Raw genomic sequence first — 57671 nt, forward strand, 5'->3', positions numbered from 1 at the left:
ACCCATGCAAATTCAAAGGTGGCCTTACCCTTGGATTCAGCCTCCTTGCGGTACCCTTCAATGATGTGGGCCGGTACAGCGCCGGTCTCGAACATCATTCGTCCGACGGTAGTTGACTTTCCGTGGTCGATGTGGCCGATTACGGCCAGATTCATGTGGGGCTTGTCAGATGCCATTTATGTAATCCTCCAAAACATTGAGACTGTCCGCTTACAGTCAGTTTATGCGAGTATTACTTATATGAGACCCAACTATTTAAAATATTTCGATTGACGGGCTTCTTTTTCCGGTGAGAACCCACACATCGGTATACTCATATTGGATCCCTAAAATATCAATGCATATGAAATCTTTGCCCTTCCAGCGTGATGAGAAAAAAAACCGGGTCACGGTCGGCTGTGCAGATGGGGATGTGTCAGTATATAGTCACTGCGCGTATTGCATGCATTGCACAGGTGTACGGACTGGAAGCCGGGTTATGGCGACTCCTCAGAAGTCGGCGCTCAATGATCTCAAAAGGGGAGTTGCAGCAGATGAGAACCTGATGAACGCGGCTATGATGTTCAATTCGCTCATACGGGATGGATCCGCTATTGAATGTGACGACGACGCAAACAAGGGATATCAGGGTCTTTACTAAAAAAACGCCTGTACAAGGGTATACATTTTTCCCGGTTGATAGCGAAAACCGAAGTAACAAATTCCCGTTTTTCTGTCATTTTTTTCGTTTTTTTATAGTAATTTCAATCCGTGTTCTATTACACCTGTAGACAAATTTTCTCACTCCAATAGCCTGCATAAATCGAGTAGTTTGTTTATATCTCCGAGCCACTACGGGAGAAAAAATCGATTAATGCCGGTGTATATCCAAGAGTTGGATAATTATCTATCCATTGGCAGGTTTACTGATACTTTTACCTGATCCGATGTTAGATCAGCGCAATGCTTACGATTACCAACGCCCGGGTGATCTCATTTGAGGCACCGGCAACATCCCCATTAATCCCTCCGAAGATTCGTTGGGAGATCCCGAGAAGTACTATCGGGCAGAGAAGCATGAGGAGCATTGCGGTAATTATTTTTACCGGTGCAATCGGTAAGAGAAAAAGCGGCAGGCATAGCAGGAACGAAACTGCTGGGAAAACGGGTTGCGCGAACTGGTGGAGATAACTGTGCATTCCTTCATGGAATGGTTTGCCATATACGGTGAGAAATGCCATAGAAAATTTTGCACAGACCTCACCAATGATCAATGCGCATGCGATTGACGTGGCTTCCTGCAGTCCAGCAAACAGGAGGAGTGTCACTGCGATCCCTAGTGCGATGGCTCCGGCACCGACATTCCTGTCCGTGAGTGCCCGAATACGTTTTTCTTGATCGCCGTGCGCCATCAACCCGTCACCCAGATCCAGCAGGCCATCGAAATGGTGAGCCCCGGTAATAAGGAGAAGAAGTGCCACCGCAACCGCAGCTGCAATAGTTGGGTTTGCGATAAAGTATACCGGTAGCGCAACGAATACCCCGATTACATAACCTGCAAGCGGGTAAATGTAGGAACGCCGGGCAAACGGTTCGAGATCCTGAGGTTTCCCCAAGGGTAGAACTGTTGTGAACTGGAGCAGTGACTTGATGGTCTTCATAATGATTCGCTATAGAGACGTGACGTGCAGCCGGCAATCAGTCCGGCCACCGCATCATCGAGAAATGGTCCGAGTTTTGCAAGGATGCCGGGCTTTTTCTGGTCATACCGGGTAAATTCGAACCGGGCATAGGTCCCCCCGATACACTCTGCAATCGCCATCCCAAGGATCTCATCGCTTAAGAGAAAAATGGGATCATCAGCGATCTCAGAGTTTTTTCGTTTTGTATACAATTCATCTTCGAGCAGGATGGCCCCGAGCAGAAGGGATGCCACGTTGGGATCTCCCAGGAATTTTTGCATCTTTTTCCGAATCTCAGTTGCCGCCTGTTCATCCGGCATGCCATGGGAGACATACAGTCCCATGGCGGCAGTAACCATATCGTCAAGGGTAATGCCATGATCCAGCAGCCGTTGTTCTATCTCAAACATACCTTAGGAGTAGTAGGAGCGGGTGTATTATATCGTTGTGGATTTTTCGCATCGATAGATTCAATCATTTACACCACGAATTTATAGACTGATTGTTATGGCATTCCTCTCGGAAAAGCCCCCATTTAACGTAAAAAATCCGGTTTTTTGCGGTATTCTTGCCAATACCCTGTTGTCTACAGTCCCCGGGATATCCGGCGCCGGCCCGACACCTGAAAAAACCCTGCTTACTCCGATACTCGATGCGGAACTGATCGCAACTGGCAATGTTACCAGCCACCCGTTCAAGCCAAATACCCCAACAGGTTGTCCCACTCCATCATCCATCACCCGGGCAATGATCGCCCTCATGGGCATTGAACCGCTGTTCGTGAATGCCGGTTTACACCAGACGCCAACGGTTCCCTGCTACGATCTCTACGGATCGGTTGGCGAAGACCCGCGGTTACGGGATGCAGTCCCCCATGCACGTATCCTTTTTAATCAGGGTGAATCACTGGGGAAATTCCTCACCCATGCCAGCGATCTCCTTGTCATCGGCGAATGTGTGCCGGGCGGAACCACTACCGCACTCTGCGTCTTGCGTGCATTAGGATATGAAGCATCCGTAAGCAGCAGTTTCATCGAGAACCCGGTATCGATAAAAGAAGAGATCTGCTCAAAAACACTCGCACGAATCACTGCTGACAAGGTCTCTGAACCGCTCGATATTGTCCGTTACACCGGTGATCCAATGATGCCAGTGGCAGCAGGGATGATCAAATCGTATACCGGCAATATCCTTCTTGCCGGGGGTACCCAGATGCTCTCGGTTGCAGCCCTGGCAAAGGCGATGGGAATGACACCTCCCGCGGTCGTAACCACCACATATGTTCGGGATGATCCCACCGCCAATATCGATCATATTGCCAGCCGGATTGGCGTACCTATGTATTATGTGGACCCTGGATTCGGGACGCTCGGTCATACGGGTCTGGCACGGTACTGTATCGGCGAGGTCAAGGAAGGATTTGGAGCCGGGGGTGCAATGTGTCTTGCGTACCTCATGGGATATTCCGAAGAAACAATCCGTGAGCGGATCCTTTCCACCGCAAAAGCCTGCAGCTGAACAGTCTTATAGGATTCCAAGAGAAACGGGTACTGCAATGCTTCCGATCTACGTTGTGAACAATTTCGGGCAATTCAATCATCTCATAAACCGGGCACTGCGGGATATTGATATCGATGCAACACTTATCCCGAACACGACAGCTCCAGAAGAGGTTCGGAATGGTTGCCGTGGGATCATTCTTGGTGGCGGACCTGCAATCGAGCGGGCCGGAAACTGCAGCCAGTACCTCGATCTTGGATTGCCGGTTCTTGGGATCTGCCTTGGTCTGCATATAATCGCCAGGCACTTTGGCGGAGATGTGCATACGGGCCAGAGTGGGGGGTATGGGCCGGTGGATATCGAGATCTGCGAAAACGATGCTATCCTCGAAGGATACCCGGAAAAAATGAACGTCTGGGCATCCCATGCGGATGAGGTCTCTCGGATTCCCGAGGGTTTTACCCTTCTGGCCCAATCATCGATATGCAACAATGAAGCGATTGCACTTCCCGATAAGCATATTTACGGCCTCCAGTGGCATCCGGAAGTCAGTCATACCTTTGAGGGAAAACGCGTTTTTGAAAATTTTCACCGGATTATCCTTGATAACCCATAAACACTTTATTCTTGTCAGTCTACCTTTTTCATTATCAAGCACAGCAATTGGGGATGATTATGGCAGATAAAATTATTACAGGTATTGCGCTTCTTACCGGGTTTCTTATTCTGATATGCCCTGCAGCAGCCGATATTAATAAAATCTCGGCAGGGAATACCGTATTTATCGGGGAACAGGGTCTCGACGTTAGTTCGATCCTCTCTTCCGGTGATCAGATCGGATGGTGGGCATCAGGAGCATCGATTGCGGGGAGCTCCCCGGACTCTATTGTATCTGTGTCGGATGCATCGAACTTTTACGTGACACAAAGCGATTTTGCGAGCCGGACCGGGTCATGGTATGTCCTCCCGGCAAAGACAATTGCATTCATGGTTGCAGATCCCTATCTTGATCTTATAGTGGAAGATACGACAGTTGGTGTTGATGTGACCAACAAGTGGGTGCCTACTGATGATGAACTCCGGTTCAGAATAGACTCCAATCTTGTCCAGATGACCCAGAGATCCCTTGTGACTGGGGTTCCCGTTACTATCAAGGTGCGGACTCCTGATGGAGCGATCCTCTCATCACTCACTAGTAACTCCGGAGGTACGACCTCCCTTGTCAATTATAACCTTATCTCCACTCCCCAGTATACCGGTTCGATCTGGGGTACAAGCAACCGTGATACATATCTCCCGGGAACCTATACCGTCTGGGTGGAATGCAATGTCAATCAGATGAACGATAATTACGGGCAGAGCGGTAAGACCATCAGTAGTAAAGTGACCGTCCTCAATCAGGACAGAAACCCATTGATTACTGATAAATCATATGTGACAAATCCGACCACAGCAATCACCACCGCTACTACCAGAATCCCTGCGATTGTGACAACGAAAGAAACAACCCCGCTGCCGACAACGCTTCCCGCAACAACCACTCTTGTACCGGAGATCCCGTCAACTGTTGAAACACTTCCTCCATCACCAGCAATAGTGGAATCAACCGTTGTACCAACCACCCATGTCCCGGGTTTTGAAGCGGGCCTTGCAATTGCAGCCGCAATCTTCGGACTGGTTCTCTACCCGAAGAGAAAATAATTTTTTCACTTCGCAACATTTTATTATCAGGATCTCCCATTACGGTGCATGAATGTTGTAACCACCGTGATCAAATCCCGCCACAGTGTCAGGAAATTTAAACCGGATTCTGTTGATGAACTGGCCATCCGGGATGCTATCGAATGTGCAGCCTTGGCACCCACGGCCAGAAACGTTCAGCCATGGCTTTTCGGTGTGATAAAAGAGAAGCAGGTTCTGGAAAAGATAGCAGAACTTGCTGATAACGGAAGGTTCATCGCTGACTGTACCCTCTGTTTTGCGGTCTTTGGCGAGAAGAAAGAGACCTATTATCTTGAAGACTGCTGTGCGGCAACAGAGAACCTGATTCTGGCGCTTCAGGCATACGGTGTTTCATCATGCTGGGTGGCTGGCGATAAGAAAGACTATGCGGAACCGGTTCGAATCCTGCTGAATGTGCCTGATAAGTATACCCTCGTTTCTCTGGTTGCGGCGGGAACTCCCGCAGAGATCACCATTGCCCCCAAGAAGGTTCAGAAAAAGATCCAGTTCTTCGAAACGTATGAAAAAGAATAATCGGTAATCTTCAGGTAAATACCTTTTTTCGGGTATCGCGCGCGGTACCGTTCTTTATAATAATTCCATTCTCCTTCCGGAAGTATTATAGACTCCCGAAGAGAGGGTACCAGAACTGGCAAATGCGGGTCTGTTTTCCAGACCCCAGTACTTCACTGAATTTGAGCCCGGGCTAAAGAAAAGCGAAAGATCTCAACAGGCAGTGGATGCCGGATATGGTTACTATAGGGTAAAAACTCCAGCCGGATATTAAGGTATTCTCCAGAGCCATTTTTTCAGGCAGAGTCTGCTGAAATTTTTTTGCTCTGTAGAAAACCTTAATCCAAACAAATTGTATGAATCTGTCAAGGTTAGCGAGGATGATCTTGCACGAGATTTCCTTCTTCTGGATTTGGAATATCCTGGATTTCAGATCGGCTCCGAACCTACGCTTCAGAATAGAGAACTTAGTTTCAACCAGGAAACGTTTTCGATACCGCTCAACATCGAAATTATCCGTCATCTTCTTTCGATATTTCCCCCATACATTCTTGGAATACTGATGGGAACGAGCGGGAATGATCGAATTTGCCTTTAGAGTTTCACGGATAAACCGGTGCATTTTCTCTGAGTCGTAACCCCGGTCCATGAGATAGCATTCAGATTTAAGGAGTCTATGGCATTCTTTGAGAAGGGAGAATGCGTGTCGTGAATCATGAACCCTGCTTTTTGAGATCCTTAATCCAGTGATAACCTGCTGATCAACATCGATAGAAATTGTGGTTTTCAGGAAATGTTTTCGGATCTTACCGGTTCTTTCAGAGTAATAATGGCTGCAGTATCCGCTGGTAAACCTGGATGAATCGATGGCAGTAATCGAGATTCTATCGTCAGGGAAATAGAATATTTTCAGGGTGCTCTTCAGGAGAAGATTGAAGTAGATGGGTTTGATCCGGCTGAAAAATTTCTGGAGTGTTGTGAAGTGAGGGATGGTTTTGAGTCCTAAAGCGTCTCGGATTCGATCCATCTCTTCGAGGTTACTAACAACCGTCCGGTAATCTTCCTTCCGGGATTCTTTGAACAACAGGATTGTCAGAAGTTGATGCTGGGTATAATCTCTCCTCGAATATTTACTGGAATACCGTGGCAGATGAGTCGAGCGTACCAATGAGATGGCATATTCAATAAACCTGATAAACCGTCCAGACGATCTCTTATTTGTCCCCTTACAACTTGACGACACATCAGAGTAAGGAGACAATATACTTTAGATCTTTCGGTCGATCTCTTTCTTCTTCTCCCTCGTTGAAATCATTTCTACAGAGCAAAAAATTTCAATCGCGATCATGAGGTGTCAGTTGATGAGGCGATTATCGGATAATTATCCGACAAAATGCATGTACAAGCGATAAAATTTTTAATTTGCCGGCGTGAGATGGTTTGCCGATCAATCAGACCCTGCCTGAAAAATTTTGAGCAGGGGGTGAGGGGGTGGTTGAAAATTGTTTGCCGGAGATCGATCGCGATGCTGATAATGGTGTAAATATTCGTTCAGGTTTTTGGCAGGTAATGTACACAGCCAAGATTCACAAAGATATTATGAGAGAAGTACTGCGACCCATCAAAAGATATTTTTTTCAGGAATTCCCGGGGGATGGTACCCCACACAGGACCTTGAGAGGAACCCCCTTATTCATCTCATCCTCATTGGGCAGTTCCCCCTTTAATTGGACGAGTCTGTGGGGTCCTTCTCAAGGTGGCATTATCTGAACTGGATTTGTGTAAGTAATTCCGATACTGGTAGTACCTCTTTTCATATTTTATGGTGACTTAATAATCCGTGTCTCCCGGTTTTACCGGCTCTGGGAATTATTAAGCATTCGGCAAATCAGATCAATGATCATGAAACATGCGATCCTCCAGGTGGCTCTGGATCTCCTTGATCTGGATCGTGCATTACAGATCGCACGTGAATCTGTTGATGGCGGTGCCGACTGGATTGAAGCCGGCACTCCTCTCATCAAGAGCGAAGGGATGCATGCTATCCGGTCACTGCGCCAGCATTTCCCGAAATCTGTCATCGTTGCAGACATGAAGGTGGCCGATACCGGTGCGCTGGAAGTGGAGATGGCAGCAAAAGCCGGTGCCAATGTCATTTGTATCCTTGCTGATGCAGACGATGCGGTCATATCTGAATCTGTCCGGGCTGCACAACTCTACGGTGTACGTATCATGGCTGACCTGATCAATGTCCCGGATCCGCTCACCCGTGCGAAAGAACTGGAATCGTTCGGTGTCCACATCATCTGTGCCCACGTGGGCATCGATCAACAGATGACCGGAAAAGATTCAATGGACCTCCTGACAACTCTGTCGGGTCAGATCCGTATCCCCATTGCAGTCGCCGGTGGAATCGATGCTTCGGGTGCCGGAGAAGCTGTCCGGTGCGGTGCCGAAATTGTGATTGTTGGTGGAAATATTGTCCGTTCAGGAGATGTAACCGGATCAACGAAAAAGATCCGTTCCGGCATGAACTCGCGCTCACGGAAGTCATCGCGGAAAAAAACCGTGGACGAGGAGACCCGGGAAATCCTCCTCCAGGTATCGGCACCTAATGTTACCGATGCAATGCACCGCAAAGGGGCAATGACCGGCATTGTCTCGATATGCGGCAACGTGAAACTGGTGGGCAGGGCAGTCACGGTCCAGACCTTTGCCGGGGACTGGGCAAAACCTGTTGAGGCAATTGATGTGGCCGTCAAGGGCGATGTTATTGTCATCAACAATGCCGGTGGCGTTCATGTTGCCCCATGGGGTGAACTGGCCACGTTAAGCTGCGTGAAGAACGGGGTTGAAGGGGTTGTTATCGATGGCGCGGTCCGGGATGTTGATGATATTCGTGCATTAAAATATCCTCTTTTTGCAAAGGCAACGGTGCCCAACGCCGGGGAACCCAAAGGAATGGGGGAGATTAATGCAGAGATCCAGTGCTGCGGACAATATGTGCGGCCAGGTGACTGGATTATAGGGGACGAGAGCGGTGTAGTGGTCATTCCGGCGGAACGGGCGTATGAGATTGCCCGACGGGCGCTTGAGATCCGGAAGACCGAGGAGCGTATCCGGGAAGAGATCCAGCGGGGAAGCACGCTGGCAAAAGTCGGGTACCTGGAGAAGTGGGAGAAGAAATAATTAAAAGGGATAAATCGGTTTTTTCAGTGGAAGACGGATCTCTCGATCAGGGTTGCACCTGATTTCTGGATCTTCTTTATTGCGTCTTCAACCTGATCGACGCGGAGGATAAGGACTGCGCCCTCTTTTCCGGAATATGCATAAGAATATTCGATGTTGATGCCTGCATCCCCGAGGATCTTTGCAACCTCGTACAGCCCGCCTGGCTGGTCTTTCATCTTGACCGCGATTACATCCGTAAATGCTATGTTGAACCCCATGGACTGGAGTTTGTCATGGGCTTTCTGCGGGTGATCCACCAGTGCCCTGACAACACCAAAACCATTTGCTTCCGCGATACTGAATGCGAGGATGTTAACCTTCTCCTCTCCCAGCGCATGGGCAATTGCAGCAAGGCGGCCGGGCCGGTTTTCTGAGAATACCGAGATCTGCTTGATCACAAATTTTTTCGTGTCCATTTACATCGACCTCTTATCAATGACTTTCTTCGACTTTCCCTCGAACCTTGGGAGTGATCCAGGTTCGACAAGTTCGACATCAACGTTTACGTTCAGGGAATTCCTGAGCCGGTGTTCAACATTCTGCCGTATATTCATGAGATCATTAATCTTGTCACTGAATGATTCCTTGTTCAGTTCAACACGGACAAGCATATCGTCAAGAGCGCCTTTCCGCTCAACAACAATCTGGAAGTGCTGCCCAACTTCCGGGATGGCCATCAGTGTATGCTCAACCTGCGATGGGAAAACATTGATCCCCCGGATGATCAGCATATCATCGACACGTCCCTCGATCCGGTGGATTCTTGGGGAGGTCCTGCCGCAGGTACAGACCTCGTCATCCATGGTGGCAATATCTCCGATACGGTACCGTATCATGGGCAGGGCTTCTTTCTGGAGTATGGTAATAGTCACTTCCCCCTTCTCGCCCGGCTCCAGCGGCTCTTCGGTCTTGGGATCGATGATCTCAGTAAGTGCAATATCCGACCAGACATGGAACCCGTTTTGTTCAGCACATTCTGTGAACATTGGGCCTGATAATTCGCTGGTGCCATAGACATCGTAGGCCTTAATGCCCAGCCAGTCTTCGATTCTGACCCGCATCTTCTCGGTCCAAGGTTCGGCGCCAAGGATTCCTGTACGGAGTTGTGTGTCCTTGCCGAGATTCACACCCATCTTTTCGGCAACTTCACCAATATGAAGGAGGTATGAGGGTGTGCAGCAGATCGCAGTAGTACCGAGATCCTGCATAAGTTCAATCTGGCGTTCGGTGTTCCCAACACTTGTAGGAAGAACCGTTGCGCCAATACGTTCAGCACCATAGTGCAGGCCAAGTCCCCCGGTAAAAAGACCGTACCCGTAACTCACCTGGATGACGTCTCCTCGTCCCAGACCAATGGCGGTCATCCCACGGGCAAGGGAGGTTGACCAGAGGTCAAGATCATTCTGGGTGTAGCCGACGACGGTCGGCTTTCCCGTTGTCCCGCTCGAGACATGGTACCGGACCAGTTCATCCCTGCTTGCGGTAAAAATTTTATCAGGATAATTGTCACGCAGATCGCGTTTGAACATAAACGGGAGTTTCCTGACATCGGAAAGTTCGCGAATATCATCGGGATGGACATTCTGCTCCTTCATGCGGTCGTGATAGAACGGGGAAAAACTGTACAGCCGGTATACAAGACTCTTGAGCAGTTTATACTGCATTCTCTGGAGGTCCGCTTTCGGCATCTCTTCAATCCTGGGATCCCATAATGCCATTATATTGCCTCTCTTCGATCAATTACTCTCTTTGCCTTTCCTTCGAACCTCGGCAGTGATCCGGGTTCAACAAGTTTTACCGTGGTTCTCAGTTCCAGTGCATCCCGGAGTTCCTTGACCACTTTCTTCTGGAGCCGGGCAAGGTCTTCAAGTTCGCCGCTGAAGAACTCCCTGTTAATCTCAACATCGACAGTCATCTCATCCAGATGATTGATTCTGTCAATATAGACCATAAACTGATTGCCTACTTCGGGGATTTTCAGGAGCACGTGCTCGATCTGCGAAGGGAAGACGTTGATACCCCGTATGACCAGCATGTCATCGCTTCTTCCGGTAAGCCTGGCAATTTTTTTGCCTCTTTTGCACAGGCATCCGTCCTCCATAAGCATGGTGACATCGCCGGTCCGGTACCTGAGTAACGGCATGGCCTCTTTGACGAGTGGAGTCACGACCAGTTCGCCGCGTTCGCCATCTGCCACCGTCTCTCCAGTTCTTGGATCGATGATCTCAACAAGGTAACTGTCGTGCCAGATATGCAGGCCATCCCTCTCTTGGCATTCGAACGCAACGCCGGGTCCGAATAGTTCACTCATACCATAGGAATCATATGCGGTCACCCCGAGACGTTCTTCAAGGGTTTTTCTTGTACTCTCTGACCAGGGCTCTGCACCAAAGAGTCCCGTTTTGAGGCTGTCAAGCCCAGTCCCCATCTCTTCGGCTACTTCGGAGAGATGCATGGCATAACTGGGAGTGCAGTGGATTGTCGTGACACCGAAGTCATTGATCATATCGATCTGGCGTTTGGTATTTCCTGTCGCACTGGGAATGACCGTCATTCCGATCTTCTCGGCCCCGTAATGAAACCCGAGACCTCCGGTGAACATACCGTAGTTGACCATGTTCTGGAAGATATCGTCTTTGGTAATTCCAACCATGGTCATGTTCCTGGCAATGAGGTCGGACCAGGTATCCAGATCATTACGGGTATATCCGACAACTGTTGGTTTACCGGTGGTCCCTGAAGTTGTATGGATCCTGACTATATCCCGGAGCGGGACTGCAAAGAACCCGAATGGGTAACCGTCCCTGAGGTCCTGCTTTTTGGTAAAAGGTATTTTGCGGATGTCCTCGAGGGTTTTTATCGACGTTTTTTTTATGCCCGCTTCAGCAAGAAGGTTCCGGTAAAAAGGAACGTTTTGGACCTGATTAAATGTTTTTTTCAGACGTTTGAACTGAAGTTCTCTCAGCTCAACCGGCTTGAGTGTCTCTATTTTCTTGTCCCAGAACATTTGTAGCACCATGCCCTGTTATGCTATAACATGACGAAAGTACATATATCGTTTGCTAGAGTTTATATCCACCGAAACGTGGTTTCTCCGTCTCATATTTGTTTGCGCGGTTGATGTATCATCATGGCGATACAATAACCCAAAACGATGAATTAATCCGTGCCCCTGTGGTAGTACTGAACAGAGTCCGGCACGTGTGCTTCGGTGTTGATCGCAATGGAATATCCTTGGGTTTCGGTAAGCGGTTTTGGTGCAATCATCAAATCAACCCAAAAACACCTTATTATCCAGAAGAAGACCCGTACCGAACAGTACCCCATCGGGGAGGTTGCAAATCTCCTTGTCGTTGGTGGGCATACGATACAATCGTCAACCATCTCACAGCTTGCCCGGAATGGAACATATATCTCGTTTTTTGATCCTGATGGAACCCCAACCGGTACAATCCGGCCTTTTGCAGATGCAGACCAGAAAGATCTCTTTCATGAACAGCAGGCAGCCCCACGCCAGCGGTTTGCTATCGCCATTGCGCAGGCATCGATAAAATCCCGTCTGTTTGCCATAGAGCGTATTCAGGAATCGCAGAATGTTCACCTGTTTTATGAAGGAGAATTTGATGTTCTTCAGAAATCCTTGGAAGAACTGGAATATCTCATCAAACTTGACGAGATACGGAGATTGCACAAACTGGTTTCGGACATGTATTATGAGATCATGGCCCGGAGTCTCCCTTCAGATCTGGGATTCCGAAGGCGGACGATCAAACCCCAGGTAGATCCCGTCAACGCAATGCTCTCGTTTGGTTATGCGATGTTATACGGAAACTGTTCTATTGCCGTTATCGGCGCCCGTCTTAATCCCGATATGGGAATGCTGTATGCCGGAAAAGGTGGCCTTGTGCAGGATCTTATCGATCCCCTGAAGGCAGGTATGATCGATCCGATTGTCTTCCAGATGGCAGGAAAATCCCTGATCGCTTCGGATTATGAGTTGACAAAAGACCGGTGTATGCTCTCCGATGCCGTTATCACTGCACTTATGAAGTCATTCTATTCAACGGTTACTACAGAAAAAGTGAACGAACAAGTGAATAATTTTTCCAAATCCCTGAAAAATTACGGGGATCTCAAAATTCTGTACTGATCCGTTCTTCATTTTTCACAATCGAAAACCCATTGAATGTCCTGATGGAGGTCTCATTGATCTGTACATCCCTGACCACGGCCCGGGGACAGCTGTACACCATGGATACAAATTTTTCAAGGATCATCGACTCACCGGTCGCATAGATCCTGACCTTGCCATCAGGAAGGTTGGCAACGGTCCCCCCGACATTCAACTCCTGAGCGATCCTGCGGATACATGCTCTGAATCCCACCTTCTGGACTCTTCCACTAATGATGATATCAACGGTTTTCATTGTATCACATTCTCTGCATAATCTTGATGGCAAGACCCAATTCATCGAACACTTCATCCCTCAGTGAAGACTGTCTGATATTGGTTGCAGCGTCAATGGCATAATCAAGGATCTCCTGGGCCGTTTTCTCGCATCCCGCTGAAAATGTTTTAAGGGCAATATCGCACATGACATACGCCCTGCGGGAAAGCGGTCTGATGATCCGTGCCTCCTTAATGGAATTCTGGAGCATTTTACGGGAGAGTTTCTCTTGCCCTGTCTTTTTAAAATAAATTGAAAGGTAACTAAAAAAAACTGCTTCCTTCCCCCGGTCAGCTACAGTTCTGACAAGTCGTTCCAGAGCAGTAACATTGTTCGAATGAATACCTTCTTTGATCATTTTCTCTGAGAGGGATTTGATTTTTACAAATTGGGGTGTTATCTCATACATCTCTGTATATCCCATCTGTTCAAGGCGATAGAGACGGACTTCATCATCATCAATGGTTTTTGTGATCTGGATTGCATGCGAAAGCATTTTTTTATCAGGTTTTTCCTGATTTAGTGAAATATACACTTCAGCGATCTGGTTCCGGATAATGTCTGCAATTGACTGGATATTGATCTTTTTTGTCAGGGCTTCTGTTTTCTTAAGCAGTTTGAGGGGGAGTTCCTCATCGGAATTAGAAATGGTCAGTGGAATGATGGTAAGTAACATAGAAGATTTTTCATACGGCGATGAGATCCTGTCAATAGCCCCTTCCATGGTTTTTATAAGTTCTCTGCAACGAGATTGGTTTTCCCGAGTCATAGTGTAAATGGAGACAAGTGAGTTGACATACTCCACGGGATCAGTAATCCTCTGGGCGATCTGGAGTGCAATTGAATACCATTGTGGATCCGGATGAAGGGTGTTCAATCTGACAATGGTAAACACAACCTGACGGCAGGTTGTCGCGGCTTTGTCGAATTCGATGTCATCCAGTTGCTCAATACCCCGCAGGAGAAACTGTTCAGATGCAATAGGATCTATCTGGCTGTATGATGAAGATAGGTATGAGAGGACAAGTACTTTCTGATAGCTAACAGAAAGGATATCCAAATTATTAACCACATCCGCAAGAACCTGCTTTGCATGATCGGGTCTTCTCAAATGTGTAAGAAGGTCAGCGAGATCACATAATCCTGTGAGTCTGACATAGGGATCATTGATCATGAGAAGAATGCGGTGTATCAACTCGATAATGCGCTGGCTTGAATTTGACAGGTCGTTTTTCCGAATCAGAAATGCCATGGTTTCATAGGGATCTGTAGAATTCGGATGAGTGATATCTTCATTCAGGTTCGAAATGATGCGCGACATCATTGCATCGCGTTCATAGGGGTTCTTGATCTCTGTTGCGAACATTGCGAGTGGTATAATGTAATCCAGAGTGTTACAGGAACGGGAATATGATAGGATAATATCGATAATTCCTGCAATTTTAAGGGAGACCTGCGGTGATTTTACCTGTTCTTTGATAATCTCAAGTCCACGCTCAAATGGCAAAAATATTATTGCAGGATCTTCTCCATCTGGTGGAGTGGGGGTATTTTTTAAGATAATGCAACCGATTTTCACAAAACACTCAGCAATCCTTTCGAATAACTGCACTTTCAGTGATGTATCGCCGATTTCATTGGCAATGAGGTACGCCTCTTCAAGGGCTTCGCAGGATTGACGGTCAAGAGCAAATTTTATCACCCCGTCAATGATGTTCGCCATTGCATAGGATATGAGGTCTTTTTCAAGCAGGGAGTTGCTCCAGACTTTCATACGAAGCAGTAGGTCAAGATCTCCCTGTTGTGCGGCAAGAATAGATGCCTCATCAATGATGGTACTCAAAGCTGCAGAACGGGTATTTTGCCCCTCGATTTCACAGGTAAGGCCCACGGCTCTCTGGAGAAAATCGCGATTTTTCGAGTTTACGCCAATTTTTGCGATTTTAATTACTATATTTGATATCGCCCGTTCGCGAAGCGGTTGTTCTTTAATGGATCCTGCAAAACGGATCAGGATACTGGGATCATTGGAATCAAGAAAACCACGATCCACCATTATGGTGATGCACTCCAGAACAAGATGATCATGTTTTGGGTGGATGAGAATGAGATTTCGGATTGAGAGGAGGTGGGGGATCAGTTCTTTGAATGTGCTGCCCTTGTTCACCTCAATAACAGCACGATAGATGGTATTGTTTACTACCTCCTTGTTGAGTTTTACAAGGATGTTATTATGAATCAAGGGAATACTGTCATTAAGAATTCCTTCTTTGAGCAACTGGATCAGGCATTCTGAGTAAAGAGCATTGTTTTCTGATTCATGGTTGATTTTTCCGAATATGCCCAGTGCTGAACTAAAATTCCCTGATGAAAGCATAATCTGTGAAAATTGGAGATAAATCCGTGAGAGGATCTCGGTGCTGCAATGACGGTCAATAACAGGAATTAGTTCATTAAGAACCTGCATGTCATTTAAATGACCAGCAACGGAGATCCCTGCACGGACCATCTCTCTTGTGGGGAATTCCTCTGCATCTGAAATATGCTGCTGGAGATTTAATGCCGTGGAGAAAAACCACGGGTCCCCCGATCGTTCCGCTTTTCTCAACAAATCTATAACAATGGTGCCTGTTACTTTCGGTTTATCACGACATAAATGTCCGAGAACGGCAATGATTTGTTGTTTATCCTTTACCCTTTCGAGTAATTGTTCGGTCAATGCACTGATGATTTCCAGGAAAGCCTCATGGGAATCGGCGGTAAAATTCTCCAAAAACTGCGAGATATCTGCCATCTCTTTACTAAACTCTGCTTTTGCGCCTCTACTGATGATTTCCGAAATACAATCCTGGCGGCGTATCTTCTGGTGAATTGTAGTTGCATTTTGGAGACTATCAAAAAATAGATCTCTGTCTTTTTCCAGCACTGCTACGGTTGCCAGTGCTTTTGCAAGTTCTGCATGCAGAACAGCCCGCTTGGAAATGTCCCCAATCTCTTCGATGAGAACAAGCGAAGTAAACAGTATTTTTTTATTGCGTGTTGTTATTGCCCAGACGATAAGAAGGGGGATGATATCGATCATGATATCTGACCGGTATTTTCGGAAACTGATACGATCCAACATTGTCATCCCCTGATCGATCAGTTTCGGGGCTGCTTCAGATACACCAGCATCAATGAGATCCCGGGCGACCATCGCATAGACTCGGGACTGGTTGCTTTTCTTCCCGATCTTTTCAGATAATGAAAAAACTGATTCCAGCCAACGGTTATCCTTTGTGGTGATATATTGTCTGACAATCCGTGAGAATAATTCTTCAATCTCCCCGCTCTGTATTTCCTGAAGGGCAAGAAGAAGTGAAGGTTTATTGTTTTTCAGTGCGGTATCCAGGATAATTTTGTTGAGACCGGCTACGATGTTTTTTCTGGCGCGTCTTCCCTGAATGTTCTCGATTCCCGTGACAACGGATTCCAGAGATTTCCAGTCTTCTGGAGAAAGCATGTTTTGTATATCGTGGAATATCTCAATGGATCGGACCATTATGTATCACAGAGGGTTGATGAATAAACTGAATTTGACTGAGGTATCTAATAAAATTTTCTAAACTGTATTCGTGCAATTTTTTTTTATTTGAGCATAATGCGCTCAATTTTTTCTTTTTTTGTTAAATGGAAGAGTAATGTCTGTCATTTTTTTATATAAATCATTATTTGGCTCTTATTTGTGTAAAAACGTATGAAATATCCCTGAATAGGCATTTGAAGAAATTGTATCAATTATATGGAAAAATCCACTAGATCGCAAGGATCTGCCGTATGTGGTTTTTTACTTCATTATAGAATGCCGCTGCTGTGACACTGGTGTCAGCATCAACGAAAATGCGGATGATGGGTTCGGTGCCGGATGATCTTACGAGAACCCAGTCTGTTTTTTTGTGTATTTTTATACCATCAGTTTCATCAATTATCTCATGCGAATAAACCGTTTTTAATAATTCTAGTATCTCGGCTCCCTTGTTAGTGGCAATTTTTTCCTTGATAATCACCCGTTTTGGGAGTTGGTCAACATGCTCGGAAAGCGTTTTCCCGGTTGATGAGAGAAGAAACACCATCATTGCTGCAGTCATGCCCCCATCCCGGCAGAACTGATGATCGGGGAAGATCAATCCACCATTCCCCTCACCTCCGAAAATCACTGGTTTCCCCTGTTCCAGCAATGAACGCATGGTCCTGGCAACGTAAATGCTTCCCACGGCAGTATATTCTACCGAACATTGTTCCGATTTGGCAACGGATTCCAGAATCTGCCCCGTGCTGACCGGGGTAACAATAATTCCCTTCTTATTATGGCAGATATGTTGTGCTATCAGCGCAAATTGCTGGTTTTCCTCGACAAACCTTCCCTGTTCGTCGATAAACACCGCACGATCTGCATCCCCGTCATGAGCAACCCCGAATGCAGCGCCGCTGCTTGTGACAAGGGCAGCACAGTTCTTCAGGCCCTCTACTGATGGTTCCGGCAGCCTGCCAGGGAATGTTCCATCCATTATTCCATTGATGGTGATTACCTTGCATCCCATTTCCGTAAGTATTCGTGATGTGGTCAGACATGCCGGGCCGGATCCTGGATCAACGACTACGGTCATTCCTTTGCCTGGCTTGCCAGAAAAATAACCGGTGATTGCTTTGATATAGTGTTCAATATGTTCCGGGGCTGCGGTTTCTGTCCCGACTTTATCCCAGGGAACCGTTGTGAATGACCGGTTAAATAGTATCTGCTCAAGTTTGATGGTCTCCTCATCTCCCATCTCTGTGCCATCCGGTTCGATGATCTTCACGCCATTATATTCCGGAGGATTGTGCGATGCGGTGATCATTGCTCCTCCGTCAAATTTTCCCTTGACAGTATACTGTAGTGCTGGTGTGGGCAGAATCCCACAATCAACAACATCACAGCCGGTAGAAAGAAGCCCTGCTTTCAAGGCTCTTACAAACATATCGCCGGAAGTACGAGTATCTCTGCCAACGGCGATCCTACCCTTTCGCATTGAACCGAGGGATTTACCAATTGCAAGCACCAGTTCCGGTGTGAGTTCTTTTCCAACAACTCCTCTCACACCGTTTGTTCCGAATAATCGTTTCTGCATTTTTTTTACGGTCATATGCACTACCACTTGTTGTATTACAGTTATTTAAAATCGTCAAAAAGATGGAGCGATTGTATTACGTCATCAGTCGTAGGATTGGATAATACGCACCGATCTATCTCGAGGTTTCCAATCACAATTTTCGCAAAGGATCGTTTTTTATATCCTTCAATGATGGCAAACCCGATCCCCTTGTCAGCATAGAACCGCAGGGTATCATCAAGCTCCGTACTGTCAATTACCGATACGGTTTTTTTTGCATCAATCCCGGTTGTGATGTCTGCACCGGCATTAAAAAAATGGGTGGTATCTTTCTCATCTTCAAGATGATACTCGTGATCCCCCAGATGTTTTATTACGCCTACAGATCCAATTTTTTTCAGTTCAGGAACCAGTTTTCGGATGAATGTTGTTTTTCCTGAGTTTGACCTGCCTGCGACCTGAATAATTTTCATAATGATGTCTTCCTATCACTATGTTCTTCCCGGATGAGAAAATCCTGATGATTGGTTTCGCTGGTTTTTTCTTCGGGAGGACGCGGGACACCCCTCTGTAATGGTGAATTATTTTCCGAATTATCCGGCAACTCCTTCCCAATCAATGGTGTGAGGTCTATCTTTTGATCCGTGGATGGAATTGAAGGGAGGATGAGGGATTTTTCCTGAAGTTTTTCAGGAGAATTTGGTATGGCATCCTGCGATTCATCGGTTTTGTTACTGTCCTCATTACGAGTCTTAAGCATGGTTTTTGCTGCCTCGCCGACACTTCTCATTACGCAGGTGATACGATCTTCAATATCAATCTCCTCATCTATGTCGAGGGTGGTCCCTTCGACTTCCAGGAGGAAACGGGAAACTTCACTGGCTTCAAAAAGGAGGTCGTCAAGTTCATCTGTAGTAAAAAATCCACACATGGCGCCATAGAAGAATGTAGCACTGGCTTTACGGACTTTTCGTTTGAATGAATTCCGTGCCTGATTGACTGCCTGGGGGGTGTATGTGTCTTCCATGAACGGAACAAGTTCTGGCAGATGCTTTCCAATAAATGTCATCTCTGCCCCTCCGGAGGTACGGAAGTCTGTACACAATCTGGCCAGGGCCCATTCACGAGCGGTAATGTACGTTCTCTTACGCAGAAACTGGTTCACTTTATGGTAGGTGGCACCATCGACCTTTTTGAATTTTTTATACTTGTTGATCTCTTGTTGTATTCCTGAATCATCCACGTTTGAACACCCATTGATTGATGTCATCATTTTTTAATGGACATTTTTCTGTTTTCTGTATAGCATTATTTGGTTTATTATTTATAAAATAAGTATGGGTTTTCCTTTTTTTATCGAGGATTAGTCACAATATCGGTGAATCTCCCACCGGATTGTATGAGAAAATGGTTGGTAGTCAAAATGAAATTATATCATTTGGCATGAGACTCCGTTTCATCTCGTGACTGTTCAGAAATTTTTTGGATAACTCGGATTAATCTGTCTAGAATTAACACATAACGAAGCCGGATGATTAGTGAGTCCTATAAGTGCCAATACAATAGTCAAGAACCGTTCATAAAAAATATTTGAAATAAAAAAGGGAGACTGAGAATTCACAATTATTTTTTTGGGGGTTGTTCCCCCATGATATCTTGGATATAATGCTTCATTCTTACCTGTGGTGAGGCATCATTATTTTCCTTTTCTGCACTGTGCGTTTCATTTTGCTGATTGGGGGACTTTATAGTAGTGGTTAATTCTTGATTATTCCCCATGGGTAATCTGGTATGTTGCAATGATCGGATATTGGTATTCCTTGTAATAAATGAATCAAGCGCCGCTTTTGGTATTCTCCAGGCACGATAGGATATTTTTGTTCCCTCTAATTTTCCGGATCGAAGCCAGAGATGGACGGTCTTTTGGTGAACACCAAGAATTTCTGCAACCTGTTTGGGGTTCAGCAACTGGGTATTTTCATCCATTGTCTAATATTACCAATGATTCCCTTTGCTTATAATCTTTCATCTAGTGAAAACGCGATCGTACATCCTACCAGTTGAGCAGCATTTTTACAGTTCTTTTAACTACTGTATCATTTTCAATACACCATATCCTGTAGAGAAAAATGGTCTTGTGCCAAGTTATTGAATAAAGTGTGACGCGATCTGTTTGAGAAAGCGTTGTATTACTTTTTTCGTTTTGTTATGTATAGCATCATATGGTTTATTTAAAGAGAGACAAATGGAATATAATTTTTAAATACTGTCAATTTATGCCCCTTTTTGAAATTTAACCCGAAATACCAACATATCCCGAATCTGCTAATTGTACATCCCTTCAGGGATGTAGAATAGGTATACCGATTAGTCACGGTGACACAACTGATCTTTTTGTCTGAAAACTTGTTTAAAGCGCGAATTCGGGAAAAATGCTGAATACCTGGTAATTCTCTGGCAACCACTCACCGGCATTCATAAAAAAATGAGAACCGTTATAACCCCAAATGGTTGTGGTTATTACAATTCTGTGGGGGATCTCTGTGATCTGGACTCGTTTTTTCATACCCGTGCGTGACTTCCTCGAACTTCTGTTCATGATAGTGAATTCTATCCAACGATTCCATATGGGAATAATTTGGGTCCATTTAATCTCCCCATGAAAATCGCATTTACTGCCTTTGTTTTCTATCTCAAGGATTGAAAAGTGAGGATAATAACCGATACTTCCAGTTCAATCGTTTCTCTTTCGGAAGCTTCAGGTCTGACTGTCGGGTTACTGATACTCTGTGTTTCCCTTTGTGGTAAGGTGTACTACGACTCGATAATGAGCGTTCTTAAATCGGTGATAACGAATCTTCTATTCATAGTGGATATTGTTGTTTTTAGGAACGTAGTTCTCACCGTATGCGTTCGTTATGATGATCGTTATATGGTATGTGAATTGGAAGAACTTGATCGCGATTTGCCAATTATCTCCTCTCGTCAGGGGATTATGTTCATCATAAAGCAGTTAATAAGAATATTCACGTCAAATTCAACTACAAAATTCCCCTCTGAACTGGACTATAGGAGTATAATCTCAATGGTCATAACCTGGACCCTGGCTGTGATGAGTTTAATATTATTTAACGTAAGTCAAAATCTTTGTTGATTTGTTATGTCCGGCAACATTAAATTTTCAGAACAAGCAGGGTCATTAGCAGGTGCATAAATTTTTGAGTTTTTTAATTAAATAGGACCCATTCTGGAGCCCGCTGCCAATATAAGGTATTTTTCAATAAATTAACCCGATTTTATCTCATTTATGCATATTTCATAAGAAAAACAGACGCGATCCGGAGTGCCTTTCCCACCTCACGGGTAATCCTGTTGTGATGACGATATATTCTTGGAATTAATTCTTAAGCATTGTAATTCCCTGTCCTCGTCAAAACCGGATGGCACAAATGGATATCAGATCACGTGAAAAAAATTTACATCTTTAATTTCTACACTCTCATAATTCACGATGGAAAATGGGAAGTATTGTAATGTGGATTATTTGGTTACATTTTTACGTTTATAATTTCTTTTTTCTACAGATTTGATATTGTTTTTTTTGCAGGTCGATTGTGAGGGTTTCATTCCCCCGCGTGGACCTCATCTGATTGCAATTCCTCACTGTTACTCGAAGAATTCCATGATCTGTGGATTGACCGTCTCTTTCGAAGGCATTGCGATGCGGCCCATATCTATCGCGGACTGGCGGTACAAGTAGGGAGCGATCATACCTGCTAAAACAGGTTTTTAATCGAATTTATTTTATAAATATCTCACGTTTTCTCTCTTGATCTGCATAGTAACCATTTCCAGATCCCCTGAAACGTTCATATCGTGCATCCAACGGAGTTTTTCAAGACTGATGGGTTGTTGGACCTCCGTGATGAAAAGAACCCCCCTTTTTGAGGTAATATAATTTCTTTCAGATTCATCAGTTCTTGATTTTTCTTCATTGATTGGTAAGACTGGTAGTGAATGGATAATTAAATTCTATTCAATATTCAAAACGACCGTTTGCCGTGCTCTGCAAAATCTCTCAAATATTTGTGGAGATATCGCAATTTGGAGACTTCGCAGAATAGTTATTCTGCGCAAACCTTTATTTATTAGAGATATGATAGAATAGAGCATGGAACGCGGTTATTTTTCCGAGTGGCTCAAAAGCTACCGGAACTACCTCCGCATGAGAAATTATTCTCCCCGAACGCTTGATAGCTATGAGCAGGTTATCAAGCATTTCGGGTACTATGTCTGGCTCCGCCGGAATGCCGATCCGACAAAACTCGTTTTTTTCTGGAAGGATTTTGAAAAAGCCCGACTTGATACCTCTGTCGAAGTAACTCCGGTCATGATCAATGATTTTCTCTCCTTTGTCTCGTCAATGCAAACATATAAGCCCAAAACATTTCACCGGATGATTTCAACACTGAGTTCCTTTTACCGCTACCTGTATTCCCAGGAGATTGTCAATACAAACCCGATAACTGGTATAGATCGCCCCCGGATAAAACAGCAGGAAATAAAATATCTGAAACATAACCAGGTGCTCCGTCTGATAGATTCCATCGAAGATCCCCGTGACAAACTCATCGTAAGGACAATTTATGCAACGGGTGTGCGTGTATCTGAACTCTGTAACATGAATGTCGAAGATATCGATTTTGATGAACACACAATCCGGATCCGGGGAAAAGGGGACAAGATCCGTCTTGTTTTTATTGACGAGGACTCGCTTGCCGATATCCTGAAGTTTATCGGGAATCGTATTATGGGGCCTTTATTCATCGGACAGCAGGGAAAACATATCTCCTCCAGGGCTATCCAGCACATTTTCAAGCACTATGCCCCTGCAGGGATAACGCCCCATAAGATACGGCACAGCTATGCCAGCGAGTTGTACAAACGCTCGAAAAATCTGAAGGTTGTTCAGGAAAATCTTGGTCATTCATCCATCAAGACAACTGAAATTTATCTGCACACTGATATCGATGAGCGGCGCCAGGTTTACCTGCAGTATTTCCCGCTCTCCGGATCCAATGAAAAGGCCTGATTTTTTTTATTTTCCTTGATATAAACCATATATTGCTATACAAAAATCATTCTTTTTTGCACATCAAATTGTAATGAAATTTTTCCGGTTTGTGTTATCGGCCTCTCATGATTTGATCCGTGGTTACATCCTGGAGATGTCGCATTGACATAAAATCGATTTGTCTTCTCGAGGTGGTATGGAATTCCCTCGTGTTGAGGTAATTACATAGTGCGATGATGGGAATCACTGGCAAGGAATGGTTTTGTGTATTGGTTGTATTGGGAAATTGAAGAGAATCTGTGATGCTTATGGGTATCTTTTCGGGGGAATATATTTTGAAAATTATCCGTGGAAATCTTCCGAATCGTGTACATAGGTCTCAAGATATTTTCTCTAATCTGGCGACTGAAAAACAGAACATTGGATCTTTTTACAGTATAAATCTTCAATCTCCAATTAATATTTGAGTGGTTAACCTGAAAAATTGGATTTTAATTTCAATTCATTTATCTGGTGTAATTTTGTCTTTTCCAATTTTTTCCATTGTGGGATTATTATGAAGATACTTTTTTGAAATCCAAATTTTTAGATTCTAATCTCATCAGTTCTAATTATAAATTTTAATTTAATTCCAAAGTCTGGAGAACTTTCTTTCTGCATCCTTTTGACTTGGTTTACTTTGTTGTTTTTCAATTTGAATGTTCGGGAGATCTCTGGAATCTCTTATACTTTGGAAAAATTAGAATGATTTTCAATTAATGATACCATTCCAATTTTTCAAATTCCCTTGTTATCCTCTGGTGTGTGGGGTGCGTATGTGAAAATTTCATATATTTCCAATGTATTAATTTTCCTTCTAAAATTCATATTGTCAAAATATTTTGAAATCTACTCTCATCAGTAAATTTGTCTGACTTTCAATTCTTTTCCTTAATTGATTCATTCTTTGCACATTTTAATTATAGCGATTATGAATCTTACGTTGATAACAGAAATATATCCAAATATTCCAAATGGTGGGATATTTATTCAGTGTTTTCACAGTAAGGAAAACTGGAAATCCAATCTTATTCGTATAAAAATTTCATAATTGGTTTTTAAAAATACTGGAATTGCATTTCCAATTTGGAATCGTAAATTTGCCCTGTTTATTATAAAAAAAATTCTTATTATGACGTTGGTACTCTTATTTAGTATCGCATCCAATGATAAATTGGATTGGATTCATACCGCAATTCTTTTTTGCCTCCTTACCGACATAGTATGGAGAATTTATGCCGCGGGTCCAGAAACGAAAATATGAAAAAATTGATGAAGCAGAGATCGAACTGGTCATCAAATGTACTGACAGTCATGAATTCTATGAGCGGTACCGGGAAGCATTTCCCACGCGAAAGAAAGGAATTGACAGCATTAGTAAAATCTGGAAACGCCGAGGAGAATTCATAAAAAAGCAACCCGGTGCCATTCAGGATTCTGAACCGGGTAGTTCCCGGAATCCCGAACTGGAAAATCTTGTCGGTGAGCAGAACAAGATTCTTGTGGAATTATCGGGTGTCATGAAAGAACAACTCAAAGTCAGCAAAGAGATCCTGGCAAGACTTCCAAAACAGATCCAGAAATACGAAGAACCCGTTCTCCCAGCCATTAAACATGCGGAGACAAAATTGAAAGAATCCAAAGAACCGGTAAAGCAACCCGGTCATGAAAAACCAACAGATATCATGATTGGATCCTGATGCGGCAGTTCTGAATATTTTTTATTAAATCGCTGTGTACTCTCAAGACGGGTGAAAGAATAAATCGTTAGCCGGGAAGGTATGCTTATAGTCCCCGACTGCCAACCATATATGACCTTTCCCAGCGGGTGAAGGAAGAACAGTTCATGAAAACCCCCGTAGTGTAGCGGTCAATCATGCCGGCCTTTGGAGCCGGCGACACCAGTTCGAATCTGGTCGGGGGTATCCGTACCGCATTCACGGTCTATTTATAGCACCGGAAGAGAGATTCAGTGTATAGCGGAAGGGATCGGGTTTCGTGTCCGGGTATATTTCGCAATTCTCGCAATTGTTGTGATCTGCGGGACCCTCGGGCTGATCCTTACCGAAGATCTCCACCCGTTCGATGCGTTCTGTTTTGTTATCGTGACGATTGCGACCGTGGGATTTGGCGACATCTCCCCCCACACGATTGCCGGGAAAAAACCACGATCATCATCTGGCCGGTATCGGGTGTTTTATTGCGGTTGCGGCAACGATTGTTGAAACTTTATCGAAAAGCGCGAACGTATCGAGCGCCTGCGCAAGATCAATATGCTGATCGGGGTCCGAGGTCGGCACAGCCCTGCTCCGGAAATTCTCCGCACCCGACCCTGCGTGCGATCGGATCTGCGATGCGCTGGTCGTTTCCGGTTCATGGACAGATCAGGATTTTGTAAAAGCCGGCGCGATCCTTGCGCAGTACACCCCGGCAATCCGGAGTCGGGACCTCGATCTGCCGGACCTCAACCGGTTCTTATCGCAGAACAAGCCCCTCATGCTCACCCTGCTGGAGAACCCGTACCTGATCGAGTATGACACGTTTACGGAACTGATGCAGGCGCTCTTCCATGCAACCGAGGAACTCCGGGTCCGGGAAACGTTAGAGAATCTTCCGGATACGGATTATGCGCACCTATCAGGGGATATGAACCGGGTGTACGGGCTGCTCGTCCGCGAATGGTTAAGCTACATGCTATATCTCAAAACACATTACCTGTACCTCTTCTCGCTTGCCATGCGGACCAACCCGTTCGATGCCAAGGCCTCGCCCATTGGGCGGTGATGGGGGGATTGGAGAATTTTTTCCGGAGAGTGGTTGGGCCGGATTTTTTTAATTTTTATTTTTGAAAAATTACTGCCCTGAAAATTCTGCTGGATTTTTTTATTATGGTATCACCCTACGTAACCATTCCCCCCATCTCCCAGGATCATCCCCTAACCCCCCCCGGGAACATCACTCCCCTCGATCCCATTCTCCGTCGGAGACTGATGTGTCCCAACCCGTACCCACGACCAATTATCTGTAAAAATAGGGTAATTTCAGCTCATGGTTTCCGTGGCTCCTCAAAATGGTCCCCGTTTGGCCTGAATCACAAGGTAGTGCCTTGAAAAAAAACCTTAATGTACGCTATTGGGAGGCCGATCTCATGATGGATCGACCAATATACCTGCCAAGTGAAAAGAACCCCTGTTTTGGCCCTGTCGTTTTACTTGGGAGAATCGGTATCTCACGTCGGAGAATACGGGGCTGGAGAACACCCCGGATACTGTCGAATAGGATGGATTTCTGACGCTCTCGGGGGACACATCCTCATGGTCCTGATGGACCATTCGGACTCTGCCCCCGCCGCGTGGGCACCCCCGGTTGCGATGTCTCCGAATTACCGGAATAATTCCACGACATGATGTTGATCAGATTTTCTGGAGGCATCGCAAGAGCGAGCAAAATGTTTGGGAAAAATATTTTTCTGACCCGAAATTTTTTTCCCAAATCCAAACGTCCGGAAAAATTTTTCCGATTTAGGTAATCATGTTCAGGGAAACTTTTTCCGTAAAAAATCATAATATCGCCCTCCATTATCCTTACAACAATTTTCCATTAATGTAATTGTCTCGATTGACATACGTTTTAGATACTCATGAATTTCAACAACTTCTGTCCATTCCATTGATCTTTCTTCAAGAGCTTCTTGAGTGAAAATCATACTTGCTGCAAAAAATGTATTTGACCAATTGGAATAAGCTATCATCCATTGTGAAAATCCAACCGCATTTTTCTGTAATTGTTGGGGAGTAAAAATAAGAAATGCCAATACTGTTGTGATAATTCCGCCACTTCCAAATATTGCGGCTAGTGTGACGTTTTGAGCAAAAAAACCAGCATATATGGCTATAAGTAATAACATCACTCCGATTACGAAATTGATATGATACAATAATTTTACACGGTCAAGTCCATGTTTTAAATTTTCAATCAAGTTTGAATTTTCTTTTAATGCTTCTTCAACACCCTCCATTGCAAGTTTAGATAACCGCGTTTGATTGTCCTTTATCTGTTTTTTGTATTCAAATTGGCTTTTTGAAAATTCCTTTTTTCCTTGAAGGAAACCCTTTCCCCAAATCGCAGCGACATTTTTTGAATCGAGAGTCAGAATCGAATCAAAACATGATTCCGCTTCATCCACCCGATCTAATTCAACTAGTAAAAATGCCTTGTTGGTCAAAGCATTGATATCCTTACTATCAATATCCAGTACTTTTTCAAAACTTTGGATTGCCTCTTCATATTTTTTTAATTCGCCAAGAACCGTTCCACGATTATACCACACCGATGCTATCTTCGGATCGATTTCTAATGCTTTATCGTAACTTTGAATTGCCTCTTCATATTTTTTTAATTCACCAAGAACCGTTCCACGATTATACCACACCGATGCTATCTTCGGATTTATCTCTAATGCCTTATCGTAACTTTGAAGTGCTTCTTCATTCTTTTTTAAATCTTGAAGTACAGTTCCACGAGTTTCCCAGGCTAATGCATATTTTGGATTAATTTTTACCGCTTTATTGAGATTCTGAAGAGCGTCTTCATATCTTTCCATATGTGCAAGTACATTCCCTCGGTTATTCCAAATCACTGAATCATTTGGGTCAATTTCCAATGCTTTATCAAAATTTTGAATAGCCGTTTCGTATTTTTTTAAACTTGCAAGTGCAACTCCACGAGAACTCCAAGCATCGGAATCATTTGGATCAATTTCTAATGCTTTATCGAAACTCTGAAGAGCCTCGTTATACTTTTTTACCTCTCCGAGTAAAAATCCGCGAAGGTACCATATTTTTGGAAAATTAATTTTATTCTCTATTGCTTTGTCATAACTTAGAATTGCCGCATCATATTTTTTTAAAAATGAAAGAGCAAATGCTCTCTTGATCCATGCGAATCCATCCTTCGGATTAATCTCTAATACTTTATCGAAGCACTGAAGAGCTTCTTCATATTTTTCAGATTTGAGAAGTTCAAGTCCTTGTGTATACCACACATTTGAATTTTCATTAACATTTGATTCGATCTTTGGTGTTGACATATTCTCTAAAATTGATTCTAATCAGCATTCGGATATACTTTGTCAAATCATAAAATATCCTAAAATTAAAAAAATGCATATTTATTTTGTTGTAGAATGATTTTTTAAAACCGATCTCTCTTCTATCCGTATTACCGGAGTGTCACCCCCAAGAGCAGGCCATGCTTTAGACATCATACGACGGACTCGTCCGCAGAGAATAACCCCCCCCCTTGAAAAAAATTACAACAGCACCGCCAGCATGTTCTCATTCATCATCCCGCTCGTGATTGCGGGCGCCGGTGTCGGAGTCCGGGTCTTCATCGCCCGGTTCATTCTCCGGAGCTGCTTTTTGGTAAACCGCATCTCTTCTGCAGTCAGTTCGGTCATAGAATCCGGCACCGAATAGTACAGCGGGGTCGCTGCAATGTTGAACGCTGCGTTCACATCGGCATGCGCAACATATCCGCAGTGCGGGCACTCAAAATGTTTCTGCGACCGCCGGCCGAAGTGCCCGCAACGGCTGCACCGCTTCGAGGTGTAGGCCGGGTTCACGTAGATCACATCGATCCCGCGGTCATGCGCCTTCTTCTCTACGAGCCGTTGCAATGAGAAGAACGATCCGTTCCCGAATGAGAACGTGAACGGGTCAGAAGCATTTTTGGGACGCGAATACCGGGTCGAGAAGAGACGTTCGAATTTGATGCCGGTACCCATATGTTCTGCAAAGGATACGATCTGCCGGCAGATCGCGTGCAGGGCGGACCTGAACTCTTTTTGTTCACGGGTCTTGGTCTTTTTCAGTTTCCAGAGTTTGCCTTCTTTGAATAATTTCGTGCAGTTCTTGATCGAATGTGCGTGAAGATGGTGGATGTTCTTTCCCAGTTTCAGTACTTTTCCGCTTTCCGGGTCGGCAACAACGGCCACATGGCCGGTTGTGTTTAAGTCAACGCCGATCCAGCGGGTTGTCAGGATTGTGGACGGATGAAATCTGATCACCTGGTATATCCTTGTCGGGAATTCAACCGCTGTACAAAACAACCATGAGTTCAGGAGCACGTCCTTGTCTGCAAGCCTCCTTTCTGTTAAAGGAGAATACCCTCCTGTTCACGAATATATCTTGTGGTCAGAGGACAGCCGGATTAAAAAAAGAATAAAAAATCATTGAATTTTATTTTAGCATCACGGCATAGGCCACGAGCGAGAGCAGGAATGCCAGGAGCAGCATGGCAAGTGAGAGCGGGGCGACAAACACCAGCATCGCATTCACTGTGCTCGCAAGCTGGGAGATCCGGTTCGAGCCAAAAACTACCACATGCTCGCAATGTGCTGTTGCAGCTGCGGTCTCGGAGGGAGCCAGATCATCAGCGGCCGCACGGACCGCCTGCATGACATAGGGAAGAAATTCTGCGACCGGCACATTCAGGCCCACCGGGTTCTTCCCGGTAATGGTGTTCACAACATGGGAATCGGTAGTCATTACCTCTGCATGCTCGGCAAGCTTATGAACCTGTTCGAGAATGATCTCCCGCACTCCTGCGGCCATGTTGTTCCCATCGATGAGGATGTAGGCAGTTCGCTGGCCGTCAACCTCCACCATCATGACCAGAATTCCCAGATCCCCGAATCCCTGTTCGCGACTATAGGGAACGGTGATATGGGAAGCCCCGATGCGGAACGGGTGAACGGGAGCTGCCCGGCATTTCTCCATAGCTTCAATGGATGCCTGCTGGTATTCCGTTGCGGTCTGGGTCGCAATGAGCACCGGTGATGAGAGATCGGTCATGCAGTTATGGGCATCCACAACTGCGACATGCGGGAACAACCGGTGCCCCTCGGCCATGATGGTTGATCCGATCGAGAAGTCAACATCCTCTGTCCGGTGGGGGGAACGCGTTGTGACAAGAAGCACGGAATCCCCGAACCGCTGGCAGAGAACCTGGACCGTGCCCGTGGTTACGAGAGTTGATCTTCCAGCCCCTGCGGCATAGGTCAGATCCTGCCGGGATTTTTTCAGGGCATCGATCACCTTCAGGCTTTCCGATTCCGACACCAGGTTGAAGTCATGCGTTGCGCACCCGTGGGCGACCAGGGTCTCATCATCGAAACTGTCATGCAGGATCTTGGGCAGGTTGCCCCCGCCGATCTCTCCCATGGGTCCCGGGTGGAGGTTCGGTATCGTGAACATGACCGGTTTTGCGCCCGTTCTCCGGAAGAAAAAGCTGACCTGCGGGACAAAGACCTCTTCACCAATTTCCCTGAAGAAGTCTTCCATTCCCTTGGAGCCATCGGTCATGTGGGCAATGAACGCATTGACGAATGCCAGTCCCCGGATCTTGAATGCCTTCCGGAGCGGGCGCTCGATCATCCAGATGAGGATGGCAAAACCCAGCCCGAAGACGATGTGGAGAACCAGGGCAAAGACCGCGAAGGCCGGGGTGAACAGGAACATGCCGGCAAGGACACCCACCCCGCTCTGGGTAAGCGCCGGGATGATCATTCTTGGCACGCGGTAATCCGCTATCGCCGTCAGCACAAACAACCGCAGCCCGAAAATAAAGCCCAGCGAGATTGCATAGCAGAGGGGGACCAGCGTGATCGAGACCGCCATCGCAGCCAGCGTGATAATAACGCCGAACACCGTGCAGGCAAGGGCGAGCAGCGCGGAGCGGTTCCAGGTCATGGTCTTGCCGCTGTATTCGATGACAGGCTTGGTCAGGACCAGTGCAGCAATAGCGGGAATGGTGAAGGCAATTGTTCCGGAGAACAGGAACGTTGCCGGCAGGGAAAGGTAATCGCTGATGACCGTAGGGAGGGGAAATGCTATGATTCCTGAAGAGGGGAGGCTCAGCCATGCACGGGCATTTGCCCCGTCAATGACCAGGCCCAGCAGGATCATGAGGAAGAGTGAACGCTGCCAGGTGGGTGCCGTGAAAATATATTTTGTTAGTTGCCCGAGTTTCACATCCCCTCCCTGTGCCATTATGCGAACCCCCCGAGGACGAGTTCATGGCGGTCATGCGTGGAATGGACCTGTGCCGATACATAGGTGATCGGGCGCGAGTAGAACGGTGCATTCAGGGTGATGCTCTCGTACTCTCCCCCTTCTCCGGCAAGGTTGATCCGCCGTGTTGCGGCAACGCGTTTGAGCCGGTGAATGAGTGCCTCATCAAATCGTGCGCCCAGGAAACTCGCGTCAAGACCTTCCGCGGCAGTAACGATAATGCGGGCATCCAGCCGCAGCGCCACTTCCTCAAGGAGAAGTCCGGTGTCCATATGCCAGAGCGGGGTGAAGAGTTCCAGCCCCAGGTTGTCGGTGATCTTCCTGACGCGCTCTGCCTGGTATTCCGAGGCCACGGCACCGGCAATCACGCCTTCGATATCCAGTGCGGCAAGTCCCGCCTCAAGATCGGCAAGTTCCTCCTCCTTGTTCCCTTCGGTAGGGATCTCCACGTATTTTTTGCCCGCAACCTTTGCAATAACGGGAACCACATCGAGGTTTGCCGAATGAAACATGTAGGAGTCCCGGTTTTTCGGCCGTGCGGTGACCAAGTATTCAACATCTTTCCCGCTGTCGATGGCCTTCTGGCACGAGAGGATTGAGTCTTTTCCACCGGAGGTGAGCGCAGCCCAGCTCATGCACCCGCTCCTTTTTTCAGGTTCTCAAGAGTCCCGAACGGTTTGAGGTACCTGGACTGCATGGCCTGCCAGTCCGGAAGATGGGTCTGGCATCCCACATGTTCCACCACGAACGATGCCGTTACCGTGCCGATCCTGCAGCAGGTCAGCGGTGAATATCCGCGGACATAAGCAGAGAGGAACCCGGCCCGGTAGGAATCCCCGGCGCCGGTGGGATCGGCCAGGGTAACCGGTACCGCCGGGATGAAATGCTCGTGACCGCTGGTGTAGAGCGTGCTTCCGTCACCGCTCATCGTGAAGATCGCCATGTTGACCCGGCCGATGAGTTCCTCGCGGGTGATCTCGAGGGTTGCGCACATCTGCTTCACCTCGTGCTGGTTTGCAAAGAGGATATCGGTGTTGGAAATGATCGATTCCAGCAATTCCTTGTTGTACAGGAACACATCCTGACCGGGATCGAAGGAGACGAACTCGCTCTTCTCAGCCACCCGGCAGTTGAACTCCGGGTCGGCGGTTGCCATATGGACCAGCGGAAGGGCAGGAGCTTCTGCATCCCGAAACGCACGGGATGCTCCCCATTCAAAAAAGGTCATCTGGGTACCGGCCTCGTCCGTGAACATGAATGCTGTCGGGGTGTGTGCATCCGGCACGACAACGAACTGCTGGTGAACGCCAAGTTTTGTCATCCAGTGATCGTACTCGCTTCCTTTAAAATCGCTGCCAACGCAGGAATGCAGCGTGACCGTTTCTCCCAGCATGGCGATGCCGGCAGCAATATTTGCTGCCCCGCCGCCGAAATAGATCTGCCGGTCCGTGATGTGTGTCGAGCAGTTCTTCTCCGGCAGGCGGGAGACCTTGGAGATATGGTCGACCGCTGTATGTCCTACGACATGGATCATTGTTCCTGCACTTCCACGAGTTTTAACGGGACATCGCGGAGCGCTTTGCCGATCACCGACTTTGCGATCCGCTCTGCGTGCTCCGCGGACTCTGCCCGGAACACTTTCATCTCAAGGACAAGCCCGACCAGTGCGGTATCCGCGACAACGATCGCGCTCGACAGGGTCTCCTCGCAGTACGGGCAGGTAAGGAATCCTTCTTCGACTTCAACATATTTTGCCGAAGGGTTCAGCCGCTTTCCGGCTTCGCTGATAGCAATCCCGATGGCATCGTCTAATGTTTTCACATCGCGGACGAGCCATGCGGCTTCCATTGTTACGGTATAGTCAGGCATATTCTCCCCTTCACCAGGTTTCGCGGTGCACGTGTTCTCCCACATCAATACGCCCGGTGATCTGGCCGGGCAGGTGGCCTTTTCCGACTGCGAGCAGGGCAACGGGACGCAGGTGTGCGGGGAGGCCAAGGACTTCGCGCACGCCGTCGTCTTCAAACGCCCCCGTCCAGCAGCTCTGGAGGTTCCGTGCATGTGCAGCGAGCATCATATAGGTACAGGCAATGGTTGCATCCTAGAGTCCAAAGAGGATCCCCCGCTCGCCATACCGGGACATGGAACGGACGTAATTGGAACAGACGACAAAGATGACCGGTGCCTGTTCGATATGCGCCTGCGCGAACGCGACCTCGGCAAGTGCCGCCCGGGTATCTTCCTCGGTAACGATGACAACGTCCCAAGCCTCAAGGTTGCCGGCGCTCGGTGCCCTGCTGGCGCATTTCAGGATATAGTCGATATCATCCTGCCCGACCGGTTCATTCTCGTATTCCCGGACCGAGGATCGCCCGGTCACGAACGCGAGGAAATCAGAGGATTCCATGTTCAGAAAGTCCCTGCCAGGCTTCCTGTGCCGGCGTAGTGGATGCACTGATTGCCGCGGCAATCTTCCGCGTTGCCTCTTCCGGGTGGCTGCTCTCGATCAGGGAGATGGCCTCGTTGAGTGCATTGATCGCGTTCTGGAATTCAGACCGGCCGGTACTCTGTGCAGCAAACTGGAGTTCGCTTCTGGTCAGCTCCATCATCATGATCAGCATGCGGCGGCCACCGGCACGCTCATTCTCCTGAAATCCCGGAAGTGCCATGCTGAGCTGGGAGATCATGATCAGTTCGGATTTTGCCCGTTCCCCGAACTGGTAACTCTTTACCGCAGTTGGAATATCCATAGTCACCATAGATGTTGAGATAAAAGATAGTTATCCTTGACGGATTGAATCGACAGGGCCTCGTTGTATAACTGTGCGAAAAAAGAGGTTTTAAGGGACCTCAACCCATCCTGGGCCCTTTTTTTATAGGAATAGTTTACCGGGATGATTTGGCCTTTGAGCCGAGCGCGGAGACTTTTGGCCGCTTCATGTGCCGGCGGATCATGGGGTTTGCCGTGGACTCGTTCATACCGGATCCACCCGAGCGGTCGCCACCGCGCCTGCCGCCACGGCCACCGCGTGAACCGCCGCGGCCACCCTGTGCTTCTGCAATCTGGTCGAGCTGCTGTACTTTGGCTCCTGCCTTGAAGCGCTGGTTCGGACCCGGTGTCTTTGCTTCGCCTTCCTTCTTAGGGACGAGCCGGATCTTGCCTTTCACGCCTTTTACCTGAGCCCAGAGGGTTGTGCCTGTCTTGCCCATAATCAAACTCCTTACTTAATTCGGCTGTGCTGGTGATAAATGTTGGGGCGGGGTGAGTTCCTCACTTCCCGCCGACTACCTTATCGAGTTCAGTCCGCAGGACTTCGTTGACCAGTTTTCCGTCAACCGAACCCCGTACTTCTGCCATCACGACGCCCATGAGTGGGCCAAGGGCAGTTTTTCCTTTCTGCGCGATAAATTCTGCACGGTCAGCAAGGATCTTTCTGACGAGGGTCTCCAGTTCCCCGCGGGAGACGCAGGGTGCCAGTTTCTTCAGGGACTCCTCAAGGGAACTCCCCCCGGCAATGCTCCGGAAGAGATCCGGAATTGCCTCTTTTGCTGCCTGTCCTTTTTCCACGGCCTGTAACGTGGCAAGGTATACGTTATCAGAGATCTTTTTTGTGTCCACTCCCTCTCTCCGGAGTTCCGTAAGGGTGGCGAGGATCGTGAACGCGGCGAGCTTGGGTTTGATCCCGTCCTTTACTGCGCGTTCAAAGAGCGGGAGTTTGTCGGAACCGGCCAGCTGCATGGCATAGTTGTGTTCGATTCCGTACTCCTTTGCGAATCGTTCGGCCCGTGCGGTGAGCAGTTCAGGAATCGTGACAGCATTCCACCGGGCATCATCAATAATGACCGGCAGGACATCGGTCTCGGGATACATGCGGGCTGCTCCGGGCAGGGGGCGCATATAGGCGGAGCTCCCGCTTTCCAGCATCTTCCGCGTCTCTTCGGGAACCGGTTTTTCCGAGAGGGCGATCGTTGCGCGGGTGATCACCTGTCCGATCGCACACGATGCCTGCTTCTCGCTGGCGCCCGCAACAAGGATCACGCAGTCCTTCTCTCCGGCCTTCATGTGCGTCCTGAGGGTGGTTACTTCGTCTGCGGTAACCCCGTATGCCGGAAGTTCGTCCGTGTGGAAGATCCCGCCAACCCCGCACTTCTTTGCATAGTCCGACATCTCGCTGCCGAGCCGGCGCTCCGGCTGGATCTCGCGGCCGACAAGACCGGCAAACCCCGGAAGGACGATCGCGTGGATCTTTTTCGCTTTCTTCAGGACCGTGGACTTCGTATCCTTTAAAAGGGCAGTAACATCCGTCCCGGTTGTCACGCCAATGTGCGCCCCGCGACTCTTCAGCTCGTCGCGTATGGCAAGGAGGCTCTGCTGCCGCTGCACCTCGCGCCGGACCACCTCGGCGATCAGGTCCAGTTCCTGCACTCCCTTGATCTCCACGCGGGCACCGTCTGCAATCGAGATATTGACATCCTGCCGGATCGTACCTATCCCGCGCTTCACCTTGCCGGTGGATCGGAGCACCATGCCGATGTATTCCGCAATCTTCTGGACATCTTCCGGCGTGTGCATGCACGGCGATGTCGTGATCTCGATTAAGGGGATGCCGAGCCGGTCGAGCGAGAAGATGTCGTCCCTGACCCGCTGCGCCGCCTCTTCCTCCAGGCAGATCGTCTCGATCTCCCCGCCGTTCGGCAGCGTTCCGTTCAGGGCTACAAGAGCCGTGCGCTGGAACCCGCTCGTGTTCGAGCCGTCGATCACGAGCTTGCGCATCGTGTGTACCTGCGGCACCGGGGTCATGCCAAACATCTTCCCGATGGTGAGGCAGACCGCGAGCGCCTCATCGTTCATCGGTGCCGGGGGTTCCTCGTCGTTCTCGACAAGACATGTCGTGTCGTAGGCATAATACTGGAACTTCCGGTCGCTCTTCATCTCTTCCTTTGCAGCCCGGTCGATCTCTCCCATCTCGCTGACCGTTGCCCGCAGGAACCGCGAGAACTCGCCATGATGCTCGGATGTTTCGCGAAGGGTTGTCGGGCAGTGGCAGAAGAGTTTCTCCGCGGTGTCCAGCTGCTGGTGGATCTCGATCCCGGCAACAAGGCCGGCCTTCTTATAATCCATGGCCGCTCCTCCTGTTGTACTCGCCTTTGAGATCGGTCTGCATCAGTGCTGCTGCCTTTTTTGTATCCTTCTCATTGCCGAGCACCCACATCATCTTGACGAGTGCAGCTTCCGGCAGCATGTCGCCGCCCTCAATGACACCGGCATCGAGCAGGTCGCGGCCGGTATCGTACACCCGGTCGCAGACCCTGCCGTTCATGCACTGCGAGGTCATGACAACCAGCGTCCCGTTTTCGGCAAGGTGTTTCAACGGGGGGATGAGCGTTGTGCTGGTATGCCCGAGCCCGGTCCCTGCGATGACGAGCCCGTGGTAGCCTTCGTAAGCCTTCAGGATGTCCGGGGACATGCCCGGGAAGAACTGGATGAGAGCGCAGTGCGGATCGAGCTTGTCGTGGAGTGCCAGCTTATGGGTCCCGCGCCGGACTGCATCCGGTGCCAGGGTTACCTTCCGCGAGGGATATTCGATCTCACCGATGGGCGGGATGCCCATGCTCCGGAATGCGTCGCGCCTGGATGTATGCATCTTGCGCACCCGGGTACCCCGGTGGATGGCGCAGGTGTCGTCGTTTGTTGTCGCATGCATGACAACCACGACTTCCCCGAGATCGCTTGTTGCCGCAGCCGCAGAACATGCGGCATTCATCGCATTGTCGCTGGAGGGGCGATCCGCGGATCGCTGGGAGCCGACGAAGACGATTGGGACCGGGGTATCGATCATGAAACTGATCGCTGCCGCGCTGTAAGCCATCGTGTCGGTCCCGTGCGTGACGATGATGCCCTTTGCACCGCCGTTGACCTCGTCATACACTGCCCGGGCAAGGTCCTGCCAGATAGCGGGTGTCATGTTCTCCGAGAGGATAGTGGCAAGCGGGATGGTGCGGTAATTGGCGATCTGCGCCAGTTCCGGTATGGCAACGAGGATATCGCTGGCATTGAACTGGCTTGTCACCGATCCGGTCCGGTAATCGATCCTGCTTGCAATGGTCCCCCCGGTCGAGACGATGGAGAGGTTGGGCAGGTTCTTGTTCTGATGGATCTCGAGGGGTTTTCCCGCAGGAGGTACCGGGCGTTCAACAAAGGTACAGGCCCCGGAGGGAACACCGATGTTGTATCCCGATGTGAGTTTCACAACGGCCATGCCATCGCGTTCGGTAATGTAAATGCCCTTCCTGCTCTTCCCGCCATACCTGCACTGGACGAGATCGCCTGAACTGAACTCTGATGTTATGCTACCAGCCTCCGTGCTGTTGTAATGAGAATCTTTTCTGCCAGGTTAATGGATGCCTGTATCTTCTTTACGTCTGCAGTATCTGCGTTCAGCTGCCGCTTCCGCAGGGCAATGGCTTTTTTGGTTGCCGCCGGTGCCGGCCCGCCCGGTGCCGTGCGGAGGGCAAGGGAGTGCTGCACATCGAGCATCCGGTCGATCTCCTTCTGGGTCAGGCCCAGGTTCTTCAGGGAGATCTTTGTATCAACTTCCTGCGCTGCGGTTTCCAGCGTGGCAAGGGAGAGGTCGCCCTTCTGGACTGCCCTCCCGACAATATTGTGGGCGGTCCTGAAGGGAAGCCCGTACGACCGGACCAGCGAGTCGGCAAGTTCGGTGGCAGTTGAATTGCCTTTCCCGGCCTCTTCTGCCATCCGTTCCGTCTCGAACGTGGCCCCGGCCAGCATGTCGGAGAGAATGACGATGCTGTCGTGGGAATCCTGCACCCCGCGCCAGAGGTGGGGGGTGAGGTCCTGCAGGTCGCGGTTGTAACTCATCGGGAGCCCCTTGACCGTGACAAACGCACTGGAAAACGCCCCGAAGACCGCGCCGGACTTTGCCCGCATGATCTCGGCGATATCCGGGTTCTTCTTCTGCGGCATGATGGAGGATGTGGAACAGACTGCATCGTCGAGGGTTACGAACCGGACAAATGCTGAACTCCAGATGACCAGTTCCTCGCAGAGCCGGCTCACATTCGCCATCATGATGCTTAAGTTGGCGAGGGTTTCGAGCGCGAAATCCCGGGTGGCAACCGCATCCATGGTGTTGGTAACAAGGCCGTCAAAGCCAAGGAGTCCTGCCGTGAGATTTCGGTCGATGGGGTATCCCGTGGAGGCGAACGCGGCAGCGCCGAGGGGGGAGCGGTTGACCCGGGTATACGCCGAGAGGAGCCGGTCGAAGTCCCGGGAGAATGCCTGCTCGTAGGCAAGGAGATGGTGGGCGAGCGTTGTCGGCTGGGCGTGCTGGAGATGTGTGAACCCGGGCATTGCGCTCGTGGTGTGTTTCTCTGCAATTGCGAGCAGGGTTGCCCGGACGTGAATGAGTGCTGCCATCTGGGCCAGCAGGTCCTCGCGGAGCCGGATCCGGAGGCAGGTCGCCACCTCGTCGTTCCGTGATCTCCCGACATGCATCCTGCCGCCGGCCTCTGATCCGATCGATTCTATCAGGAGTGATTCGATCCCTGCGTGTACATCCTCGAACCGCTCATCGAATACATCGTCCGGGATCCCGTCATCGTAGTACCCGAGCAGCGTTGTAATTATGGGTTTTGTGACTGCCCGTTCGTTGATCTTCTGCGTATCCAGCATCAGCACATGGGCAATATCCACGAGCAGGTCAGCGCGTGCGATATGCCGGTCCGCCTGCATTGAAGAGAGAAAACGGACCATTTCCGCTGACCGTGTGCCGGAAAGACGCCCCTGCCGTACAACGTCCTTTCGCATCCTGTCACCTGCTAATACCTTAGTGGTCATGGGATTAAAGCCGCGCCTTACGTGCCGCGAGTTCGATCGCCCTCTGGACGGATTCCTTCGGGATGATGGTCGCCACCGGGATCGTGACCAGCTTTTCGATGACACTGGATATAATGGGGGCGCAGACAATTGCCACGGCATTTTCCCGCTCTGCCTGGACTGCCGCCACGATCGCATCTTCCCAGGCATGGACGGGATATTCCCGTACCCTGATCTTCTTGCCGCCGATCTCCATGGTCCGTTCCTCAATGGTATCAAGAACCGATCGTGCAGCAATTAATCCTATGAACTCCCCCTCGCTGGGAGAGTAGAATGTCCTCAGGGCACGGATGATATCCCGGAGTGTGGAGAGGTTGGGCGATCGCTTCCCGTGCAGGATCTTGTACAGCGAGCTCTGGGCGATCCCGCTCTTCTCAGAGAGTTCCCGTACGCTGATCCGCAGATCGTGTTTGAGGAGATCGTCAAGGGATGTGACGAATTCCTCGTCCGAGACCAGTGCGGCGCGGACTAATTGGTCTATTGGGTCCAATTGTCTCATATATTTACTACATTCGGGCGAGTTATTAAGTTTTTCTCTATTATTGTCCATTTTTTAAAAAATCGTGATCATGATTATATGACAATAATGCAGTTTTCATTATTGTTTTGTCTCATTTATCTATAAAATAAGTACATTAGGAGATTATTTTTGCTCTAATGGAGCACTTTTTTAATATTGACAAAGTAACATTTTCCCATGAGATCCCGTACAATTTCGGCAATCGCTCTTCTCGCGATTACCCTTCTCCTGATCACTGCCGGCTGCACGCAGCCGTCAGGCACTACGAATACGTCGACTTCGGCAGCACCTCTCAAGGAACTCCGGATCGGCTACCAGCCCAGTACCCACCAGATGGCGGCAATTACTGCCATCGATAAAGGCTGGTTCAAGGATGACCTCGCGCCTCTCGGTGTCGTGAATGTCTCTGACAAGGTCTTTACGAGCGGCCCGCCCGAGATGCAGGCCATGATGGCTGGCGAACTCGATGTTGCCTACGTTGGTGCAGCCCCGGTCCTGACCGCGCTCGCAACCGGGCTTGACGCCAAGATCATTGCAGGGGTCAACACCCAGGGTTCAGACCTTGTGGTAAGAAATGATCTCGATTACAAAGGTCCGCAGAGTTTATCCGGGCTGACTATCGCTACCTTCCTGCCCGGCAGCATCCAGGACACTATCCTGCGTGACTGGCTCCAGAAGAATAATCTCACTCCGGACAAGGATGTCTTCATCAAGGGCATGAGCCCGGGCGATGCCGTCACGGCTATCACGGCCGGTAAGGTCGACGCGGTGTTCCTGCCAACCCCCTCGCCGAGCACGATCACAAACCAGGGTAAAGGCAAGATCGTCGTCCGGTCCGGTGAGATGTACCCGAACCACACCTGCTGTGTCCTCGTTGTCAGCGGTAAGCTGATCCGCGAGCACCCGGAGATTGTCCGGCAGATCATTGCGACCAATGACAAGGCGGTTGCCTGGAACGCGGCAAACCTTGACGATGCGGCAGTGATCTATTCGACCAAGACCGGCGCCAAACTGGCGGATGTTACCGCATCGTTAAAAGAGTGGGACGGCAGCTGGGCATCAGACCCCAACATCATTGTCGCCCCTGTCCTTGATTACGCAACAATGGAGTACAATCTCGGGTACATCAAGAAGCCGCTCACCAAGGACGAGATCTTCGATCTCACGTTCTACACCAAGAATTAAAATCCCCGACCAACCTTTTTTTTCTTTAAGGATCTTTACTATACAGTACATTTGTGAACTTCCCTTTCCGGGAAATCCGGCTGGAAGACACGTGAGGAATAACCACCATGGGCAGACTTGCAGGGAAGGATGGCAAAGACTGGCGGCTCGGTGCGGTTGCGGTCCTGCTGGCACTGGTCATCTGGCAGTTCATTGCGGCAGTGATCATCCGGTACCCCTTCATCCTCCCCGCACCTACGGATGTTTTCGCCGCATTTGTCAGCCTGGTCCAGGGGGGCGATATTTTCCTTGATTTCGAGGCGAGTCTCATTCACTTCGCCATAGGTATGGTGTTGGCTCTCCTTGTCGGGATTCCGATCGGGATTATCATGGGCTGGAACCGCCGGATCGAGTCGTTCATGGACCCTCTCATCGAACTTCTCCGCCCGATCCCGCCCCTTGCCTGGATCCCGTTTGCCATCATCTGGTTCGGCCTGACCTCATTCTCGGCGGGTTTCATCATCTTTGCCGGGGCAGTCTTTCCCATCATTATCAACACCTACAGCGGTTTCCGTGGCGTCCCCCGCGTCTTTGTCGAGGCCGGAAAGATGCTCGGGTGCACGAAGGACCGGGACCTGATCCGGTATATCGCATTTCCCGCGGCCCTCCCCTCCGTAGCATCGGGGATACGGATCGCGACCGGTGTCGGATGGATGTGCCTTGTTGCCGCGGAACTCTTCGGGGTCTCGAACTACGGACTTGGCCAGAAGTTATGGTTCTATTATTCTCTCCACCAGATGGACAGCGTTGTCGTGTACATGATCCTCCTTGGCCTGATCGGCCTGGTGTTCGACATGGTGTTCCGGTATTATGTTGACCGGCACTTCCTGAAGTGGCGTACCGGTGAGGTGGCATAAAGAATGGCAAATCTGGAAATCCGCGATCTCAACCAGTCCTTCCCCCGCGATGACGGATCGACCTTAACCGTGCTCGATCATGTCTCGTTCGATGTGAAGGATAAGGAGTTTGTCTGTATCCTCGGTGCATCCGGCTGCGGCAAGACGACCCTGCTGCGCCTGATAGCCGGTCTCGACACGGCCCGGAGCGGATCGATCATCCTCGACGGCGAGGAGATCACGGGAACCAGCCCGAAGGTGGGTTTTGTCTTCCAGGAGTACTCCCTCTTCCCGTGGCGGACGGTGATCGACAACATCGCCTTCGGTCTTGAGATGCGGGGGGTGTCAAAGGAAGATCGCTATATGGTGGCCGAATGGTATCTCGACCTCATCAACCTCACGCAGTTTAAGGACAGTTACCCGTCTGAACTTTCGGGCGGGATGCGCCAGCGGGTGGCCGTTGCCCGGGCGCTCACGCTCGACCCGGTCCTGCTCCTCATGGACGAGCCGTTCGGGGCCCTTGACGCCCAGACCCGGAATATGCTCCAGAAGGAACTGCTCCAGATCTGGGAGAAGACAAAAAAGATGATCGTGTTCATCACGCACAGCGTGGATGAAGCGGTCTACCTGTCGGACCGGATCATTGTCATGACACCCCGCCCGGGCCGGATCTGCCGGAATTTTACGGTCGATCTTCCGCGACCCCGCGACCGGACCAGCGTGGAGTTCGCGCAGGTCCGGCGTGATGTCCTCGACCTTATAAACCAGAACAGTTCTGTCCAGTAAGGTTTAATATGGCCCGTATCCATTTTATACAAGCAGTTTGCGAAGCGTACCGGCACCGATATCTGGAAAAATATCTGATATTTATGCCCGCTTTTTCAAATAATCAACAGGAGTAGGACGCGATGGTTAGAAAACCGGCAAAGATGTACAGGAACGTTGCCAAGAAAGCCTATACACGGCGCGAATATATGGGCGGTGTTCCTGGGAGCAAGATTGTACAGTTCGAGATGGGTAACCTGTCACAGGAATTCCCGACCGAAGTTGACCTGATTGTTGAAGAGGCATGCCAGGTCCGGCACAGCTCGCTTGAGGCATGCCGTATCAGCATCAACCGCCGTCTCCTGAAGGATGTTGGCCGGTCCAACTTCCACTTCAAGGTACGTGTCTTCCCCCACCACGTCCTGCGTGAGAACAAGCAGGCAACCGGCGCTGGTGCAGACCGTGTTTCAGAAGGGATGCGCCTTGCATTCGGCAAGGCCGTCGGTACCGCAGCACGCGTTGTCCCGGGCCAGAAACTGATGACCGTCTATTCCACGGCCCAGTACCTTGAGAAGATCAAGGAAGCGATGCGCAACGGCGCCCACAAGCTCCCGTCCCCGGCGCACCTGAACGTCAGCACGATCAAGGTCAGCGGCAGGATCGTCGCGGCACCGAAGCTTGTTGGTGAGAAGGTTGTTGCAGCACCGGTCGTTGCCGAAGAGACAGCAACAGAAGCTGCAGCTGAGCCCGCAAAGGGCGGCAAGGAAGCCAAGGGAGCAGCACCGGCAAAGGGTGGCAAGGAAGCAGCAGCACCGGCAGCAAAGGGTGGCAAGGAAGCAGCACCCGCAAAGGCTGACGACAAGAAAGGCGGCGCCCACGCAAAGGGCGGAAAGAAGTAATATTTTTTTAACGATTCTTTTTTTTGTTCTCGGGGTTTTCGCGGAGTTTTTTTAAGACCGTAAGGTCCGGACCGTCAGATTCGGGCACTCAACACGGGTTTTATGTACCTGGATGTTGCCCCTCGGTAATACACAAACAATGTCGGGAAATGCGATCGCGGGATTCGTGTCGCGGGCATTTCGTGGGGAACTTGTTGGATCTGTCTAAACCGAATCCCAATGCAAAAAAAAGTGAAACGAACATTCCTACCTGTACTGTTTCCCGTCATTTTTTGTCTTGGGCGTATGTTTGCGGAGCGGGTTGAGATGTGCAGGTTTTCGCTGTTCCGGGGATGATGTTTCCTCAGGTGAGATCCGGGGGTGCGCTTTTGCAAGGTGGGCCGAGCTTTTACGGGGGGTGGGAGTTCTTCTCTCTTCCCGTTTTGTGGGTGTCACCCTTGACGGTGTCGGGGATCCTGGCTGCGAGGGAAGTATTGTTTCCGGATTCTTTGGGACTGTCGTCTCTGCAGGTATATCGCGGGCATTTTTTCCTTTTCTTTCAATCCCGAGCCGGGTTTTATATTTACTTACATACTGGAACAGTTTGAGAAATGCCTCTGCCTCATCGTGGAGCGTGCGCTCGATCGGTGTGAATTCCTTGTTTTCATACCACTTGTTGATACGACCGGCATCCGATTTTTTTGATGAGAATGCATCGAGTCGGGCTCCGGCAAACCGGCCATCATTCAGAAGAACGAGGACCGGCCCAAGATCCAGGCGGGGTCGCTCGTAATACAGCCGGTGACTGGAGATCTCCGGCAGATGGTATTGTTTGCATTTTGCGATGATCATCTCGTATGCATAATTGAGATCAATTCCCACCGGAATAAAATGCGTGGGCGACACTTCCGGCCGGAAAAACTGGTTGTAAAAGGTAGTCACGATACTTTTTTCGGAACTCTCCCATGCTTTGAGAATCGTTAACTTCTCCAGCGGTTCCCCAGAGGCCAGATCGATCTTCTGGTATTGGATGGTGATGAGGGTATCCGTCGCGGGATCGGGTTTTTCCCCGGCGTGATGTCCCTCCATGGCGAAATAATAAGCCGGCATAGACTGATCTTATAATAAGAGATAAAATCCTTTTGCGTGCCCCTGGCAGAACCGGCATCGTCCGTGAGCATGTCCAACTCGCTCTAAGGGAATCTGCCCGGCAAGGTCTGGGCCGGGATCGCGCCTGCATTGAGGACAGGGGAGTTCAATAATGAAGCTTCCCAGGAGGACTCAGTTTTTTTGGGCAATGATGTGAAAAAATCCCGGCGGTCCAATCAATGAATCTCCGGGATGTATGAACCTGAACGCAGGATGTGTTCTGATTTTTAATTGCGGAGGCAGATTGTTAACAGATTTTTCTCATCAACCGATTAGTATATATTCTCAATTTTTAAAATATTATATATTGATGTTGTCCCGAACTTCCTGCTCCCGGTTCAAGGCGAAGATTCACCGGATTGTTGCGCAAGACGGAGACCGGCAATGTTACAACGTGCGTATCCAACCCTGGCCGGACCGGTGCGGGCTGCGGGTCCGGGTTCAAAGTTGTGGGATGGCGCTATGAAGCGGGGGCCGCTGCCGGAGAAAGCGATCGAGCTTGCAATACCGTTTGCACGTACCCGGGGTTTTCTGATCTGCTGCCGGAGAACACGTGGGAGTGTCTGCGATCTGATGATCTTAAGCCCGGGCAGAACAACGCTTGTTACCATGGCGCGGACCAAGAATCTCCACGGATCGTTAGCCGAGATGACAGCGGAGTTGTCCGGTACAGCGGACGGTCTTCGCACAGTTCCTCCGGATCCCGGCCGGGTCTGCGAGATATGGGCCTGCAATTATTACCGGACCATCCGGTTCTTCCGGGTCGAGCGTGCCGGGCTTGTAGAGATTGACCGTGACGGGAAACCGATCGGAGAACTGGCGGGTACCGTGAATGCACACCTCCTTAAGCGGAAGGGGGAGACAGGGAGTACCTGACTTCCTGGTCCGACGGTGAAATACGCCCTTTCAGGGATGGCCGAATCCGGTCCCGTTTCGGGCTTCGATTCCCTGTTTTGGTGGTTCCGGCAGGATAGTTTCGCAAAAATGCAGGAGTGTTTCTCTGATTTTCCCTGTGTTTATCCAGTTTTCACGTCGTAGCCTGCCCCTCATTTCATGGGACAATATGGGACAGTTATAGCGCGTGATCGGGAAGTGAAACGTGTTTCAGGTTGTGGGGGGGTGGCGGCATCCGGGACCTCAGCCGATGGACTCGGGGGAGAGTTAAGGGGTGTGACGCTCAAGAGAGGCTGATGCCTCGGCCGCGTGGGTTTGCCCGGCACCGATGTGCCGCTTCCCGATGCGATTATTGTGGTCGCACGTCACATCCCAATATTTTTGCGTATCTGTACCAGGTTCGCCCGGTTACTGAAAAGAGGCTCTGTGCTTTTTTCAGGTACTGACAACCCGATCCGGCAACCTATCGGCCCGGGTGAAAACGATCTTTATTGAAAAAAGAATACTACGAAAAATATGAGAAATGAAACTGGAATTATGCTCTCTTTCCGCTGGATTTCTTGGCATCAGTCTTTGCTGCGACGGGTGCAGTCTTTGATGCGGGAGCAACTACCTTCTTTTCCTTGTTTGACGTGGTTATCACTTCCTTTTCAGTTATTTTTCGATCATTGTGGTTTTTGCCACTTATTCATGTTCTCTTGGTGCCGGGATATACGCTTTGTCCCTGTGAAGGAATTTAAACGATTTTAAAGCGGTATTTTTGTGGACCGGGGGCAAAGAACGCGCCGGGAGATTTGAGGATACAGGGCCGGATAACGAGAGGGTTTTCTCGATGGTGATATGGGGTGACTGACGATCAGGTACCGTGTGGGATGGGGACGATCACCTTACCGGGCAAAACCCGGAAATAAAAAAAGGTGATTGTGTAACATCCACCAAAAGTGCGATAAACCTGAAACAAAATTTTCATTACCTCTCTTGGGGGCTCCGGCAAGCCTCCGCCCCCGCCGCTCGGGCATCCCCCGGTTGCGATAGTGCCGTATTACCTGTACCGTGTGTGCCCCCAATTAAGGTAATGCCGAGGCATCGCAATGCGCCCCGTCCCCCCTCGGGGGACTGACGGCGCAAGAGGGGGGCTGTATTTTTGTGTTCTCCGGTGCGCAAATCTAAAAAAACCTGAATTGGCTCAATACTAACCATGGGTTAGTGGTGGACTTTACCTAATCACCAAAAATTATTTCAAAAGCGATTTCAGATCCCTGAGTCCGGTTTGAATTTCTTTTTCGAGCATCTCGATCTTTTCAATAATTATTTCCGGTTTTTCATACTGGACTTCTTCGTACTCGATCTCTTTGTATCGCGAGATGGAGAGATCAAATCCATTCTCCTTGATCTCGCTGATCGGTACAAAGAAACATTTTCCCTTCCGGTCTGTGGGATTCTCTTTCTTACGGTTGCGGTAGTGCTGGATGATATCCGGAATATCTCCATTCCCATCGATGAATGTCCGCTTGTCATCGAGCGAGTACCCGTCCGCGTCCATGTCATAGAACCAGACTTTCTCAGTGGACCCGCCTTTGGTGAAGATGAGGTAAGACATCTGCTCGATGGACTGGAGCGGGTTACTCATGCCTCCGCTCCAGAACTTGTCCCAGGGGGAGTCGATCCTGGATTTGAGTTCGGGTGCGAGGCACATGGATTTTTCCTGTTAGTAGTTGTGCTTGAGAGAGACTAAGAGGTACCGTTTTTTTGCGGAGGAAACAATCGGGACAAAAAGGTATTGAACTCATCAGGTCATGATCTGAACAGAAAAATGACCGATAAAGCAATTGCCGGAACGGGACCGGAGCGAGATGAGGTTTTTTTTAATCCTCCCGAATCTGCAATCAAACCGGAGTTTATCCGAATGGTGAAGAAAGCTGAGGTGGATATTACTGCCGGAAAAGGGAAGATATACGATTCTATTGACGATTTTATAAGGGAAATTAAATCATGAATTATTTCGGGATTAAATATCCAATTACTAATCCTATAACTGTACCGATAATTGCGATACCCGCTTGAACGAGCCAGTCCTTTTTTCTATCATCCTGCTCTTTCTGCTCTTTTGCGGCCTGTTCAGTTTTTCGCTTCTCTTCGTATTCGATCAACGAAGGCAACATTGCATCAATTTTCTTGAGGTGTTCCCGCATTTCCTGGATTGAATGGTAATATAATTTGACGACGCCGATATCCGGATCCCCGATATCCTTGTCTTTTTTGTAGGCCGGAATCTTTGTGATAAGATCTTCCATTGCGGGCTTGATCTGTCGGTAGTATTCCGGGAAGACATGTATCAGGGCATCGTTTGAGATCCCGTTGAGTTTCTTATCGATAGATTCTTTCTGATATATCCGGATATAATCGAAGAGCTCGAAAGTTGCCCGGTATATATGGGAGAATACTTTGTCCAGATTATTCCGGGCATACTCATCGTTCCCTTCATGCAGTCCGAATTTTACCGAGGTGATACGCATGAAATGATCGAATGCGTCCTTGATCTCGTTGATTGGAGGCATGAAGGTGGAGAGGTTATTGAGTTCTTCCGAATAGAGAATCATATCTTTCGTGTAAGAATAGAGTTCAGTGATCTCTTTGAGTCTCTGTAATTCAGTATCGGAAAAAGAGTTCATTGTATCAAAAAAGGTTACGGGAGGGGTTTACTGAGAATTCTCTGCTTTTCTTCGTCAAATTCTTCCTGTGTGCAGACCCTTCCCATTGCAAGCCGGACACTTCCGATGCGATAGCGGTCGGAATTTTTTATCAATTCATTACGGTCAATCCGGATCTCCCGTAATTCCCGGTCCCACACGTCCGGAGTTTTCAACATTGTCATCACAACCCAACCCACTGACTTCTGGTTAAATGCCTTAACACTATACGACTCGAAATTTTATATTTTTTTATATACCCGTTACTCTCATGTGCGAGCTATTAAAGTTGTTGGTACGTAGGGCGGAGATCACACGGTCAGTTCCCCGGCAAACGCCCTCTGCATCAGCCCCTCGCCCAACCCCTCGATCTCCTTACCTGATGCCACCTGCTGCTCACGAATCCGCTCCACCTCTTTGCCTCAACAATCGCAAGCGGTGCACCAAAATTGTCGAGCAGCAGGTAATCGGCATACTTACTCTCCAGATCGTTCTTCAGGGTCTCGGAAACATTCTTGTAACTCTTCGCAATGAAATCAGACTGCTTTGTATCGATCTCTGTCAGGACACGGGATCGATCGGAGACATTCCACCCCCTACAACCCGGTTCCAATCGCTATATCTACCCCATGCCCCCCAGTATATTTGTATGCAGACACCGGACCCTTCCCGTATCCGCACGGCGCTTGCCGACGCCACGTTCCGGGCCTACCGCGAAGCGGCTGTCCGCCTTCCGGTTGACGTGCTGAAAGTGATCGGGAATGCCGCACGTGCCGAGACGAACCCGGTTGCCCGCGGCGAGTTTTCCAATATCCTGCAGAATATCAGGGCCGCCGGGGAGCTCGGTGTACCGATGTGCCAGGATACCGGTGTGCCGGTCATCTATCTCACCATACCTCCGGATGTTCCGCTCACGCAGGATCTGTATGATGCCGTTGCCGACGGTGTCCGCAGGGCAACAAAAGAAGTCCCCCTCCGCCCGAACGTGGTCGATCCCCTGACCCGGCACAATAGCGGGGACAACACGGGCGAAGGGATGCCGGCGATCCACGTGAAGCCCGGGGAACAATTCACCGTCACGGTCCTCCCCAAAGGGGCGGGTGCTGAGAACATGTCGCGGATCGCGATGTTGCTTCCCTCGCAGGTGGACCAGATCGAGAAGTTCGTGGTCGAGACCATGTACCTTGCCGGCTCCCGGCCCTGCCCCCCGGTCATCATCGGGGTTGGCATCGGCGGCACGTTCGATGGCGCTGCCGCGCTCGCAAAGGAAGCCCTCCTGGAACCGGTTGATGAAATGACCGCGTACGAAGAGGAGCTGCTCGCCGCGGTGAACCGGCTCGGGATCGGGCCGATGGGTCTTGGCGGGGATTTCACGGCCCTTGCCGTGAAGGTGAAGACGGCCGGATGCCACACGGCCTCGCTGCCGGTTGCGGTGAACATCCAGTGCTGGGCAAACCGGCACGCAACCGTTGAGGTGAAGCGATGAGCGGGAAGGTTATCCAGCTTCGTACACCGCTCGGTCCGGAGGTGCTCGAGCTCCATGCTGGCGATCGCGTGGAACTATCAGGCCTGGTCTTCACAGCCCGGGACGAGGCGCACCTGCGGATGCAAAAAGAAGGCATCCCGTTCGATCCCAAAGGGGCGGTCATCTACCACTGCGGCCCCGTGATCCAGGACAAACGGGTCATCGCAGCCGGCCCGACTACTTCGGCCCGGATGAATGAGCTCTCCGGGTTCCTGTTCGAAAAAGGCGTGCGGGGATTGATCGGGAAAGGCGGCATGGGCGCAACGGTACGGGAACAGCTGAAGGGCCGGGGCGTGAACTTCGCATTCACCGGGGGATGTGCAGCTCTTGCCTCCTCCCACATGACCTTGATGGATGTCTTCTTTGAAGACCTCGGGATGGCCGAGGCGGTCTGGGCCATTGAGCTCGACCGGCTTCCGCTCGTAGTCGGGATCGATGCGCACGGGAACGATATCTTCGATGCCGCCCGGGATCATGCAGACGCGGCATTCCGATCCTATCCCGGCAAACCCCCCCATGGCCGGTAGTGTCCAAAGAATAGGTTTTTTGTAAAGCTTACTGAATATATACTACGACAGGATTACCGACTCATGAAACTCGCCATTGATGAGACCCGGTGCAAGGGTTGCAACCTCTGTACAAAGATCTGCCCGTATAAGATCTTCAAAGAGGGGAAGAAGCCCAACCGGAAGGGAACCGTTGTCCCGGAACTGGACCGGCCCGAGCGCTGCACCAACTGCCGGCTTCGGAACCTCTACGGACGGCAGCTCTGCGGGGTCTGCCAGCTCACCTGCCCGGACCAGGCAATCCACTGGACCGAGGAAGAACCCTACGAACTCCACAAGGTGGCGATTGAATATTGACGTCGAGACTTGAATTCTGGCAGGGCAACACGGCGTGTGCGGAAGGGGCGCTTGCAGCCGGATGTAATTTCTTCGGCGGCTATCCGATCACCCCCTCAACGGAAGTAGCCGAGCACATGGCGGCAAAGCTGCCGAAGAAAGGCGGGGTCTTCATCCAGATGGAGGACGAGATCGCCTCCATGGCCTCGATCATCGGTGCCTCGTGGACCGGCGCCCGGGCAATGACCGCGACCAGCGGCCCCGGTTTCTCCCTCATGATGGAGAACATCGGGTTTGCCGCGATGACCGAGACTCCCTGCGTGGTCGTGAACGTCCAGCGGGGGGGTCCCTCCACCGGGCAGCCGACGATGTCGGCACAGGGCGATATGATGCAGGTGCGATTCGGTTCGCATGGCGATTACGCGATCATCGCTCTCTGCCCGGCAAGCGTGCAGGAGATGTACGAGCTGACCGCGAAGGCCTTCAACCTCGCGGACAAGTACCGCGTCCCGGTCTTCCTGATGGCGGACGAGACGGTCGGCCATATGCGGGAGAAGATCCTCGTCCCCGACAAGGTCGAGCGAGTGGACAGAAAACCTCTTGCTGCCGATGCCCTTCCGTTCAAAGCGGATGCAGACCTGATCCCGGGCTTCGGGCAGTTCGGCACCGGGCACCACGTCCACGTCACCGGCCTCACCCATGACGAGCGTGGCTACCCGGCAACAACCAACCCGAAGCTGCACGCAGATCTCGTCAAACGGCTCGTCGACAAGATCGAGAATGCCCGCTATGATATGGCGGACTACGACATCATCAATCCCGATGCCCACAAGGTCTTCGTTGCCTATGGCGGTCCGGTCCGGACGGTCCAGCAGGTGATGCATGACAGGAAGGACAAGGACATCGGGTTCCTCCGGATCCGTACCGTATGGCCGTTCCCGGAGAAGGCACTTGCGGCATTCAAAAATGCCCAGGCCTTCTTTGTCCCGGAGCTGAACCTTGGCCAGATGGCCCGCGAGATCGAGCGGCACGTGAAGGTGCCGGTTGTCAGCATCCCCAAGCTGGGCGGAGAGTTGCACACGCCCGCAGAACTGATCGCAGCACTGGAGGCAAAGCGATGAGTTACGAGGACTGGTTCCGGCAGGACCGGCTTCCGCATATTTACTGTGCGGGCTGCGGGAACGGGACGATCATCAACTGTACCCTTGCCGCTGTTGACGAGATGGGCTGGAAGAAGGAGGAGACGATCTTTGTCTCCGGTATCGGCTGTTCGTCGCGGGCGCCCGGGTACATCCTCACCGACTCGCTCCACACGACCCACGGGAGGGCCCTGGCGTTTGCTACCGGTGTCAAGATGGCAAACCCGGATCTCCACGTGGTCGTGTTCACCGGGGACGGCGACCTTGCGGCCATTGGCGGCAACCATTTCATCCATGCCTGCCGGCGCAACATCGATCTCACGGTGGTCTGCATGAACAACCAGATCTATGGTATGACCGGCGGGCAGGGCAGCCCGACCACTCCTAAAGGATGCCTCTCGTCAACCACCCCCTACGGGTGCACCGAGATACCGTTCGATCTCTGCGAGCTTGCCACTGCTGCGGGGGCGAACTATGTCTCCCGCTGGACCTCGTACCACGTCAAGGAACTCGAGAAGGCGGTCAAGGTGGGGCTTGAGACCCCCGGCTTCTCGTTCATCGAGGCCCTTGTCCAGTGCCCCACCGCGTTCGGGCGCAGGAACAAGTTCCGGCAGGTGACCGATCATGTCGAGTACCTGAAGGTTCATTCCCTGCTCAAGGCAAAGCGCGACCGGATGCTTGAAGCGGGTGAGAAGATCCCCGAGGATATGTATGTTGTCGGGGAACTCACGAAAAGGAGCCGGCCTGCGATGGGGGTGAAACCATGAGGAACGAGATCCGGTTCTCCGGTTTCGGCGGGCAGGGGATCATCCTCTCGGCTGTCATTCTTGGCCGTGCCGCTGTGATGTACGACAACAAGTTTGCCGTCCAGACGCAGGTGTACGGGCCGGAGGCCCGGGGCGGTGCCTCGATGAGCCAGGTCGTCATTGACGATGCAGAGATCCTCTATCCCAAGGTGGCCAACCCGGATATCTACGTCATCATGTCGCAGGAAGGGTTTGAGAAGTACGGGGTTGGCGCACCGGAGTCCGCGGTGATGCTCGTCGACTCATCGCTCGTCCACTCCCGCCCGAAGTGCCGGTGCATCGGGATCCCGGCAACGCAGGAGGCCAAGCAGACCCTGAAAAAAGATATTGTCGCAAACATCGTGATGCTCGGGGCCCTTGTTGCCGCAACGCATATCGTAAGCGAGGAGTCGCTGAAGAAGGCGATCCTCGATTCCGTGCCAAAGGGAACAGAGGACCTTAACCTGAAAGCCATGCAGCTCGGCCTGCAGCTGGGGAAACAACCATGAAGTTACGCGAATACGAGGCAAAGAACGTATTACGGGAGGCCGGGATCCCCGTCCCGGCAGGATTCCTGATCCGATCGGCTGACGAACTCACTCCCCATCTCGGCGCACTGGGGGATGCGTTTGTCCTGAAGGCACAGGTGGACGTCGGCGGAAGGGGCAAGGCCGGTGGTATCCTGATGGCAGGAAAGGCCGATGGCACGAAGGTGGCAACGGAACTCTTCGGCAAACAGATCAAGGGCCTGCCCGTGAAGGAAGTCCTCGCTGAGCAGCGGCTCGATATCCGGCACGAGTATTACCTCTCGATCACGGTGGACCGGTCGAGCAAGCAGCCGCTCATCCTCTTCACCGAGGCCGGCGGGGTCGAGATCGAGATCACTGCAAAGGAGCACCCGGAACTGATCAGGAACGTGGTTGCGAATCCCCTCATGAAGGATCTCCCGCCCTTCATGATCCGGGAACTTATCGGAACGGCTCCCAAAGAGATCGGTCCTGTCATCAACAAGCTCTACCGGATCTTCATCGAGAAAGACGCACTCCTTGCCGAGATCAACCCGCTGGTGACAACCCCGGGCGGCGTCTTTGCTGCCGATGCGAAGATCATTGTCGACGACAACGCGCTTGGCCGGCAGGGGATCACGGTCAACCGCGACCTCTCGGAACGCGAGCGGGAAGCCGAGAAGCACGGCTTCTCCTATGTCGAACTTGACGGTGCCATAGGCGTGATCGGCAACGGTGCCGGGCTCACGATGGCAACCCTCGACCTTATCGAGTATTATGGCGGGAAGGCAGCCAACTTCCTCGATGTCGGTGGCGGGGCTGAGAGTGAGCGTGTGATGAACGCGGTCCGGCTCGTTGCCAGTGTTCCCACGGTGAAGGTCATCGTTGTGAACCTGCTGGGCGGGATTACGAAATGCGATGAGGTGGCAAAGGGCATCATCGCTGCGGGGATTTCCCAGAAAGTGATCGTCCGGCTTGCCGGTACGAACGAGGCGGAAGGGCGAAGACTCCTCTCCGAGAAGGGCTACGAGATGCTCGACACGATGGATCTCGTTGTCAGGAAGGCTGTGCAGGTGACCGCATGATCTACGGCGACAAGAACACGGGGATTCTGGTGCAGGGTGCAACCGGCAGGCAGGGCGAGTTCCATATCGGCCTGATGAACGCGTATGCAAAACAGGTGGGCGGAAAAGGCGTCGTTGCCGGTGTTACGCCCGGCAAGGGCGGCCAGCAGGTGCACGGTGTCCCGGTGTACAACACCGTAAAGGAAGCGATGAAGCACCACGATATCGGTGCCGCGGTCATCTTTGTCCCGGCCGGGGCAGCAGCTGATGCAATCATGGAAGAGGCGAATGCCGGGATCACGGTCATCAGCTGCATCACCGAGCACATCCCCGTACAGGATACCATGCGGGCGATCGCGTATGCCCGGATGGAAGGCGCAAGCGTGATCGGCCCCAACTGCCCCGGGCTCCTCTCGCCCGGCGAGGTGAAGATGGGGATCATGCCCTCCGGCCTGTTCATGCGGGGGAACGTGGGTGTCATCTCACGGTCGGGAACCCTCACCTATGAGGTCGTGGACGAGCTCACCCGGGCCGGTATCGGCCAGAGCACGGTGGTCGGTATCGGCGGCGACCCGGTTATCGGCCAGACCTTTGCAGATGTCCTTGAGCGCTTCGAGAACGATCCCCAGACCAAAGCTGTTGTCCTGGTTGGCGAAGTCGGTGGCAACCTCGAAGAGGAAGGAGCAAAATCCACGAACCTCCCTATCGTCTCGTATATTGCCGGTGTATCCGCCCCTCCGGACAAGCGGATGGGTCACGCGGGTGCCATTGTCGAGGGCGGCGAAGGGGATGCCCGCTCCAAGATTGCCCGGCTCAAAAAGCACGGCATACCGGTAGCGTCCCGTGTCTCCGAGATTCCGGAGATGGTGCGGGAACTGTTCCGGTGCAGGTGTTAATTCAGGCTCTCTTTTTTTTTAAAATATTCAGGTATTTTTCCGGTACTCGACATATTCGATCACCGTACCCTCAGGGTGGCGCACGGTCATGTTCATCCCGGTTGGCACCTGTTGCGGTGGACGTATAACGGTTGCCCCGTGTCCCGTCAGGAACCGGTAGTACTCTTCAATGGAATCGACAAGGAACGTTGCGGATGTTGACCGGAACGGACGGAGTGACTCATCCGTACCGGCAATGATGAGGATGTTCTGGACCTGCGCAAGTTCCAGCCCGATCGCCGGCATTGCAAACCGTATGCCTGCGTGTGTACCGGTAATGTCTTCGTAAAACCGGAGTGTCTCGTCAAGGGTGTTGGTATAGACCCGTGTAAGGGTTTTGAGAATTTTCATTATCAGGATATAGGGTAGTATTCGGAATAAACCCCTGCGGCTTTTAGTCCAGTTCCTCAGCAGTCTTCCTCAATAATGCGGCCACCATCTTCCGGAATGCCGCAGGCTCTATTGCAGACGCCTCGTGCCGGTCAAAGACCATGATCCGGTCGGCCTGTGCAATCAGCGTGTCCATGGCACAGGCAGCAAAGACCAGCGCGGTATCCCCCATCTTGTCCCGGGCCTGCCCCAGGACCTCGCACAGCGGCGTGATCTCCTCCTTCTGGAGACAGCTCTTCACGAGCAGGTTGGGAGCAGCCCGGTCCTCATCAATGATGAGCAGGGGAGCATGACGGGTGATCGCGCTCTGGACCTGGTGTGCCATGGTCATCGACCCGCTCCCCATGCCATGTACAGACCGGACGGTCCCGCTCACGCCCGGTGGCAGGGAGTGGAAGAACATGCTGATGTCGGCACCGGCAAGTCCCATGTTGGTTGATTCAGCAATGCAGGCTCCTCTCTCCGTGACGACACGTTCCCGGCCATCCTGTGGTGCATGGTCGTCCATACCGGCAAGGATCCCTTCAAGGAACGTGCTCTTGCCCTGCGCATTCGACCCGGCGATGGCAAGGACTTCCTTCTGCCGGATCCCCAGACCCGTCACCGTCCGGTTGCTGGCCGGCAGGACAATTTCCACCGGATCGAGTTCCTGCGGGCAGTTGAAGGGGATGTTTACTCCGGTTTTTGGCCCGGCAACCCGGAAGAAACAGCGGTGGTGCGTCAGCGTCCGGGCAAGCCGCGAACCGTCGCCGACAAAGGAGACGAGCCCCCGGTTACGGAGCATCCCGCGCAGCATCTTCTGGTCAAGGGAGGTGAGCCACGCGGATTTGAGCAGCGGGAGCGGGGTCTTTTGGACACTGGTGCTGATCGCATCTGCGAGATCAGACAGCATCTGTACGATCTGCGGTGCCTCAAGCCCGGTACGGTTGTCCGGGCAGGGAAGTGCACCGCGGATGACAAGGTGGACTCCCTCATGGTCGCAATAGTTCCTGCTGTCCGCTTTCCAGAGATGCGATGCAACTGCATCATCTGCATGGATAATGGTATACGGCTCGATGGTATCCCGGCAGCGCGGGGAGAACTGCGTCCCTTTCCCGTAAAGAGGCCCGAGCTCCGGCACGCGCTCTGCCGACTCCTTGATCCTCTCGATCAGGATGCAGGCCCCACCATCCGCCCCGACCGGATCAAGCGCAGTCTCCGCGAGCAGATCCCTCCGGATGAGAAGGGGGAAACTGAACTGGAGAGCTTCGCGATCAAAAGACGTGATGAGGAACGTGGTGATTCCGGGCAGGATATGGGGCGTGTCGATAGCGGACGATTCCCCGGTGTAGGAAGATACGAATGCGTCAAGAATTCTGTCCCACCCGCACGTCTCCATAGATGTTCATGCGTGCGGGGACAAAAAAAGTCTTGGGGGCGGCGGAACCGCCAGCCTCATTCAGTGACGGTAACGGATCGCACCGCGTACGTGGCATGCATCTGTGCATCGTCCGCAGAGATAGCATTCCCGTTTTGTATCATCCCTGCCGGCTGCGTGAGCCGGGCATACCGTCTCGCACTTCTTGCAGAGAACGCAGGTTTCAGTACGCCGCAGCTTCAGGAAGCTGAACCCTGCCATCAGGGAGAAGAGTGCCCCAAAGGGACAGATCATCCGGCAGACCGGGCGGTATACGAAGACGGAGAGCAGGATGAGCGCTGCCGCAACCACGAGTGCCGCGGAGACCGTGAGGGAGAAGAGCTCGTACAGCCCGGTATACGCCATCAGATCCACGAGACATACTGCTGCAAGGATTGTCGCTGCAAGGACCGCGAGCCGGATCATTTCCATGCTCCTGGTACTGGCAAGTTCGATCTTCTTCGCTGGCACGGCATATGCGAGTTCCTGGATCGATCCGACCGGGCAGATATGGCCGCAAAATGTCCGGCCTACGATGAGCGTGATAACGATGACCGCACAGAGGATGATGATTGCAGGCGAGAGGGCCGTTGCTCCGGTTATCGTGTTGATAATGCCGATAAACTCCAGGGGCATGATCGGCGCCAGGAAGACAAAACCGGTGAGCGTGCTCTCTGCTGCCAGCACCAGGATGATGCGCCGGGTCATCACGCCGGCGTGCCAGAGATATGCCGCGAGCAGCGTGCCTGCCACCAGGTAGATGAGGGCAAAGATCATGCCGGCAGCTTCGCTCCCGCTCAGGATACAGGTGGCCATCAGCGATATCCCGAGTGCAAAGAGGGCGGAA

The 57671-nt window shown here is 50.6% G+C and carries 55 protein-coding genes, 1 tRNA gene and 2 pseudogenes (1 of these 58 running past the window's edge); 26 read left to right on the forward strand and 32 right to left on the reverse strand.

All coding sequences use genetic code 11. The features are described 5' to 3' along the window. Positions 1–176 (reverse strand): GTP-binding protein (locus tag LUQ43_RS01730; protein WP_299963642.1); only part of this gene is annotated, 176 nt, incomplete at its 3' end. Between the two features lie 302 nt (positions 177–478). Between LUQ43_RS01730 and LUQ43_RS13370 the strand changes: the two genes are divergently transcribed. Continuing rightward, the gene (locus LUQ43_RS13370; RefSeq protein WP_363318471.1) at positions 479–640 is read left to right on the forward strand and encodes a hypothetical protein; all 162 of its coding nucleotides are present in this window, start codon (positions 479–481) and stop codon (positions 638–640) included. Between the two features lie 289 nt (positions 641–929). Here the strand turns inward: LUQ43_RS13370 and cobS are convergent, their stop codons facing one another. Next, the gene (gene cobS / locus LUQ43_RS01740) at positions 930–1640 is read right to left on the reverse strand and encodes an adenosylcobinamide-GDP ribazoletransferase (RefSeq protein ID WP_299963181.1); all 711 of its coding nucleotides are present in this window, start codon (positions 1638–1640) and stop codon (positions 930–932) included. Continuing rightward, complete coding sequence (locus LUQ43_RS01745; protein ID WP_299963183.1) at positions 1637–2071, reverse strand: phosphatidylglycerophosphatase A; 435 nt, start codon at positions 2069–2071, stop codon at positions 1637–1639. The genes cobS and LUQ43_RS01745 overlap by 4 nt, the downstream gene beginning before the upstream one ends. A gap of 97 nt (positions 2072–2168) precedes the next feature. Between LUQ43_RS01745 and cobT the strand changes: the two genes are divergently transcribed. Genes cobT through LUQ43_RS01765 form a run of 4 tightly spaced genes read left to right on the forward strand, consistent with a single transcriptional unit; the run spans position 2169 to position 5417 of the window. Next, on the forward strand, positions 2169–3179 hold the full coding sequence (cobT, locus tag LUQ43_RS01750) for a nicotinate mononucleotide-dependent phosphoribosyltransferase CobT (RefSeq protein ID WP_299963185.1): 1011 nt from the start codon (positions 2169–2171) through the stop codon (positions 3177–3179). A gap of 37 nt (positions 3180–3216) precedes the next feature. After that, positions 3217–3777: a GMP synthase subunit A gene (locus tag LUQ43_RS01755; RefSeq protein WP_299963643.1), complete on the forward strand. Its 561-nt coding sequence runs from the start codon at positions 3217–3219 to the stop codon at positions 3775–3777. Positions 3778–3836: 59 nt separating this feature from the next. After that, the gene (locus LUQ43_RS01760) at positions 3837–4862 is read left to right on the forward strand and encodes a DUF3821 domain-containing protein (protein ID WP_299963187.1); all 1026 of its coding nucleotides are present in this window, start codon (positions 3837–3839) and stop codon (positions 4860–4862) included. A 48-nt stretch (positions 4863–4910) separates the two neighbouring features. Continuing rightward, complete coding sequence (locus LUQ43_RS01765; protein WP_299963189.1) at positions 4911–5417, forward strand: nitroreductase family protein; 507 nt, start codon at positions 4911–4913, stop codon at positions 5415–5417. Positions 5418–5751: 334 nt separating this feature from the next. On the opposite strand, the pseudogene LUQ43_RS01770 reads toward LUQ43_RS01765, so the two are convergent. Continuing rightward, positions 5752–6639: pseudogene (locus tag LUQ43_RS01770) on the reverse strand (IS5 family transposase); the annotation flags it as partial. Between the two features lie 659 nt (positions 6640–7298). Between LUQ43_RS01770 and hxlA the strand changes: the two are divergent. After that, positions 7299–8585, forward strand: coding sequence for a 3-hexulose-6-phosphate synthase (gene hxlA, locus LUQ43_RS01775; protein ID WP_299963191.1), 1287 nt, complete (start codon positions 7299–7301; stop codon positions 8583–8585). Between the two features lie 23 nt (positions 8586–8608). Here hxlA and LUQ43_RS01780 read toward each other — a convergent pair whose 3' ends face one another. From LUQ43_RS01780 to LUQ43_RS01790, 3 genes are read right to left on the reverse strand one after another with little or no spacing between them, the layout of a single operon-like run. Next, positions 8609–9043: an ACT domain-containing protein gene (locus LUQ43_RS01780; protein WP_299963193.1), complete on the reverse strand. Its 435-nt coding sequence runs from the start codon at positions 9041–9043 to the stop codon at positions 8609–8611. Beyond that, a complete protein-coding gene (locus LUQ43_RS01785; RefSeq protein ID WP_299963195.1) occupies positions 9044–10345 on the reverse strand; it encodes a phenylacetate--CoA ligase in 1302 nt (433 codons plus the stop codon). After that, complete coding sequence (locus LUQ43_RS01790) at positions 10345–11634, reverse strand: phenylacetate--CoA ligase (protein ID WP_299963644.1); 1290 nt, start codon at positions 11632–11634, stop codon at positions 10345–10347. Before LUQ43_RS01790 ends, LUQ43_RS01785 begins: the two co-directional genes overlap by 1 nt. Positions 11635–11850: 216 nt before the next feature. Between LUQ43_RS01790 and cas1 the strand changes: the two genes are divergently transcribed. Then, a complete protein-coding gene (gene cas1 / locus LUQ43_RS01795; RefSeq protein ID WP_299963196.1) occupies positions 11851–12777 on the forward strand; it encodes a CRISPR-associated endonuclease Cas1 in 927 nt (308 codons plus the stop codon). On the opposite strand, the gene LUQ43_RS01800 is transcribed toward cas1, so the two are convergent. The 6 genes from LUQ43_RS01800 to LUQ43_RS01825 form a co-directional block, all read right to left on the reverse strand. Next, positions 12761–13054 carry an acylphosphatase gene (locus LUQ43_RS01800; RefSeq protein WP_299963199.1) on the reverse strand — a complete coding sequence of 98 codons (294 nt, stop codon included), beginning with the start codon at positions 13052–13054 and terminating at the stop codon, positions 12761–12763. The genes cas1 and LUQ43_RS01800 overlap by 17 nt on opposite strands. A 4-nt stretch (positions 13055–13058) precedes the next feature. Next, positions 13059–16616: a hypothetical protein gene (locus LUQ43_RS01805; RefSeq protein ID WP_299963201.1), complete on the reverse strand. Its 3558-nt coding sequence runs from the start codon at positions 16614–16616 to the stop codon at positions 13059–13061. A 253-nt stretch (positions 16617–16869) separates the two neighbouring features. Beyond that, positions 16870–18237: a phosphoglucosamine mutase gene (gene glmM, locus LUQ43_RS01810; protein ID WP_299963203.1), complete on the reverse strand. Its 1368-nt coding sequence runs from the start codon at positions 18235–18237 to the stop codon at positions 16870–16872. Between the two features lie 26 nt (positions 18238–18263). After that, positions 18264–18677 carry a molybdopterin-guanine dinucleotide biosynthesis protein B gene (mobB, locus tag LUQ43_RS01815; RefSeq protein WP_299963205.1) on the reverse strand — a complete coding sequence of 138 codons (414 nt, stop codon included), beginning with the start codon at positions 18675–18677 and terminating at the stop codon, positions 18264–18266. Continuing rightward, positions 18674–19447 carry a DUF5806 family protein gene (locus tag LUQ43_RS01820; RefSeq protein WP_299963207.1) on the reverse strand — a complete coding sequence of 258 codons (774 nt, stop codon included), beginning with the start codon at positions 19445–19447 and terminating at the stop codon, positions 18674–18676. Before LUQ43_RS01820 ends, mobB begins: the two co-directional genes overlap by 4 nt. Positions 19448–19827: 380 nt before the next feature. After that, positions 19828–20190, reverse strand: a complete 363-nt coding sequence (locus tag LUQ43_RS01825; RefSeq protein WP_299963209.1) for a helix-turn-helix domain-containing protein — start codon at positions 20188–20190, stop codon at positions 19828–19830. 2185 nt (positions 20191–22375) lie between these two features. Between LUQ43_RS01825 and xerA the strand changes: the two genes are divergently transcribed. The 5 genes from xerA (at position 22376) to LUQ43_RS01850 (ending at position 26101) form a co-directional block, all read left to right on the forward strand. Beyond that, on the forward strand, positions 22376–23296 hold the full coding sequence (xerA, locus tag LUQ43_RS01830; RefSeq protein WP_299963211.1) for a site-specific tyrosine recombinase/integron integrase: 921 nt from the start codon (positions 22376–22378) through the stop codon (positions 23294–23296). A gap of 1256 nt (positions 23297–24552) precedes the next feature. After that, positions 24553–25017, forward strand: coding sequence for a hypothetical protein (locus tag LUQ43_RS01835; RefSeq protein ID WP_299963213.1), 465 nt, complete (start codon positions 24553–24555; stop codon positions 25015–25017). Between the two features lie 152 nt (positions 25018–25169). After that, positions 25170–25242 (forward strand) — tRNA-Gln (locus LUQ43_RS01840). 108 nt (positions 25243–25350) lie between these two features. Then, complete coding sequence (locus tag LUQ43_RS01845; RefSeq protein WP_299963215.1) at positions 25351–25542, forward strand: potassium channel family protein; 192 nt, start codon at positions 25351–25353, stop codon at positions 25540–25542. A 271-nt stretch (positions 25543–25813) separates the two neighbouring features. After that, a complete protein-coding gene (locus LUQ43_RS01850) occupies positions 25814–26101 on the forward strand; it encodes a hypothetical protein (RefSeq protein WP_299963218.1) in 288 nt (95 codons plus the stop codon). Positions 26102–26852: 751 nt separating this feature from the next. Here the strand turns inward: LUQ43_RS01850 and LUQ43_RS01855 are convergent. The 13 genes and pseudogenes from LUQ43_RS01855 to LUQ43_RS01915 all read right to left on the reverse strand — a co-directional run bounded on the left by LUQ43_RS01855 (position 26853) and on the right by LUQ43_RS01915 (position 39785). Further along, positions 26853–28406: a tetratricopeptide repeat protein gene (locus LUQ43_RS01855; protein WP_299963220.1), complete on the reverse strand. Its 1554-nt coding sequence runs from the start codon at positions 28404–28406 to the stop codon at positions 26853–26855. A 222-nt stretch (positions 28407–28628) separates the two neighbouring features. Beyond that, the gene (locus tag LUQ43_RS01860) at positions 28629–29384 is read right to left on the reverse strand and encodes an RNA-guided endonuclease TnpB family protein (RefSeq protein WP_299963222.1); all 756 of its coding nucleotides are present in this window, start codon (positions 29382–29384) and stop codon (positions 28629–28631) included. A gap of 172 nt (positions 29385–29556) precedes the next feature. Then, positions 29557–31368, reverse strand: a complete 1812-nt coding sequence (locus tag LUQ43_RS01865) for a DUF2070 family protein (protein WP_299963224.1) — start codon at positions 31366–31368, stop codon at positions 29557–29559. Continuing rightward, positions 31368–32024: a diphthine--ammonia ligase gene (locus LUQ43_RS01870; RefSeq protein WP_299963226.1), complete on the reverse strand. Its 657-nt coding sequence runs from the start codon at positions 32022–32024 to the stop codon at positions 31368–31370. Before LUQ43_RS01870 ends, LUQ43_RS01865 begins: the two co-directional genes overlap by 1 nt. Next, the gene (locus LUQ43_RS01875; protein ID WP_299963228.1) at positions 32021–32923 is read right to left on the reverse strand and encodes a carbohydrate kinase family protein; all 903 of its coding nucleotides are present in this window, start codon (positions 32921–32923) and stop codon (positions 32021–32023) included. Before LUQ43_RS01875 ends, LUQ43_RS01870 begins: the two co-directional genes overlap by 4 nt. Beyond that, positions 32920–33258 carry a DUF555 domain-containing protein gene (locus LUQ43_RS01880; RefSeq protein ID WP_299963230.1) on the reverse strand — a complete coding sequence of 113 codons (339 nt, stop codon included), beginning with the start codon at positions 33256–33258 and terminating at the stop codon, positions 32920–32922. Before LUQ43_RS01880 ends, LUQ43_RS01875 begins: the two co-directional genes overlap by 4 nt. Before the next feature lie 10 nt (positions 33259–33268). After that, a pseudogene (locus LUQ43_RS01885) lies at positions 33269–33796 on the reverse strand (nitroreductase family protein). After that, positions 33783–34139, reverse strand: a complete 357-nt coding sequence (locus LUQ43_RS01890) for a hypothetical protein (RefSeq protein ID WP_299963232.1) — start codon at positions 34137–34139, stop codon at positions 33783–33785. The pseudogene LUQ43_RS01885 and the gene LUQ43_RS01890 overlap by 14 nt, the downstream one beginning before the upstream one ends. A gap of 136 nt (positions 34140–34275) precedes the next feature. After that, on the reverse strand, positions 34276–34599 hold the full coding sequence (locus LUQ43_RS01895; RefSeq protein WP_299963234.1) for a DUF5350 domain-containing protein: 324 nt from the start codon (positions 34597–34599) through the stop codon (positions 34276–34278). A gap of 61 nt (positions 34600–34660) precedes the next feature. Then, on the reverse strand, positions 34661–36511 hold the full coding sequence (gene gatE, locus LUQ43_RS01900; RefSeq protein WP_299963236.1) for a Glu-tRNA(Gln) amidotransferase subunit GatE: 1851 nt from the start codon (positions 36509–36511) through the stop codon (positions 34661–34663). Beyond that, a complete protein-coding gene (gatD, locus tag LUQ43_RS01905) occupies positions 36501–37739 on the reverse strand; it encodes a Glu-tRNA(Gln) amidotransferase subunit GatD (protein ID WP_299963645.1) in 1239 nt (412 codons plus the stop codon). Before gatD ends, gatE begins: the two co-directional genes overlap by 11 nt. After that, positions 37736–39217, reverse strand: coding sequence for an argininosuccinate lyase (gene argH, locus LUQ43_RS01910; RefSeq protein WP_299963238.1), 1482 nt, complete (start codon positions 39215–39217; stop codon positions 37736–37738). Before argH ends, gatD begins: the two co-directional genes overlap by 4 nt. Before the next feature lie 34 nt (positions 39218–39251). Continuing rightward, a complete protein-coding gene (locus LUQ43_RS01915; RefSeq protein ID WP_299963240.1) occupies positions 39252–39785 on the reverse strand; it encodes a helix-turn-helix domain-containing protein in 534 nt (177 codons plus the stop codon). A 198-nt stretch (positions 39786–39983) separates the two neighbouring features. Between LUQ43_RS01915 and LUQ43_RS01920 the strand changes: the two genes are divergently transcribed. The 4 genes from LUQ43_RS01920 (at position 39984) to LUQ43_RS01935 (ending at position 43530) form a co-directional block, all read left to right on the forward strand. Beyond that, complete coding sequence (locus LUQ43_RS01920; RefSeq protein WP_299963242.1) at positions 39984–40991, forward strand: ABC transporter substrate-binding protein; 1008 nt, start codon at positions 39984–39986, stop codon at positions 40989–40991. 107 nt (positions 40992–41098) lie between these two features. Continuing rightward, positions 41099–41887 carry an ABC transporter permease gene (locus LUQ43_RS01925; protein WP_299963244.1) on the forward strand — a complete coding sequence of 263 codons (789 nt, stop codon included), beginning with the start codon at positions 41099–41101 and terminating at the stop codon, positions 41885–41887. Positions 41888–41890: 3 nt separating this feature from the next. Continuing rightward, positions 41891–42652: an ABC transporter ATP-binding protein gene (locus tag LUQ43_RS01930; protein ID WP_299963246.1), complete on the forward strand. Its 762-nt coding sequence runs from the start codon at positions 41891–41893 to the stop codon at positions 42650–42652. Positions 42653–42774: 122 nt separating this feature from the next. Then, positions 42775–43530 carry a 50S ribosomal protein L16 gene (locus tag LUQ43_RS01935; RefSeq protein ID WP_299963248.1) on the forward strand — a complete coding sequence of 252 codons (756 nt, stop codon included), beginning with the start codon at positions 42775–42777 and terminating at the stop codon, positions 43528–43530. 246 nt (positions 43531–43776) lie between these two features. Here the strand turns inward: LUQ43_RS01935 and LUQ43_RS01940 are convergent, their stop codons facing one another. Continuing rightward, the gene (locus tag LUQ43_RS01940; protein WP_299963250.1) at positions 43777–44619 is read right to left on the reverse strand and encodes a hypothetical protein; all 843 of its coding nucleotides are present in this window, start codon (positions 44617–44619) and stop codon (positions 43777–43779) included. Positions 44620–45042: 423 nt separating this feature from the next. On the opposite strand from LUQ43_RS01940, the gene LUQ43_RS01945 reads away from it, so the two are divergent. Continuing rightward, positions 45043–45534 carry a hypothetical protein gene (locus tag LUQ43_RS01945; RefSeq protein WP_299963252.1) on the forward strand — a complete coding sequence of 164 codons (492 nt, stop codon included), beginning with the start codon at positions 45043–45045 and terminating at the stop codon, positions 45532–45534. Between the two features lie 1252 nt (positions 45535–46786). On the opposite strand, the gene LUQ43_RS01950 is transcribed toward LUQ43_RS01945, so the two are convergent. After that, entirely contained in the window at positions 46787–47248 is a 462-nt protein-coding gene (locus LUQ43_RS01950; RefSeq protein WP_299963254.1) for an N-6 DNA methylase, read from the reverse strand. Positions 47249–47365: 117 nt separating this feature from the next. Here LUQ43_RS01950 and LUQ43_RS01955 point away from each other — a divergent pair, with 117 nt between their 5' ends. Further along, the gene (locus LUQ43_RS01955) at positions 47366–47548 is read left to right on the forward strand and encodes a hypothetical protein (protein ID WP_299963256.1); all 183 of its coding nucleotides are present in this window, start codon (positions 47366–47368) and stop codon (positions 47546–47548) included. A gap of 1 nt (position 47549) precedes the next feature. On the opposite strand, the gene LUQ43_RS01960 is transcribed toward LUQ43_RS01955, so the two are convergent. Next, entirely contained in the window at positions 47550–48068 is a 519-nt protein-coding gene (locus tag LUQ43_RS01960; protein WP_299963258.1) for a hypothetical protein, read from the reverse strand. A gap of 823 nt (positions 48069–48891) precedes the next feature. On the opposite strand from LUQ43_RS01960, the gene LUQ43_RS01965 reads away from it, so the two are divergent. The 8 genes from LUQ43_RS01965 (at position 48892) to sucD (ending at position 54999) form a co-directional block, all read left to right on the forward strand. Next, entirely contained in the window at positions 48892–49728 is an 837-nt protein-coding gene (locus LUQ43_RS01965; protein WP_299963260.1) for a fumarate hydratase, read from the forward strand. After that, positions 49725–50294: a FumA C-terminus/TtdB family hydratase beta subunit gene (locus LUQ43_RS01970; RefSeq protein WP_299963262.1), complete on the forward strand. Its 570-nt coding sequence runs from the start codon at positions 49725–49727 to the stop codon at positions 50292–50294. The genes LUQ43_RS01965 and LUQ43_RS01970 overlap by 4 nt, the downstream gene beginning before the upstream one ends. Positions 50295–50357: 63 nt before the next feature. Further along, the gene (locus tag LUQ43_RS01975) at positions 50358–50630 is read left to right on the forward strand and encodes a 4Fe-4S dicluster domain-containing protein (protein WP_299963264.1); all 273 of its coding nucleotides are present in this window, start codon (positions 50358–50360) and stop codon (positions 50628–50630) included. After that, positions 50627–51730 carry a 2-oxoacid:acceptor oxidoreductase subunit alpha gene (locus tag LUQ43_RS01980; RefSeq protein WP_299963266.1) on the forward strand — a complete coding sequence of 368 codons (1104 nt, stop codon included), beginning with the start codon at positions 50627–50629 and terminating at the stop codon, positions 51728–51730. The genes LUQ43_RS01975 and LUQ43_RS01980 overlap by 4 nt, the downstream gene beginning before the upstream one ends. Beyond that, positions 51727–52515, forward strand: coding sequence for a thiamine pyrophosphate-dependent enzyme (locus LUQ43_RS01985; protein ID WP_299963268.1), 789 nt, complete (start codon positions 51727–51729; stop codon positions 52513–52515). Before LUQ43_RS01980 ends, LUQ43_RS01985 begins: the two co-directional genes overlap by 4 nt. Further along, positions 52512–53042: a 2-oxoacid:acceptor oxidoreductase family protein gene (locus tag LUQ43_RS01990; RefSeq protein ID WP_299963270.1), complete on the forward strand. Its 531-nt coding sequence runs from the start codon at positions 52512–52514 to the stop codon at positions 53040–53042. Before LUQ43_RS01985 ends, LUQ43_RS01990 begins: the two co-directional genes overlap by 4 nt. Next, a complete protein-coding gene (locus LUQ43_RS01995) occupies positions 53039–54124 on the forward strand; it encodes an ATP-grasp domain-containing protein (RefSeq protein ID WP_299963272.1) in 1086 nt (361 codons plus the stop codon). Before LUQ43_RS01990 ends, LUQ43_RS01995 begins: the two co-directional genes overlap by 4 nt. Next, positions 54121–54999, forward strand: a complete 879-nt coding sequence (gene sucD, locus LUQ43_RS02000; RefSeq protein ID WP_299963274.1) for a succinate--CoA ligase subunit alpha — start codon at positions 54121–54123, stop codon at positions 54997–54999. Before LUQ43_RS01995 ends, sucD begins: the two co-directional genes overlap by 4 nt. A gap of 27 nt (positions 55000–55026) precedes the next feature. Here sucD and LUQ43_RS02005 read toward each other — a convergent pair whose 3' ends face one another. The 3 genes in view from LUQ43_RS02005 to LUQ43_RS02015 are tightly spaced (at most 60 nt apart) and all read right to left on the reverse strand, a layout consistent with a single transcriptional unit that may run on beyond the window. Then, positions 55027–55389 (reverse strand): VOC family protein, encoded by a 363-nt coding sequence (locus LUQ43_RS02005; RefSeq protein ID WP_299963276.1) that lies wholly within the window; start codon positions 55387–55389, stop codon positions 55027–55029. A 43-nt stretch (positions 55390–55432) separates the two neighbouring features. Next, positions 55433–56806 carry a P-loop domain-containing protein gene (locus LUQ43_RS02010; protein ID WP_299963277.1) on the reverse strand — a complete coding sequence of 458 codons (1374 nt, stop codon included), beginning with the start codon at positions 56804–56806 and terminating at the stop codon, positions 55433–55435. Between the two features lie 60 nt (positions 56807–56866). Next, a protein-coding gene (locus LUQ43_RS02015; RefSeq protein ID WP_299963279.1) for a 4Fe-4S binding protein crosses the window boundary here: on the reverse strand, positions 56867–57671 show its 3' portion. It continues 431 nt past the right edge of the window; the window shows 805 of its 1236 coding nt (coding positions 432–1236); its start codon lies off the right edge, out of view; the stop codon is at positions 56867–56869.

The organism is Methanoregula sp. (assembly GCF_028679125.1).
Classification (GTDB): domain Archaea; phylum Halobacteriota; class Methanomicrobia; order Methanomicrobiales; family Methanospirillaceae; genus Methanoregula.

Coding starts and splice junctions, on each gene's coding strand:
- LUQ43_RS01865 (WP_299963224.1), bottom strand. CDS start 31,368: ATGGCACAGGGAGGGGATGTGAAACTCGGGCAACTAACAAAATATATT.
- LUQ43_RS01985 (WP_299963268.1), top strand. CDS start 51,727: ATGAGTTACGAGGACTGGTTCCGGCAGGACCGGCTTCCGCATATTTAC.
- LUQ43_RS01960 (WP_299963258.1), bottom strand. CDS start 48,068: ATGCGTATCACCTCGGTAAAATTCGGACTGCATGAAGGGAACGATGAG.
- LUQ43_RS01875 (WP_299963228.1), bottom strand. CDS start 32,923: ATGATCCATGTCGTAGGACATACAGCGGTCGACCATATCTCCAAGGTC.
- LUQ43_RS01935 (WP_299963248.1), top strand. CDS start 42,775: ATGGTTAGAAAACCGGCAAAGATGTACAGGAACGTTGCCAAGAAAGCC.
- LUQ43_RS01880 (WP_299963230.1), bottom strand. CDS start 33,258: ATGCCTGACTATACCGTAACAATGGAAGCCGCATGGCTCGTCCGCGAT.
- LUQ43_RS01780 (WP_299963193.1), bottom strand. CDS start 9,043: ATGGACACGAAAAAATTTGTGATCAAGCAGATCTCGGTATTCTCAGAA.
- LUQ43_RS01930 (WP_299963246.1), top strand. CDS start 41,891: ATGGCAAATCTGGAAATCCGCGATCTCAACCAGTCCTTCCCCCGCGAT.
- LUQ43_RS01790 (WP_299963644.1), bottom strand. CDS start 11,634: ATGTTCTGGGACAAGAAAATAGAGACACTCAAGCCGGTTGAGCTGAGA.
- LUQ43_RS01855 (WP_299963220.1), bottom strand. CDS start 28,406: ATGTCAACACCAAAGATCGAATCAAATGTTAATGAAAATTCAAATGTG.
- LUQ43_RS13370 (WP_363318471.1), top strand. CDS start 479: ATGGCGACTCCTCAGAAGTCGGCGCTCAATGATCTCAAAAGGGGAGTT.
- sucD (WP_299963274.1), top strand. CDS start 54,121: ATGATCTACGGCGACAAGAACACGGGGATTCTGGTGCAGGGTGCAACC.
- LUQ43_RS01755 (WP_299963643.1), top strand. CDS start 3,217: ATGCTTCCGATCTACGTTGTGAACAATTTCGGGCAATTCAATCATCTC.
- argH (WP_299963238.1), bottom strand. CDS start 39,217: ATGCGAAAGGACGTTGTACGGCAGGGGCGTCTTTCCGGCACACGGTCA.
- LUQ43_RS01940 (WP_299963250.1), bottom strand. CDS start 44,619: ATGCCGGCTTATTATTTCGCCATGGAGGGACATCACGCCGGGGAAAAA.
- LUQ43_RS01765 (WP_299963189.1), top strand. CDS start 4,911: ATGAATGTTGTAACCACCGTGATCAAATCCCGCCACAGTGTCAGGAAA.
- LUQ43_RS01955 (WP_299963256.1), top strand. CDS start 47,366: ATGACCGATAAAGCAATTGCCGGAACGGGACCGGAGCGAGATGAGGTT.
- cobT (WP_299963185.1), top strand. CDS start 2,169: ATGGCATTCCTCTCGGAAAAGCCCCCATTTAACGTAAAAAATCCGGTT.
- hxlA (WP_299963191.1), top strand. CDS start 7,299: ATGAAACATGCGATCCTCCAGGTGGCTCTGGATCTCCTTGATCTGGAT.
- LUQ43_RS02005 (WP_299963276.1), bottom strand. CDS start 55,389: ATGAAAATTCTCAAAACCCTTACACGGGTCTATACCAACACCCTTGAC.
- LUQ43_RS01760 (WP_299963187.1), top strand. CDS start 3,837: ATGGCAGATAAAATTATTACAGGTATTGCGCTTCTTACCGGGTTTCTT.
- LUQ43_RS01895 (WP_299963234.1), bottom strand. CDS start 34,599: ATGGGCAAGACAGGCACAACCCTCTGGGCTCAGGTAAAAGGCGTGAAA.
- LUQ43_RS01835 (WP_299963213.1), top strand. CDS start 24,553: ATGCCGCGGGTCCAGAAACGAAAATATGAAAAAATTGATGAAGCAGAG.
- LUQ43_RS01890 (WP_299963232.1), bottom strand. CDS start 34,139: ATGGATATTCCAACTGCGGTAAAGAGTTACCAGTTCGGGGAACGGGCA.
- LUQ43_RS01850 (WP_299963218.1), top strand. CDS start 25,814: ATGCTCACCCTGCTGGAGAACCCGTACCTGATCGAGTATGACACGTTT.
- LUQ43_RS01995 (WP_299963272.1), top strand. CDS start 53,039: ATGAAGTTACGCGAATACGAGGCAAAGAACGTATTACGGGAGGCCGGG.
- LUQ43_RS01800 (WP_299963199.1), bottom strand. CDS start 13,054: ATGAAAACCGTTGATATCATCATTAGTGGAAGAGTCCAGAAGGTGGGA.
- LUQ43_RS01965 (WP_299963260.1), top strand. CDS start 48,892: ATGCAGACACCGGACCCTTCCCGTATCCGCACGGCGCTTGCCGACGCC.
- LUQ43_RS01745 (WP_299963183.1), bottom strand. CDS start 2,071: ATGTTTGAGATAGAACAACGGCTGCTGGATCATGGCATTACCCTTGAC.
- LUQ43_RS01945 (WP_299963252.1), top strand. CDS start 45,043: ATGTTACAACGTGCGTATCCAACCCTGGCCGGACCGGTGCGGGCTGCG.
- cobS (WP_299963181.1), bottom strand. CDS start 1,640: ATGAAGACCATCAAGTCACTGCTCCAGTTCACAACAGTTCTACCCTTG.
- LUQ43_RS01915 (WP_299963240.1), bottom strand. CDS start 39,785: ATGAGACAATTGGACCCAATAGACCAATTAGTCCGCGCCGCACTGGTC.
- LUQ43_RS01825 (WP_299963209.1), bottom strand. CDS start 20,190: ATGGATGAAAATACCCAGTTGCTGAACCCCAAACAGGTTGCAGAAATT.
- LUQ43_RS02010 (WP_299963277.1), bottom strand. CDS start 56,806: ATGGAGACGTGCGGGTGGGACAGAATTCTTGACGCATTCGTATCTTCC.
- LUQ43_RS01870 (WP_299963226.1), bottom strand. CDS start 32,024: ATGAGCTGGGCTGCGCTCACCTCCGGTGGAAAAGACTCAATCCTCTCG.
- LUQ43_RS01805 (WP_299963201.1), bottom strand. CDS start 16,616: ATGGTCCGATCCATTGAGATATTCCACGATATACAAAACATGCTTTCT.
- cas1 (WP_299963196.1), top strand. CDS start 11,851: ATGGAATATCCTTGGGTTTCGGTAAGCGGTTTTGGTGCAATCATCAAA.
- LUQ43_RS01925 (WP_299963244.1), top strand. CDS start 41,099: ATGGGCAGACTTGCAGGGAAGGATGGCAAAGACTGGCGGCTCGGTGCG.
- mobB (WP_299963205.1), bottom strand. CDS start 18,677: ATGAAAATTATTCAGGTCGCAGGCAGGTCAAACTCAGGAAAAACAACA.
- gatE (WP_299963236.1), bottom strand. CDS start 36,511: ATGGATTATAAGAAGGCCGGCCTTGTTGCCGGGATCGAGATCCACCAG.
- LUQ43_RS01950 (WP_299963254.1), bottom strand. CDS start 47,248: ATGTGCCTCGCACCCGAACTCAAATCCAGGATCGACTCCCCCTGGGAC.
- LUQ43_RS01970 (WP_299963262.1), top strand. CDS start 49,725: ATGAGCGGGAAGGTTATCCAGCTTCGTACACCGCTCGGTCCGGAGGTG.
- LUQ43_RS01920 (WP_299963242.1), top strand. CDS start 39,984: ATGAGATCCCGTACAATTTCGGCAATCGCTCTTCTCGCGATTACCCTT.
- xerA (WP_299963211.1), top strand. CDS start 22,376: ATGGAACGCGGTTATTTTTCCGAGTGGCTCAAAAGCTACCGGAACTAC.
- LUQ43_RS01990 (WP_299963270.1), top strand. CDS start 52,512: ATGAGGAACGAGATCCGGTTCTCCGGTTTCGGCGGGCAGGGGATCATC.
- LUQ43_RS01785 (WP_299963195.1), bottom strand. CDS start 10,345: ATGGCATTATGGGATCCCAGGATTGAAGAGATGCCGAAAGCGGACCTC.
- glmM (WP_299963203.1), bottom strand. CDS start 18,237: ATGACCGTAAAAAAAATGCAGAAACGATTATTCGGAACAAACGGTGTG.
- LUQ43_RS01975 (WP_299963264.1), top strand. CDS start 50,358: ATGAAACTCGCCATTGATGAGACCCGGTGCAAGGGTTGCAACCTCTGT.